The following is a 57671-nucleotide window of genomic DNA, read 5'->3' on the forward strand; positions in this document are numbered from 1 at the left end:
TGGATGAAGTTTTGGAAGAAACGCGGCCAGAAAATTTAACTGCCTTATTAATGGATGCCAAAACGGGTGAAATTTTAACGATGGCTCAAAGACCGACTTTTCATCCAGAGACCCAAGAGGGGATTGATGATGCGCATTTTATATGGCGCAACCTTTTCACAGAAGAGATGTATGAACCTGGTTCGACTTTGAAGCTGGTAACCGTTGCGACAGCAATTGATGAAGGAGTGTTTGATCCCACGGAACGTTATAATCCAGTGAGTATGCAGATTGAAGATCGACTCATCAGTGACCACGACTCAGGGTCAAATGGTGAGCTGACGATGCGGCAAGCGTTAGCTTGGTCTAGCAACACAGGGATGGTTCGTCTTCAGCAGCGGATCGGCGGTGAAATATGGGCGCAGTATTTAGCTGATTTTGGACTAGGGAAAGTTACTGGAAGTGAGCTTTTCGGTGAGGTACCAGGTATCTTACCTTCAAGAAATCGGGTTGATCAAGCTATGAGTTCATATGGTCATGCGATTGGTGTTAATCAGATGCAGATGATGCAGTTATTTAGTGCATTTGCCAATGGTGGCGAGATGATTCGTCCCCAATTGATTCGGCAAGTGGGGGAAGAGACCCAAGTTTTTCCAGAAGTCGTTTCCCAGCCTATTTCACAAACAGCGGCTGATGCTGTATTGGAATACATGACCGATGTAGTGACGGATGAACGTTATGGCACCGCTTATGATGTATACCAACTAACGAACCATGAGATTTCTGTCAAAACTGGGACAGCTCAGATTGCCAATGAGAATGGTCAAGGCTACCTGACAGGAGAGTTTGATTATATTTATTCGGCGGTCTCGATCTATCCAACGGATGATCCACAGTTTATTCTTTACCTCACCATCAAACGTCCAGAAAAGTACGATCGTCATACATTGGCTAAAATCGCCAATCCTTTGATGGAGCGTTCGATGGCACTGCAAAGTTTTCGTGATTAAAAAAAGTTTCTTAACAGGAGCTTAAAAAGACATAGACCATCTAAGAACTTTCATGCTGCAACTGGTCAACTTCCCACAGGAATGATAGTCTTTAGAAAAGACAAAAAGGCTTCTTCAGCGATCTAAACTAAGGATGAGTGAAGTGGATCACCAATCGCGTTACAGCTAGCAGATAAAAAAATCATTGACGGAGGAGTCGTATGAAAAAACTAAAATTCTTATTCAAAAGCATTTTTCTCATTGGGCTTCTTTATTTTGCAAGCCAGATGATCACATGGCATGACGGTCGTTTGGCCTTTCGGGATGCCCGCCTCAACGAGATCACTCAAACTATCTCTTCTCGATTTTCACTTTCACAAGATGCTTCAGACAGACAAGCGGAAGAAACGCCTGCTCAGACACATTTATACAATGAATCACGACAAGTGATTGAAGAAACCTTTGGAGAAGCAATCAATGAATCAGCGAATCGGTATGGATTAACGTGGACATCCTACCACGATGATTTTCGTAACTTCATGATGGTGATGTATGATGAGAATGATATCGCGCAAGGAATCTATACGAACCAAGATACCCTGCATATCGATGACACGCTAGGAATCGGGTCTTCAAAAGCCAGCGTTCGTAATCAGATGGGCACGCGTCAAGAAAGTTTTCAACGAGGATCACGACGGTATCGAATCCAGCCAGATGCGAACTATGATCTCTTCTTACATGATGATCAATTGATTACTTTTTTCTATGATGTTCATGCCGAAGACACAGTGACCGCGATCCAAATCATCAATCAAGAGCTAGAGGTCTTGCATGCAGATGATTTTAGGCAAAATCAGACAGCGGTATTAAGCGGTCTGCGTACGCAGCTGTTTGAACTTACGAATGCGACTCGAGTAAAATTTGGATTGGAGCCATTAGAATTTAGTGCTGCAACAAGTGAGACTGCCCGTAAGCATAGCCAAGATATGGCTGAAAATCGGTATTTTGATCATATTGCTTTGGATGGGTCAAGCCCCTTTGATCGGATGCAAGAAGACGGGATCAGCTTCACCGCCGCAGGAGAAAACTTAGCATTTGGCCAAGCCAGCAGCATTTACGCTCACCAAGGCTTAATGAATTCAGAAGGACATCGGGCAACGATCTTAACTGAAGGGTATGACTACCTGGGGATCGGTATTGCGATCGATACCAGCGAACAGCCTTATTATACAACGTTGTATCATCGAGGCTCGGCGTCGTGAATTCCTGAATTGCGTGAAACAGAAACTCTTAACTAGTGAAAAAGTCGACACGTGGAAAGTGTTGACTTTTTTTCTGTCCTTGATTACTTTTTGCGTATTTCATCTATGAGGTGGTGAAAATGGATCGATGGAAAATGCTTAAAGATTACTGGCGGATTGCACTTGTAGGTGCGGTGCTGGTGGTTTTGTTGATTATCTGGTTTGTGCCGTTTTCGCAGAACAAAGAAACAAACTGGCATTCAATGGCAGATGCAGCAGGTCAATCGTCTGAAATGGGGGAAGGTGGAACCCTTCAAGAAGATGGTCTTCACGATGAAGAGTATGAGATCGTTATAGATGTCAAAGGAGAAGTGCACCAACCGGGCATTTATCGTTTAAAATCAGGTGCACGGATGTATGAATTGATCGAACAAGCAGGTGGTCTGACAGAAGAGGCGTTAGAAACAGCCATAAACTTAGCACAGGTGTTGCAAGATCAACAGATGGTGATCGTCCCTCATAAAGAGGATCAAGCGTTTATGGAGATGAATGCTTCAGGAGTAGGTGGCAGCCAGACAGCAGTGACACAAATCAATCTGAATCAAGCCAATGCGCAGCAACTGCAAGAACTGCCAGGCGTGGGTGCCAAAAAAGCAGAGGCAATCATCGCTTACCGCGAAGAATATGGCTTTTTTAAACAGATTGATGACCTAAAAAAGATCACAGGCATCGGAGAGAAGACCTTTGAGTCCTTGAAAGAGATGATTACAGTGACGGACTGAACCAAATAAAAGTAAGAAATACTAAGAAATGACGGTTGAAAATTCAAGAAATTCGATTAGAATAGAACTAATCAATCGCAAAGGAGCAAATGAATGAGCAATACGAGAATCCCTTGGGACCAGTATTTTATGGCGCAAGCTGTTTTACTGTCTTTACGCAGTACGTGTTCCCGACTTGAAGTCGGCGCTACATTAGTCAAAGATCGCCGAATCATCGCTGGAGGCTACAATGGGTCAGTCAGTGGCGATGTACACTGCATCGACGATGGCTGTTATGTTGTCGATGATCATTGTATTCGGACGATTCATGCTGAAATGAATGCATTACTGCAATGTGCAAAATTAGGGGTATCGACAGAGAATGCTGAAATCTATGTAACACATTTTCCTTGTCTTCCTTGTACGAAAGCCATTTTGCAAGCAGGTGTTAAAAAGATCCATTATTTGAATGATTATCGTAACAACCAGTATGCACTAGAATTGATTCAACAAGTAGGTGCTTCCGTCCACCAAGTTGAACTCGATCCGGTGTACTTCGAAAAACTATCCTTTGGTGTGCTAAATGATGCACAACCAACAAAAGAGAACTGATTCATTTCTATTTCTTAGTATTATTTTCGCTTGTTCGGTGACTGCATACTATGTGCAGTCTATCCTACTTGGATTCATTGCACTTTATTATTTCGGGATGCTTGTCTTAAAACGACAGGCATTTTTGTGCATGGTTTGTTTTGTCGGACTGTTGCTGTTAAGTGTCCGCGTCTCTCTATTTCGGACTGGGGACATACAAGAAGGTGAGTATCGAGGGGTAGTCAATGTGCTGCCAGACACGATCAAAATCAATGGTGATCTGCTTACGTTTGAAGCAAAATCCTCCGCAGGTAAAGTGATTGGTCGTTACACGATTTCTTCAGAGACTGAAAAACAGCAATGGCAGGATCGATCCGATTGGGGAAGAAAGCTGCTGGTGAAAGGATTTTTTTCTCTTCCTGAAAAACCACGAAACCGCCACGGGTTTGACTATTCTGCCTATCTAGCCAGTCGATCAATTATTGGCACAGTCCATATCGAACAAATGGTAGGAATGGAAGCAGCAGACTCAGGCTTTTCGCTTGCAAAAGTTCGAGCGGATGTTATTTCTTCTGTTCAACGAATCTTTCCTGAACGATCCGCTACCTATATCAATGCATTGCTCTTTGGTTTTAAAGATCACGCGTTTCAAGAGGTGCGACAAATTTACAGTGCAAGTGGCTTGTTGCATTTTTTTACGATTTCAGGAATGCATGTCGTCTTATTTTTCAAATGGTTTCGCGAGATCTTATGCCGATTGGGTTTCACGCAAAAAGAAATGTTGTTGCCTTTGGTGGTCTTTTTCTTAGGGGCGATCGGTCTGTGTGGGGGTGGCATTAGTGTATGGCGCGCCGTCTTGGCATTGGCTGTTAATCAAGTGAACGCCCTTTTTCCTCAACGCCTATCGGGGAGTGATCGCTATGGGATTGTCTTAACGGCTCTTTTATTCGTTGATCCCAAAGTATTGCTTCAAACATCGGGGCAACTAAGCCTTTTGATGACGTTTTTGCTACTGATGCAACGACCAGTTGGATGGTCATGGTTTTGGTGTTGCCAATTCTTACCTGTACTTGCAGCACCCATCATTGTCGCAGTTTTTTATGAATTTCCGCTCTTTGGCGGCTTATTGACGTTTTTCTTTCTGCCGTTTTTTCAAGTAATTTTGCTACCAGCATGTCTTTTATTGTTTATGGTCAGTAAACTTTTCCCACCCATCAGGGGGCTGATTGTCCTTTTCGAAGGACTTTTGCTGCTTTTGGAAATAATTATAGGCGCTGTTGGGGGCATTTCCCTGACAATTGGTGCTATACCTGTGGGATTGGCTGGCATCTGTTGTCTGCTTGGCCTGTTTTTTTATCAAAAGACACGGTGGTTGTTGGTGATCTGTTTCTCACTCGTTATACCAACGGTCTACCAAAAAAACAGCGTTGTACCGACGATTAGCTATGTCGATGTTGGGCAAGGAGACAGCATTGTTTTACAGGCAGAAAAAAATCGCGAAGTTTATGTGATCGATACTGGAGGGTCTCTGTCTTTTCCGAAAGAAACCTGGCAAGAGCGTAAACGACAAGCTGCCGCGGAATCTACATTGATTCCTTTTTTGAAGGGGGAGGGAGTCAGGAAGATTACTGGTTTGTTTTTAACTCATGGGGACACGGATCATATGGGGGACGCACTAGCATTGATGAAGGCGATCCCCGTTGAAACGTTATATCTTGTACCAGGAAGTGAACAAGATCACCGGATTGCCAAGCTATTAAACGAACTGCCTAAGCAGACAAGCGTTGTTTGGACGACGGTTGGCCAGGTGGTAGGTGATTTCCTTCAGTTGCAAGTATTGGCACCAGAATCAGGTGCAGGACAAAACGAAGATTCGATGGTGATTAAAACCAAGGTAGGGGATAAAACATTTTTGTTTACTGGTGATCTCGAACAAGCAGGGGAAAAAAAGTTGATTCATGATTATCCGAATTTAAAAGTTGATGTATTGAAACTAGGGCATCATGGCAGTCGAACCTCGACGGCACCTGAGTTTGTTGCGGCAATCGACCCCCAATTCGGGATCGTTTCAAGTGGACGGAACAATCGGTACGGGCATCCTCATGAAGAGGTGCTGGAAACGTTGGCAAATCAGACCGTTTTGCGAACGGATCACCAGGGCATGATCCAATTTATTTGGTCTGAAAAACAACAATCATTTTTGATAAAAACGCTGCTAGACTATCCGATTGACTAATGGTAGGATAAGAATGAAAGCGGGGGGAACGATGGAATTACAAAAAGCGTTGCAAGCAATTCGGACCAAGGAGTTGCAATCGATTTATCTAGTCATCGGCAGTGAAATGTTTTTACAAGAGCAAGTTCGCACGGCCTTTTTGGAGCGTTTTTCCGTTGGGAAAGATGATCTGAATTTTGCTTCCTTTGACATGGAGAAAGATCCCCTTGATATGGTGATCCAAGAAGCCCAATCGTTGCCTTTTTTTGGCGATCAGCGCTTACTTTTCGTCGAGCGGCCATTTTTCTTAACGGCTGAAAAAAAGAGCAATGCACCTGAGCATGACCTAGATGATTTTTTGAATTATATCAAAGACCCATTGGAATCATCGGTAATGGTGATTTTTGCAGATGTCGATAAATTAGATGAACGGAAAAAAATTACTAAGCAGCTGAAGAAAGCCGCAGTTGTGATTGATGTCGCACCTATGAAAGAAGCCGACGTGCGTCAGTATCTTCAACAGTCGTTGGCCAATGACGGCATCGAGATGAGCCGAGAGGCGTTTGATTTGTTTTTACGGTTAACGGATCTGCAACTTTCAAAAGCGATGCAGGAGTTACAGAAACTGCGATTGTATGCAGGAAACGGCAATAAAATCACGAAAGAGATCGTCTTGCAGTTGATCCCTAAGACGTTGGAACACAATGTCTTTGAATTAACCAGCGATGTCTTAAAGGGGAACGTATCGGATGCGTTGCGCTTGTATGACGATCTATTATTGCAAGGGGAAGAGACGATCAAGATCAATGCTATCTTGATCAGCCAAGTCCGTCTGCTGTTACAGGCGGCGATTTTGATGAAAATTGGCTACCAGCAAGCCAATATCGCAGAAACGTTGGGGATTCATCCGTACCGAGTGAAGTTAGCGATGCAGCAAGCTCGTGGGTTTGGAGAAAAGCAATTAGCAGCACTATATAGTGAATTGATCGAAAATGATTACTTAGTAAAAAGTGGTCAGATGGACAAAGAGTATTTGTTCCAGCTATTTGTTTTAAAACATGGCAAACAGTAAGTCAAAAAGAAAGGCGCAGCAATCATCGATTGCTGCGCCTTTCTTAATTTGCTTATTTTGCAATTTTTTTACTTAAACGAGATTTGTCGCGACTAGCTTTGTTCTTGTGGATTAATCCTTTAGTCTCAGCCATATCGATTGCTTTAACAGCATCTTTATATAACGCATCTACGTTATCAGCACCAGCTTCAACAGCTTGATCAAATTTTTTGATTGCTGTACGCATTGTGCTTACTTGAGATGAATTCTTAGCATTAGCCGCTTCGCTTGTGCGAACACGTTTGATTGCAGATTCAATGTTTGGCATGTATTTCACCTCCGAAAAAAAAGTTCAATTACGTTTAGAAAACGTATAAATCAACACTAGTCATTATACCTAATGCCAAGAGTGATTGCAATAAAAGTTGTAAAGAAATTTTACTTAACACAAAAAAATGATTTTTCGGCCACGCTATTTTTTACTTTATGGAATTTAAAAATACTTCTTTACACATTTTTTACAGAATAGTTATAAAAAGTTTACACAGAAAGAGCTTTCTATGCTATGATTACTTCGGAATTTTTAAATGGGGGAATCTATGTGAATATCGCTTTGTTTCTAACGATTGTCTTGTCATTAGGGGTGATTTTCGTCAACGGCTGGACGGATGCTCCTAATGCTATTGCAACCGCGGTCTCAACAAGAGTCTTGCGTCCAAATATCGCCATTGGCATGGCCGTCGTCATGAATTTCTTAGGTGTACTGGTGATGACGTATTTTAATGCGCAAGTAGCAGAAACGATCAGCAACATTGTGACATTTGACTCAGGTGGAAGCTTTCGAGTCTCGCAGATTGCTTTAGCCGCTGCTTTATTCTCGATTGTCGTCTGGACGGTCGCTGCTTGGTACTTTGGGATCCCAACCAGTGAATCTCACGCATTGATCGCGGGATTGACAGGAGCTGCCATGGCCCTGGGTGGTTTACATGCAGTCAACGGTGAAGAATGGCTGAAAGTCTTGATCGGACTCGTAGTGTCTACGTTAATGGGGTTTATTGGTGGATTTTTGATCACAAAACTGATCGTTTGGCTCTTTCGTGATACGCAACGGCGAAAAGCCAACAAAATTTTTACGGTTGGGCAAGCCATTGCGGCTGGTGCCAATGCCTTCTTGCATGGTGCCCAAGATGGACAAAAATTCATGGGTGTGTTCATGTTAGGCCTTTTTTACAACAATCTTGCTGAAAAGACTGGTAATGGCTTTGCGATCCCACTGTGGGTGATGGTTCTTTGCTCATTGACCATGGGGATCGGTACATCGGTCGGTGGGATGAAGATCATCAAATCAGTGGGAATGGATATGGTAAAGCTGGAAAAATACCAAGGCTTTTCTGCAGATGTTACTGCAGCAATCTGTTTGTTCTTGTCTTCTGTATTTGGTATCCCAGTTTCAACAACGCACACGAAAACGACCGCTATCATGGGCGTTGGAGCGTCTCGGCGTTTTTCTAGCGTTGATTGGCGCATTGTAAAAGAAATGATCTATGCTTGGATTTTAACCTTTCCTGGCTGTGGATTGATTGCGTTTCTAATGGTCAAATTTTTATTGCTAATTTTGTAAGGAGAGAAAGAAATGGCACGAAAAAAAGGATTCGATTATTTTGCAGCAATGGAGCAGTTGGCCACAAATGGTCATCTAGCTGCGAAACGTTTTTCGCTGTTGATCAATGATTACTCTGAAACAGCGTTAAGTGAAGCAGCAGCCGAGATTCATGGATTAGAAAAAGAAGGGGATAAAGTGATCGCTGAGCTAACGAATGAGTTGTACGACTCATTTATCACACCGATCGATCGCGAAGACATCTTGGTCATCTCTGAGCGCTTAGATGATATTTTGGATGGCATTATGGGACTGACTTATTTATTTGAGAATTTGGTCATTACGAAGATCCGCCCCGAGACGAACTTATTTGCTGAAATGATCGTTCAAGCGACACAAGGCGTTGAAACGGCCTTAAAAGAATTTCCTAAGTTCAAAAATTCAAAAACGTTGCGTCAAATGATCAATGATGTGAATACGATTGAATCAGAAGCAGATCTTTTGTATTCAAAAATGAAGAAAGCGTTGTTTACAGACGAAACGGATGTGCTGGAAATCATTAAATGGAAAGATATTTATGATCGTTTTGAATCCATCATCAACGACACCGAAAGTGCGGTTGATATTATTGACGGTATGGTAATCAAAAACACGTGATGGAATAAGAATTCTACTTAACGAAAAAAGAGCAACTATTGCAGCATTGAAATGCCCAATAGTTGCTCTTTTTGCTTATAATTGGATCAGCCAATAGCCAATCAAAATAATTCCTAAAACGATACGGTACCATCCGAAAACGGTAAAGTCATTCCGTTTGATGTAATTCATCAAGAAGCGGATCGCAATGATCGAAACGATGAATGATACGATGGTTCCTGTCAGTAAGATGACGGTTCCTTGAAAGTCAAAGGCATTGCCATCTTTCAAAAATTTGAAAATTTTTAATGCGCTGGCACCAAACATGGTTGGAATACCTAAGAAAAATGAAAATTCAGCAGCCACATAGCGAGAAGCGCCAATCATGATAGCACCTAAAATGGTGGCACCAGAACGAGATGTTCCTGGGATCAATGCCAATACTTGGAACATGCCGACGATCAAAGCCGCTTTGTAGGTGAATTTGTTCAAATCGGTGCATTTTGGTGCTTTATTTTTGTTTCGTTTTTCAACTACAATAAAGCCGATCCCATAAACGATCAAAACGATCGAAACCGAAAAGAAATTGTAGAAATGCGCATCTAACCAATCATCTAACGGCAATCCGATAATAACTGATGGTAAGACCGCAACAATAACTTTAAACCATAACGTCCACGTATCTTTTTTCTCTATCTCATTTTTTTGCGGCGAAAAAGGGTTTAGTTTATGGAAATATAAGTAGACGACTGCTAAAATCGCGCCCAATTGAATGACAACATTGAACATCGTCATAAATTCGGGGGTAACATTCAAACCGATAAATTCGTCGGCAAGAATCAAGTGACCGGTGCTGCTAATTGGCAGCCATTCCGTGATCCCTTCGATGATCCCAAATAAAATCGCTTTTATAAAATTTGTAAAAAACATTGGTCCAGTCCTTTCTATGACAAAATACAACTCTTAGTATACCGTTTCCTGATTCGAATACCAATCTTTTTCCTAAAAAAAGAGGGCAGTTTTTAAATCAAAAACTGCTCCTTTATTAAAGAAATTGATTTGTTGTTCAACGTTCTTCTTTAGGATAAAAGCTCTTGAGAGAGCGCCAAGCCTTTTTTGATGTATTCTGTGTTACCAACTTCGGCGATCGTAAAGCTGCCATCTTCGTAGATCAGTCGAGTGACCGAACCATTTTCAATATCCATACGAACATTGTTCTCATCATTGATCAAATGCAAAAGAAAAGCGATCGTTAAGCCATGAGATACAACTAACGCATTCCCGCCGCCTTTTTTCTCAACGCGATAGGCGATATCTTCAAAACCGGTTTTCACACGTTCGGTCAAAACGTCGAAGGTTTCTGCCCAGTTGGCTGTATCGGCGTGGTAAATCGCATTGGCGATCGCCTCAAACGAGACATGATTGGCAATCATCTCATCGTAATCAGGAAAATCAAGGATTCTTGGTAGAACGCCCCACATCTCTGCATCGTAGGCCCCTTCAAGGGAGCCAAAGCACCATTCACGAATCCGTTTGTCGATATGGTAAGGGATTTCCGGTCCGCGGACATGTTCACCTAAGATCAAACGCATAGTCTCAATCGCTCGGCCGCTGTCACTGGATACTGCTTCCACAAAATCTACATCCCGTAATCCAAGTCCTAAATAGTGGATGCCTTGTTCACCGGTTCGAGTTAATGGTGTGTCACACCAGCCTTGCACCCGCTGCAATGTGTTGAACATTGTTTTCCCGTGACGCACGACATACAATTCCGTTTTTGCCATAACTAGTTATTCCTCCTTTGATTCGTCATATGTTTATGCGTTAAAAAACGGATTGGTCCGTTTCTCAATCTCGATCGTTGTTGGTTCCCCGTGGCCAGGATAGACCGCCATTTGATTCGGTAAAACAAAGAGTTGCGTTTGGATGCTGGTCAGCAATTGTTCCAAATTTCCGGTTGGCAGGTCTGTCCGCCCAATGCTGCCTTTGAATAAGGCGTCTCCGGAAACGACAAACTTGTCAAAAATAAAACTGACGCTGCCGATAGAATGACCCGGCGTTGCAACCACCTTAAAGGACATACCAGCTATCTCATACTCTTTCAGTTCAAGCTCAATTTCTGCTGGACGTGCGGTGATGGGACCTAATTCAGGATGGCGTCCAGAAAGATTTTTCATAGGATCACTCAGCCACTCTTGCTCGAGCGGACTCACGTAAACGGGGATCTGATAATAATCCCGCAAATGGTCAACTGCGCCAATATGGTCATAATGAGTGTGGGTCAATAAAATCGCTGCTGGTTTTGCGCCGGTTTTTTCGATCTCAGCGATCAATCTCGCTGCTTCTGCTCCAGGATCAACAATCAACAAAAAATCTTCTTTCCAAATAAGGTAACAATTTTCTTGAACGGGCCCTGTCACTAAACCAATGATTTTCATGCTAAAACCTCCTAGGATCACAAATGCTTGTGTCTGACTATAAGTATAGCTTAAAGTATTAGAGGAAACAAAGAAAGGTTTTTAGGAGTGAAAAATTAATGATAAAAACGATAAACGTAGAAGACAATCGTCAGGCAGTCTGTCAATGGCTCAATCATTCATCTAAAAAAACAGAGGCAGTGAGTGCCTTTTCCGATCAAGAACAGCTCTCTTTGGCTTTTTTTGACAATCAGGATCAACTCGGTGGATTGATTGGGAAACGTACAGGCAATACGATCCATATTCAATTATTGGCAGTCAATCCAGACCATCAAAATCAAGGAATAGGGAAACAATTGATTCAAGCCCTCTTTGATTATGGGAAAAAAGCAGGATGTCGTTCTGTGACAGTCACCACCCAAGACTATCAAGCGCCGCATTTCTATCAAGCAGCAGGCTTCGAAACATTTGGTGTACTTTCTGATACACCAGTGCTTGGTACAGATAAACTTTATTTTGTGAAGATGCTGTGACTGATCCTTCTGAGGCAAGTGGTCAGATAAAAAATAGTTTGATGAGAGAAAAGCTTAGAATTATTGTGGGAATTCGAATATTTTTCTAAGAAACCGCACTAGCAAAAAACTGCTGTTATACTAATTAAAATAAGAAAGCGTGTGATTCGTTTGAAACTGGTTTAGTTTTTGACGGAACTATGAACATTCTTCGTGACCAACTACGAGGAAAATGTGTCATCTCTATCTTGCGTTAGTTTTGATTGGTATACATCAACTTTTTTGTAAGAAGGTGTTTTTATGAAAAAATCGCTGCAATTTTTGTTGACTCTATGCTTCGCCGCATTCGTTTTAGCGAGCTGTGGCCAGGAGGAGTTAGCCATCGACGATTCAAAAGAAGTTTCTGAAACCGTTACTTCCGCCTCGAAAGCGGTTGAAAATGGCGGCCTTGATTTAATGCTGATCCAAGATGAGAGTGTCATCTTTCCGCAAAGCCAAGGGGTTTATGATTTTCATGAGAATGAATTGACGATCGTTAAGCAGTATTTGCCGATGGCGGATTTAGAGGATAGTTCTGCCAGCGCCAGCGATGTTACCCTGTATGAAGGCCAAATCGAAAGTGATTTTCAGCGACATTTTTCCCATTCAGAGGTTCAGCTGTCGAATGATCCCTATCAAATCTATGAGATCACCTACCAAGATGCATCCTACACGGTTGAAGGGAAGCATTTGACGATCAAAGCAGATGGACGGACCTTTGAGTTCACCTTAGATTTAGACAATCAACAAGCTTATGACCAAAATGGTGTCAGTTATGATATTCAGGTGGATCAATAATTTTCCTCAAAAAATATTCCTGCTTTACTTGCTTAGGTGAGTAGAGTAGGTTTTTTTATAAACTTTCGACAAACCCATTTTCTGGAAGTGGAAATGGTGTTGATTATTTGATGAGTAGGCATTTTGCCACAAGTGGTTTTTTTAGGGATAAAACCTGTTTGGAGAAAATACCATTCGCAGAGGACGAAAAGCTGTTTCTGTTCGCTTTTCCAAAAGCAAACTATCCGCTATAATGGCAAACAAGAAGGTGAACACGTGTATAAAGGAAAAGTTGCGGTTAGAAAAATCGTAGAATTTATTTTGCGCCGAGGCGATATTGATAGCCGCAAAGTCAGTAATCATACCGCGCAAGAAGGCGCCCGGATCCATCGCCAACTACAAAAAGAGGCAGGGGATGGGTATCAAAAAGAAGTCTTCTTCAAACGAGAAAGCCAAATTGAGAAAGATGCCATCACTGTCGAAGGACGTGCCGATGGTCTCTTTTTTGATGCTTCCGTTGATTCTTGGGTGATTGATGAGATCAAAACTTCAGAACCAGCTTTCGAAGATATTCCTGATGATCAAATCGATTTGTTTTTTGCCCAGGGAATGGTTTATGCTTATTTGTTTTTACTACAAGAAAATGAACAAGCAGCGCTTAGTGAGAGTGAAGATCAGGAGAAAAAAGAAGCCGTTTCTGCTGATCAAGAAGAAGCGAAGAAGCCAATCGATCGGATTGCCGTACAATTGACTTATTATCAAACGACTGAAAAGCAGATTACTCGTACGAGAAGAACGTTTCAGTTTTCAGAACTGGCAGTTTTTTATAAAGACCTACTTCAGGAGTATCATAAGTGGCTAGTCTTTAAAGAGAATTGGCGTCGTGTCCGAAATACATCTTTGCAGCTGCTGTCTTTTCCTTTTGAAACCTTTCGTAAAGGGCAGCGAGAACTAGCAGCGGCGGCGTATAAAACACTAAAAAATGGCAAGCGACTTTTTGCGGAAGCGCCCACTGGAACTGGAAAAACCATGTCAACATTGTTTCCCGCATTAAAAGTTCTCGGGGAAGAAGGGGCTGATCGGGTCTTCTATCTGACGGCGAAGACGATCACCAGACAAGTGGCTGAAGATGCATTGAGCAAGTTAGCAGACAATGGTAGTGAAACTAAGAGTGTCACGATCACTGCCAAAGACAAAATTTGCTTTTTGGATGAACGAAATTGTACGCCTGAGCATTGTCCTTATGCACAAGGCTATTACAATCGAATCAACGAAGCTTTGTGGGATCTGTTGCATCACGAAAACCAAATAACCCGAGAAGTGATCGAGACTTATGGAATGAAACATACGGTTTGTCCCTTCGAGCTTTCACTGGATGTCAGTGTCTTTTGCGATGTCATTATAGGTGATTATAATTATTTGTTTGATCCAACCGTTTATTTACGGAGATTTTTTGAAGAGCCAGAAGAAGAGTATCTCTTTTTAGTAGATGAAGCCCATAACTTAGTTAACCGTTCAAAAGAAATGTATTCCGCAACAATCTCGCGACAGCCATTTAAGGAATTAAAGAAGAAGCTGCCGAAAGATCAACAGAAATTAAAACGAGCACTAAACAAAGTTGATAAAGAATTTGTGACTATAGCCCAATTAGCAAAAGAGGAAGGATGGGAGTACCATCATCAAGCGGCTCCTCATGATACAATGGTCAACCAGCTTTACAAATTAGCTGAATTGATGAAGGAATGGTTGCCGGCAAATCCTGAGCATGAATTGCAAGAAGAAGTGTTGCAAGTGTATTTTGAAGCTAACCATTATTTGAAGATCAGTGAATTTTATGATGATCACTACGAAACGACGGTGGAGATCGACCGCTATGATATCAAACTAAGGCAATTTTGCATCGAACCAGCGCCGTTTCTCGAATCTGTGTTAGATAAGGGCAAGGCCAGTCTTTTGTTTTCTGCAAGTTTTACCCCCTTGTCTTATTATCAGGAGGTCCTAGGTGGTGGTGATGAAGCATTGCGCTATCGCTTGCCAAGTCCTTTTGATCCGAAAAATCAAGGAATTTTTATTGCGGACTATATCCAAACGACGTATCGCCAACGTGAAGCCAGCATTCCTGCAATCGTTGATGCGATCCAGCAAATGACCGCGGCGAAAGTGGGAAACTATATGGTCTTTTTCCCCTCTTATCGTTACTTGGATGATGTGGCGGCAGCATTTTCTCAACAGGCGCCAGAGGTGGAGGTCTTGATTCAGGGGACAGCTATGAATGAAGCTGAACGTGAAGCATTTCTTGCAAAGTTTCAATCCGTGAATCAGCAAGAATCATCCGTGCTAGAAACAATTCAAGATAAACAAGAGAGTCAACCAAAAACATTGGTGGCATTTTGTGTCCTTGGAGGAATTTTTTCTGAAGGGATCGACCTAAAAGGCGATCGCTTGATCGGTGCCGCAGTAGTAGGTGTCGGACTGCCGCAAATCAATCACGAACAAGAATTGATTCGGGAATATTACGATGAAAAAAAGGCAGCTGGCTTTGCGTATGCCTATCAGCTGCCCGGGATGAATAAAGTCCTGCAAGCAGCCGGTCGAGTGATCCGGGATGTCAGCGATCGCGGCGTGGTGTTATTGCTGGATCAGCGCTTTCGGACACCGCGTTACCAAGAACTTTTCCCACTGCATTGGCAGCATGCCTTGCAGATTCGTCGACCGCAAGAGTTATCAAAAGCATTGACTCATTTTTGGCAAGAAAAAAACTAGAAGCAGAGCTTTCAGGAGCGGTTGCGCAAAATCAGTAGATAAAGCTGATTTCGCCTAACCCTCACGTTAGACTCTGTTCTAGTTTTTTTGATTAGCGATAATTTGTAAACTGTAAGTCGATCGTCAAAGGCAGTTTACGCAACAATTGGATCACCTCTTGCAGATCGTCACGACTTTTGCCTGTTACCCGAATTTGATTGTCTTGAATTTGGGTTTTAACTTTTAGCTTGGCGTTTTTGATCGCTGTCGTTATTTTTTTGGCGTTTTCTTTATCGATCCCATTGATCAATTCTGCTGTTTGACGAGCTTTTGCCCCCAAGGCATGCTCCGTTTCGCCAAATTGTATATTTTTCGTTGGTACATTCCGTTTGATCAGCTTCGCAAAGAGCACATCTTTGATTTGCTCCAGCTTAAATTCGTCATCCCCAACAATCGTCAATTTGCCCTCAGTCATCTTGATTTCTACCGTGGAGCCTTTAAAATCAAATCGGTTTTTCAATTCTTTTTCCGCCTGTTGAATGGCGTTTTTCACTTCTTCTGTGTTGATCTCAGATACGACATCAAAACTTGCTTCTTTTGCCAAAATCAATCACTCCTCTCATCTCTTACTTATGATTTTAACATGGAGGCGAACGATGCGGGAATGAAAAGTAAATTTTTGCAAATAATTGTTTCATTTTTTCACACAAACTGCTATTCTTTGGAAGGAGATTTTTAGTGAAGGAGCTAGATCATTGTGAGTAAGTTATTAACGAAGCACGAACAATCAGAACGATTGAAAAAAATAGGGGTTATTTTGCTGTCAGGTATCACCGCAGCCATTGCTTTAAATTTCTTTTTGATTCCCGCAAACGTTCTTTCTGCTGGGATGAACGGGGTCGCCCAATTGATCGTGGCACTTGCCTTGGAACATTTTGGCGTTCACCTTAGTACAGGGCTGTTTATTTTCCTCTTAAACTTGCCTATTTTTGTTCTCGGGTTCATCAAACTCGGGAAATCATCGACACTATTGAGCTTTATCAATGTCGTTGTCGTTTCTGTCTTAACGATGATCCTTCCGCAAGGAGCGATCACTGACAATATTTTGGTTAACGCTTTGCTCGGTGGCGTACTGTTAGGCGTCGGCGTTGCGTTTTCACTGAAAATGGGTTTTACCACCGGCGGAATGGATATCCTTTCGTTGATATTATCAAAAACGACTGGAAAAACGGTCGGTAAATATATGTTTATTTTAAACGGCATCATTGTAATGGTCTCAGGTTTCGTCTTTTCTTGGGAAAGTGCCTTGTACACGATCATTTCGATTTTCGCGATGAGCTACGTGGTGGACATGCTGCACACAAGTCATCAAAAGGTAACGGCGATGATTATTACGACCAATGCGGAAGCTGTTGGGAAAAATATTTCTAAGCATGTGTTTCGCGGCATGACTTTGTTCCCCTCAGTCGGAGGGTATTCAGGCGTACCTGGCAATATGATCATGATGGTCGTGACGCGCTACGAGATCTACGATTTAGAACAAGCCGTTTTAGAAGCTGACGGCAATGCGTTTATTAATTTTGTGCCGACCCAATCGATTACAGGCCGTTTTGCGACAGATGATGAACAACGGACCTTTAAAACGACAGGAGTCTTCCCAGAACTGAAAATACACAAGAAAAGCCGTCCATAATCAAGGATCGTCCATTTACAAATCTTGCAAAAGAAGGTATTATTTGAAACAAGAATTAAAGGAGGTCTTCAACCGTGGCATATACTGAAGTAGAAGCAGAAGCAATCAAAGAGCGTGTCTTGGCTGCCTTGGAAACCGTGATTGACCCTGAGTTGGGGATTGATATAGTGAATCTAGGCTTAGTTTATGAAGTCGAATTTGATGCAGAAACAGGCAATACCGTAATCAAAATGACCTTAACAACAATGGGCTGTCCCTTAGCCGACGTATTGACTGAATCGATACACGAAGCATTAAGCGATATTCCAGAAGTCAAAAATCCAGAGGTAAAATTAGTTTGGTATCCCGCTTGGACGACTGATAAAATGAGTCGTTATGCACGGATTGCTTTGGGGATTCGTTAAGGATTCGTGTTGATTTAACAGCGTTTCTCACTCATTTAGTATGTAGTCTAAGCCGATTTTTCGGACTTCGGATACCAGATAAAATGAGGGTATTTTCGATACGGATACCATATCCAATGAGGAAATAAATTCTGAACTCTTTTATTAACTTTTAGAAAAAGTTGGTAAAGGAGTTTTTTGTTTTGCAAAATTTCAGGTTAGAGGAACTACTAGAAGAAATGTTATTCAATGAAAAAGCCAGAGGAATTTCACAAAAAACGATTAAGAAGCATCAAAAATTTTTGAATCTGTTTTTTGAATTTTTGAAAAAAGAGCAGATATACTTTATTGAAGACGTGACACCAAAAAGCATTCGGCAATTCATGTTGATGAAATTAGAAGAGGGATGTGCTGAAACATATGTGAATAGCCATCTAAGAAGCATCAGAGCGTATTTTAAGTATTGTGTAGATGAAGATTATATCCGATACGATAGAAACCCCTGTATGCGTGTTAAGTGGGTAAAAGAGCGTAAGGTAATTATTCAGACATTTAATGATATAGAAATCAAAGAAATGTTGAAAGTAGCGAAGAAGTTAACTTTCTTTAAACCTCAGAAAATGGATAAGCAACACACTGGCTATCAAACAAAATTCACGAATCAAAGAGATTATTTGCTCTTACTAATTCTTGTAGACACAGGACTTAGGATTAATGAGGTAATGAACTTAAAAGATGTTCACATCACTAATAAAGAGTTATTCGTTGAAAATGGGAAAGGGAAAAAAGATAGGATTGTTCATTGCTCACCGTTGATTTACAAAGAATATATAAAATTTAAGCGAGTAGCAAATTCCTTTTTTGAATATAATGAAATAGAGAATATAGACAATTATGTATTTTTAACAAGAGAAGGTAAACAATACAACTATATTTTAGCTGAACGAGCAATCATAAAAATTGGGAATCAATGCAAGATTAGAAAATCTATTAGGGTAAGTCCACACAGTTTTCGACATTATTTTGCTCAAAAATTGGTTCGGAATGGTACTGATATCTATAGAATTCAGAAACTTCTAGGACATGCTTCAATAAAAACAACGGAAGTTTATTTAAGAAGTTTAAATATTGAGGATGAAATCAGTAAAGCTGTGGACTATTCACCATTGCAGACGATTTAAATAAATCGAACGTTCAATTGTTATTGTATTTTTAAAAAGGTATAATTAAGTATTAATTTAAATGAGGAAGGTGACTATAATGGCAAAAAGTCAATTAATCAAAGATATTGCTACGAATAGTATTAGTATTGAAGAATCATTACAAAGATTACTTTTGATAACTAGTGAGCTTGACAATCAACTTATTTCTAAATGGATATTGTCAGAAATAAATGGTTATCACCGACAAGCTACTTTGCCAGATTATAGAAGAAATATTGCTTATAAATTGATTTATTCAGGAATTAATGGTAATTTTCAAATGAAGAATCAGCCACTACCATTACTCCATTTTTCTGAAAGATTTAGAGATGGTATTAATGAAACTAATATATATATTAGTATAAAATCTATTGAAAGAATTATTCTGAAAAATGAAACTGTTTGCGAAGACTTAACATATCTAGCACCTGATATACTTAAAAATACAAATATTATGTGTTATGAAATTTTTAAAGAATATAGTAATTTATCTTTGGAACAATTATTAAGTAATATAAAAAGCAAACTTATTTTATTTTTGATTAACCTTGAACATCAATTTGGAAACTTAGATACATTGGATATTGAAAAAGAAATCATAACTACTGAAAAAGTTAAGACTCTTTCGAATACTTTTGAACAACTTATGTATGATGGAAAGGTAGACCAAAATGAATAATGATATAAAATTACTTCTTATTGGAGCTTTAGTCTCTCTAATATCAACAATGATTGGTTTCCTTGGGCAAACGCTTATTCAATATTTAATTTCTAATAAAGGAACAGTAAAAATCTATATAAAAAAAGTCTATAGCAAGGTAAACAATCAACCATATGGATTTATCAAAGATGGTAGGGATGTGATTTTTTCAGTTCCAATTTGGATTGAATTTCATAATACTAAAGAAAAAAGAGAAATTATTAGAAACGTTAATCTTCAAATCTATAATAAAGGTAAATACATTAGTAATATGGTTCAAGCTTCGCATATAAAAGAAACCGCCTATGCTAATAACGGAGCCTACTCCTTTATTTTAGAGCCGTTATCTATTTCAAAATTCGATTTGCAATTTCTAATTAAAAAATCAGAAATTGAAGACGATTTTAGTGAAGTTAGAATATCATATCATGATTCTAAAGATATGTATCATGAAAGAAAAATTTTAGCTATAGATAATCCGTGGGAAAGTAAAATGTACTCTATTGACAAAGATTGGGTTTTAATAAATTGATAATAATCGTATGCCACTTAGAAAAATATAAGTGTTTTTTTTTTTGTTCTACAAATTTGCTACAGGCTAATTCTGTAGATATAATAAAATCATGGATACTTTTTCAATTTCTATCCATCGTAAACCTTAATCTATCAATAGTTGAGACTGTGATTTAGTAAAGATGGATAGATTTATATTATGAGAGATAGAAAGTATCCATAAATCATTCATTATGGAGGGAGGAATATGCCACAAGGAAATATTAATGTCAAACCAATTAAATCTAGGGAAGTATTAATAAATTTCTCAAACGAACTGTTGAGAAACAAACATGGACAAAGAGATTATACAATATTTATGTTTGGGGTTTTTACTGGACTAAGAATTTCAGATATATTGAATCTAAAAGTGGAAGATGTAAAAGGGAAATTAAAAGCGAATATTATTGAGAAAAAGACAGGAAAGAAAAGAACACTTAATCTGATGCAATTAACGAATCAAATAATTAAATACCTAGACGAAGAACATGATGGGGAAAGTGATTGGTTATTTCCATCACCTAGGGATAATGCGAAACATTTAGCTACACACCAGTTCTATAAGATTATGCAGAAAACGGCTAATTTCCTTGATTTAGACTATATAGGAACTCATACATTGAGAAAAACCTTTGGTTATACCTATTATCAGAAAACAAAGGATTTAACGGCATTGATGAAAATTTTAAACCATAGTAGCCAGAGTGTAACTCTAAGATACATAGGAATTGAAGAAGAAGAGCTTCAATCGAGCTTGGATGAGTTTAATCCGTTTCAATAAAAAATATAAAAGCACAATCAACTAAGATTGTGCTTTTTGCTTGGTGCTTTTTTTAGTAATTGTATTAAATTTTCGTTTGTTTAGAATACTGATTCGATATAGCTTTATTGCATCTGCTAACTCCTCAGACGCATTTGAAGAATAAATCGCATGTTTTGAGTGGGAATAATTGCTTAGATAATAGAAAAAATCAATTGGAGTAGTAATTTTTTTAGATTCATACTTATATTGATTATTTTTGAAGAAATAAAGTAGTCTTTGCTCTGACGAAATATATATTAGAATATCATCTCTAATAAATTCAGTATTTTTGTCTACTCTGTTGGAATAAGACAAATCTTTCAGTTTTGATTCAATAAGAGATAATGGTTCTTTGTTTGGTATTACTAGAATTTCAGGAACATCTAAACTTGTTGTAAAGTAGTTATCTGTATACAACTGCTCAATATTTGAAATTTTAACAGGAAAAGAAGTAAAGCTATTGTTTCTAAATTGAGCAAAAAAATCTTTCTGACTGCTAGATGCTAACTTGTTATGATAGTCTCTAGTTTGTTTTCTTAACTTATCAGAAGATTCGTATAGATGGTTACCTAAAGTGAAAAGCGAGAGATACAGTTGTTTTTGTTTTTTTTCATTTGTTAATACTTGAATGCGACTCGTATAAAAACCTAACTCAATAAGCAATGAAGCTAGCTCTGCTTGTTTATTTAATGCTTGGATATTTTTAAAATCATACTTATTCGTATAACAAAAGTACTTATTTGATTTCTTTTTGTAAATGAGTTCGTTCTGTTCTAAAGTTTTTAAACGTGACTCAAGGCTTGTTCTATTGCACTGTAGTAGTCTTGTTAAAGTAGACTGATAAATACCATTACTTGCGTGGATAATCTGAAATAACTCCTCTGTATCAATTGCTCTTATATTGACTGTTTGTTTACTCATAATCACTCCCTCCGATATTTTTTTCGTTTACTAGTTAATTTTTTTCTACTCTCAAAACTATCCATTTTTAGTTAGGTGAAGAGTAAAATTTTTCATCAATTTTATGTTGGATTTTAGCTTTCAAAATGAATTGTAAAAGTAAATTTTTTTTAAGGACAGTATGAGTTTTGAAATTTTCGTGGAGGTTTCCATTCATTTTTTTTAAAAGCAACCTCTATTTTAAAAGTTTTCAAAAAGTTCTCATATGCTAAAAAAGTTGATTTACCAATGTTTAAAACCATATTTTGATGATTTTATAGAAAAAATGGATACTTGTGAGAAAATTAGATGTGTAGGGAAAATGTAGGGTTCTTGCAGGCTTTATGAAGCCTATGTATTCTACGAAATGTATGGTTAAGGTAGGGTCACAAAATCAATAAAAAAACAAACTAAATTCTCATAAGTATCCATCTCGTAACTATCCATTTTGATACCCGATAATTCTATTATAGCATCGTTATTTTAGTGATGGAAATTTGAACGTTGTGTATAAAATTTGTTGACAAAAGTTATAAGCGTTATCCGGTATTATGCAAGAATTACTTCAACTCATCTATTTCAGTTTAAGATAGTTGAAGCAATAGGTTTCAATCATTCTTGAAATCAAAAAATTTAACTAAATAGGTATGATAATCTAATCTATACTAGCAAAAAACTAACTAGAAAATATAGACTTCAGAATATGCTGTTTTTATAATAAAATTTGGGAAAGCATATAGAATGAACTAGAAAATAAAATAAAAGAAACAGAAAAAAAGACAAACCTCACTTTTACATAAGGTTTGTCTACAGTCTGACGACACTATTTTAATAGTATCGTTCTTTTCTTTAAGACTAACTCATTTAAAATTCATAAATAAACAAAGCACATTAAAAATTTAGAAGACTAAAAGTGTTTATTTTTCTGTTTCAAAGGCTAGTTGATTCATATATCTCTTATTTCCTTTATATAACTCTATTATAGTCCAAATTAAGGTAATAAGAACCACCGCTATTAGTACATAAGCTATATTATCTGCTAAAACAAGTTGTTCATGAGTTGGACTAGAACCAAAGAAGTCTTCTATTTGGTTAGGTAATCCTTTCATATTTAAGAATACTAAACCGAATACAGAAATCCACCCTAATATTTTAACAATCCACGAGTTTTTAAAATCTCCCCCCATTTCAACTTTACTATTTGTAAACATCAAAAGTGGTATCATCGAAAATGGAAGAGCAAATGCAAGGAATACTTGCGAATTATTCATTAGATTATTGATTGCAATATGTTCTTCAACAGTGCTTTTCCCGCTTGTCATAAGCACACATATCAAAACAGGAATAACTGACAAGAGTCTAGTAACCATTCTTCTTAGCCATATAGGAACTTTCATATGAATAAAGCCTTCCATAATGATTTGACCAGTAAGAGTTCCTGTTATTGTAGAATTTTGACCAGAAGCTAATAATGCTACTGCAAATAGTATAGATAAAATACCTGAACTCGCTACCTGAGCCAAGATTGAATTACTCATAACTTGAGGATTTGATAAGGCTTCAAAAAGACCGAAAAATGATGGGTCATCAACACTTCCTGATTTAAATACTGCTACTCCCATAATTAGTAATAGAGAATTTACGAAAAATGCTACTGTTAGTTGAATATTGGAGTCCCAAGTTGAAAAGCGTAAAGCTCTAGATATATCCTTTTTGTCGTTATGGTCAATTTTTCGACTTTGAACAACTGAAGAGTGTAGATATAAATTATGAGGCATAACGGTTGCACCAATTATACCTAACGCACCTGTTAGTGGTGTTTGACCATTAACAGGATTTGACGTTGAAAATGCTTTAGCACTTGGAACAAGCCCTTTTATAACGTCTCCCCATACAGGATTAGACAACGCTACTTGATAACCGAAAATCACAAAAATTACAACAATTAATGCGACAACAATCGCTTCTATTTTTCTAAAGCCTATTTTAGTTAACAAGAGTAATAACAAAACATCGAAAACTGTGATAAAAACCGCGATACCCAAAGGAATTTTAAATAATAAATACAAAGCAATAGCTCCACCGATAACCTCAGCTATATCAGTTGCCATAATAGCTAATTCCGTTAGTATCCATAAAACAATACCAAGAGTTTTACTTGTTCTTGCTCGAATTGCTTGTGCTAAATCCATCTGAGATACAATTCCCAATTTGGCAGACATATATTGAAGTAACATTGCTATCAAACTTGACATTAAAATAATTGACATCAACATATATTGAAAGTTTTGACCACCAGTGATAGAAGTTGACCAATTTCCAGGGTCCATGTAACCAACAGCAACTAAAGCTCCTGGTCCTGAATAAGCAAATAATGTTCTCCAAAACCCCATTCCATTAGGTACCTCAATGGTACCATTTATTTCTTGTAAAGAGGGGCCATTGGCATATTCTACAAGATGTTTTCTGTGATTTTTTTTGTTTGGTAATGCGTTTTTCAAATTATTTCCTTCTTTCGTTACAAATCATAAAAATGGTTAACCTTTAAAAAAAGTTAGGCGTGGCTAAAATATACTCCTGTTAGCTTATTGATGCAATAGTTTTTTTGATTTTCTTTTTTTCGTCTTATCCAAATTAAGTAAATATAGGAAGAATGAGAAGAAAATTGCAAAATACACAAAGATATGATGAATTTTGAAAAAGCTATTTTTAAAGTTGCTTAGATTTTTCACAAAATAAAACACCTGTATTAAGAAATACAGGTGTTAATTATCTTAATTATCATTAGACCCATCATACCAATTGCCATTAGCCAATTTAATAGCTATTGGATGTATTCCAGAAGTATTAAACGAATTAGAACCATCACTCATTTCAACATTTCCACGAATGACTTTATCAATTTTTGATGAGCTAAAAGCATCTTTCTGAATATATTTAACATTTGATACATCTAATGTTCCAGTAAATGTGGAACTGTAAAAAGCAAGATAACCAATACTAGTCAAACTATCAGGCAATTTAAGTTCACCAGTAAATTTAGACTTTTGAAAAGCCCAGCCACCAATACTAGTCAATCCATTAGGTAATTTTAATTCGCCAGTGAATGTGGACGTAAAAAAAGCACTGCCACCAATACTAGTCAATCCATTAGGTAATTTAAGTTCCCCAGAGAATGTGGAATTATAAAAAGCACTGTCACCAATACTAGTCAAACTTTCAGGAAGTTTTAGTTCACCAGTGAATGTGGAATTTGTAAAAGCATAAGTACCAATAATTTTAACACTTTTGGGTATAGCGATAGCTCCACTAAATTTTGAATCTTCAAAAGTTGTATGGCGTATATATTCCAAATGCGTAGGTAATCTTAAAGTTCCATCAAATAATGCATTGGCGAACACACTAGAACCTGACCAAATATTACTTACCGATATATTATTACCGTCACCAAGACCAATAATTTTCATACCATTAATTGTATCAGGTATTACTAGACTTCCTGTCATATCAGAAGAACCCGTTGTGTAGTTTCCATCAGTTACACTTGAACTTCGTAGTTCAAGTGTACCATCATCTAATTTGTATGCTTTAACCCATATTTCGGTTTCTCCTTTAGATTCATCTGCATCTCTAATTTTCGCATAAAGATATGTTTCATCTTCTCTGGAAGATTGGACATTAATAGGTTTCTCTTTTACGATTCCAGTTAAATTTTCCTCAGATTGTTCTAAACCATCAGTAAAGATATTTGCTAGTGTTGGTTTTAAATTGTCTTTGAAAAGTAAGTAACTTATTAATACAAAAATTCCAAATATTACGATTACAACGACTACGAAGAGTCCTTGACTTGTTCCGTTTGTCATAAAACGACCTCCTTGATATGTTATTTTATAGTCATTTATAATTATATCAAGTGACACTTTTTTTACAAATTTATAGCATGTCTACCATTTAAATAAATATCGTCAAATCAGTAATTATTACAATGTTTAAAGCTTAATAATAGAAAAGTAAAGGGACGATTGATTTACTCGACAATCGTTTGTTCAGATGTAATAATATAATTATACCTTGACGAAACTATTTGGAATTTCACCTCGATATAAATGAATATTTCAAAATGTTTCATTTCCCCTAACATATTCCAATTGTTGGGGGATTTTTATATATTACAGCAAATAAATGCACTACTATTTATGATAGAAAGGAGGAGATACTATGCAAAATAGAACTATTGGTTATATTCGTACTAGTAAAAATACACAGGATTTGGGATTGGAAGTGCAACGAAAAGCACTAGAAAAATTTGAACCAGATGAATTGTTTTCTGAACAGATTAGTGGAAGAAAGGAACATCGGACAGAGCTTGATAAAGCTTTGAAATGTTTAAAAAAAGGCGATACGTTACTTATTTATAATTTAGCTAGATTAAGTAGGTCATCTCGACAATTAGTAAATCTCATGTCAGAGTTAAATGAGAAAGAGATATATCTGAAAAGTATTCAAGAATCGATTGATACCAGAACAGCAAGTGGACGACTATTCTTCACTGTTTTGGCTGGAATAGCAGAATTTGAAGCAGAGAACATCAGCATTCGAACGAAGGAAGCATTGGCAAATTCAGGGAAACAATTAGGAAGACCACCAATTAAAAATAACGTGAAGAAAAGAATCATCAAATTATATGATAAAAAAGAACTATCACTAAATGAGATTGCTGTGAAATGTAATGTTAGTGTTAAAACAGTTTATAATGTAGCGAAAAATGAAGGTTTGTCGAGAAAATAATCCTTGATTAATCATTAGACTGAAGGTAACATATAAGAGGGAAGCAAGAATTTGACCGGTAATAAATCAACGTTTTTTACCGATGAATAGATAAAAGAATAACGAACAGGCTAAGGCTGTCTTATCAATGATTTGAAGTTGATAAAGCAGGCTTTCTTTGTCGTGGCAAAAACGTTGATTTATTACCTCTGATTATGTGAAGAAAAGGATGAATTTCATGGCTTTAAAAAATGGGATAAAAATAATCATTCAAGATGTAACTGAACCAGAAACTGAGAAAGAGGGTTGCTTAACTAAAATCGGAAGTTTTATTGTTGCAATGGTTGTAATCATTGGATTATTGACCCTTTTATTTAAATTTCTAATGAATCATCCACTCGTTTTGATTATAACTATAGTGGCTATCGTATTTTTCATCGTTCAAGCAAGTAAAAAATAAGGAAGTGTTAGAAATGAATTATTGCAGTCAGTGTGGAGAGAAGTTAGCGAAAGATTCGAATTTTTGTGAAAAATGTGGCAAGAGCGTGAAAGGCGAACAAATTGTTAGGCAGTTTGAAACTCAATTAAATATTTATCGATTGAATCAAAGGAAAGTTAGCCGCTTTATTAGTTTTATCAAAAATAATTTGATTGTTCTATTTACTTTTATAGTGATTACTATGCTTATCCTAACAATTAAACCCATTTTGGGGTGGATGTTTTTTGTTGTGTCTATTATTTTTAGTTATTGGTATGCAAATAGTAAGAACAGTTCAGAACATCTATTGAATAAAAAGATGAAAGAAAAGGTTATGATGCTTGATAAGCAGGAAATAAAAGAGTTCACAAATGGTTTGCTTCAAACAGCTACCCAAAATCTTACGGTTAGAAATGAACATATAGAACAATCATCAAATAATAGAAATGAAGTTTTGGAAGATGAAAATGAATACCGTAACGAATCAGCTAGAATGAATTATAGCTGGCTTGTTTCATTAATCGGCATAACATGCTATTATACAGGCGTTTTTTTGGCACCAATACTTCAGGGTGAGATTAATGGTTTTGGGTATGGGATAGATACTACTGTTACTTTGTATGATTATCTAACGTTTCTTTCTAAGATGGATGGTAACTATCAGTTTTTACTAATTGTTATTCTGATAATTCCGATGATTTCATATGTTATGTTGTTCATCAACCACGTAGTTAGTAAATTTCTTCAAATTTTATTACTTATAGCGAATGGATTATTTTTGTTTAAAATACTTTCTGAAATAAACACTTATTCGGTTTCTTCAGAGTATTTTGATATAAGCAGTTCAAATTCTGTCGGATTTGGAATTTTATTAGTAGGGATGGGCATTATTCTGATGACAGTAACGCCTATATGGAAAGTAATTAAGGAGTAGGATAAATGAAGTTTTGTAGTAAATGTGGCGAGAAATTAGTAGATAATCAATGCCCGAAATGTAAAGAAAAACCATCAAAAAGATTGTTTTATAGAAAATCTGTGTTAATTAGTTTAGTTGGCATTATTATTTGTTGCAGTTTCTTGTTTTATAAAAAACATGTAGAAAGTGAATTTATTGATAATTACAATAATCTATATTCTGATAGCACAAAGTCGGTTCCAAATATGGATTTAGATGAACAAAAAGTAAAGAAAATGGGGAAAAGTCTTTGGGCAGTATCAGGAGATAAGTTAGAGTATAAAAGGCAATTGGCTGATGTAAGAGAAAAAGTAAATATTCGGGATAAAGTCAATCAATTATTTGATGAACCTATTCCAGATAATTTCGATTCTACCTATTTGACCATTAATTCAGATACTCGTATAGAAACACCTGAAATTGAAGGAGATGACACCTTTTCTAAAGGATTGCGTTCAGTCGTTAATTATTATAACCGACAATTTGATATGCTTGAAAGTGTGGAAAAAACAATCAATAGTTGGAATATCGCTATGATTGATTTAACGGACATTGACACATTAGAAAACTCTATTCAAAGCATTAATGATACAAAATTAAATGATAAAGCCAACGAATTGGCTAAAGATATTGTTACGATTAAAACGGATTTTGAAGATTATTTTAATGGACATGTTGGCTGGCATTTTAATCTTTCAGATAACCAATTAGGCGATATCTATCATTTTAATTTCCCTGAGAATGAATTAAGCTGGGGGGCTTTTCAAGGAAGTGGTATGACTGGATATATGAATGCAGTAAAGTATGATATGAAAAATAAAGTTTATTATATTGTCACACCCCTTATTAGCATGGACAAGACAGTTTACGATACCACAATCACTCCTATCACCCTAATAGACAAAGATACGATTTCTATTAATAATCAAACAGCCATGTATGACCCTGAACAGGTTGAAGCATATAACGTATTCCAAAATAAGCCAAGTGCGAAAGTAGATGCGATGAAAAAAATAGCATTTGATACATCAGCGATTGAAATAGCTTCTAAAGATGATGCGACAATCTATTTCAGCAAGTTTAAAGATTCGATAGGACTTCCAGAGAAAGTTTCTTATGAATTTCTTTCTGAAGAAAAGGAAATGTATGAATTTAATATACGTATTAATTCTGAAGGCAGTGAAGAAGTTACAAATCGAGCAGGAACAGCAATTGTCTATCAAAATGGTTACATGACTTATAAGAAAGCAGATTAATTAAAAAGAAGGATAGAGATAATTTGAATCAGTTGTCAATAAAAAAATATGTGAAAAATAAGCTGAAACGAACGTTTGTGAAAGCCCACGTAACCATACCTCAGATTGTATTAAATAAGTTAGCAAATGAATTATATAGTGAATTTGAAAAATTGTCTGATGAAGAGCAGGAAAAATTACTATTTTCCAAGGATTTAGTGATTAAATTGTGGGAAAAACACATGGATAAAATGAAAACAGAGTTGTTAGAGGAGATGTGAGTAAAATCATGTCTCTTTTTTATTACAAATTATCTCCAAAATATTGTCAAAAACCACTTAAAAAATGACCTTTAAAAAACCTTATTTATCAAGGGTTTTATGATTGTTGACAGAAATACAAGATTACTGTTATATCAACGATTTTTACGTCTATTTTCGAAAAAACACCTCTCAGATTAAGCGAAACTTTTTTTATGGGGAATTACCCACTAGAATGAATCTGAGAGGTGTTTTTTAGGTTGGATTTAAGATGGAAAATATAATAAACATTGATATATCAATGTTTTTAATAGTTTTGATGAATCTAAGAAAGAAGTAATAAAATAAGAGTATTCTTTTAATAAAAATACACTAATTATTTTTTGTTGTCCGAAAATGATATCCATTCTTGACTTCAGTTGATAATTGATGATATAGTCCGGACCTAAATTGATTAATATAATAATTTACGGAGGATAATTAAATGAATTCAAAAAAATTAACAGAAGAGGAATTGACTGAGAAACAAGAAAAGGTAAAGGCTTGGCTACATATATTGGATAAAATCTATGGGGTAAAAATGACCGTTTTTTCTAAATCCATAGGTGTTCACAATCAAAACCTACATAATTTTCGAAAAGGAAAACGTGGATTTACAGAAGAAAAAACAGTATTATTAGAGAAAGTAATCGTTTTAAAATACGGTAGATTGCTAATGTTGGAGGACAGTGACTATGAAAGTATATCTAAGTAATATTCCGAATAAAGTAAAACCTAATCCAATTACCATTCGTAAAATATCTAATACTATAATGAATACGTTAGTAGATATTTCTATTCAGGATTTTGCGGAAGAACTAACTTTGAATGGAAAAACTGTTGTTCTAGCTGAATTAAAAGAACCTAAGTTGTCTAAGTATACAGAGATTATTGGTCAAGAATTAATAATGCTCGATTTTGATAATAAAGATGAAAATAATTTGTATACATTGGAAGACTTGGAATCTGATTCGTTGATGCAGGAATATGCTTGTTTTATATATAAAACGTTTAGTGATAAAAATTCTAACGTAGATAAATTTCGTGTGGTTTTTCGATTAGATGGAGTGGTTACTTCTAATAAAAAAATTGAACAAATTTATCAAGAATTATTTAAATTATATCCTCAAGCAGACAGTTCAGTTGGACAAACAAGTAGAATGTTCTTTGGGAGCAATAGTGGATATGAAGTGATTGATTGGGATAATCGTTTAGATGTTTCTGAGCTGTTGGAAAACATAAATGTTGAAAATTCTCTGGTAATAGGAGATTCAAACAATGAAATAGTGGATGATTCAATACCAAATTATGAACTATTAAAATTAGGAAAATTCGATATTATTGCAGAAAGACTAGGAAATAATTTTTCTGGTGAATTTTCTGACCCTATTGTTGCAGGGAACTTTTTTAAAACTATAGATATGGTAGAATTATTGGAACTTCCAGATACGAATCCATTTTTAGATATTTTCCATGAGGAAACAAACCCAAGTGCGAGTGTCTATCTAAATGAAGAATACGATATTTATTTATATAAATGTTTCAGTGAACAATCTCGTTTCCAAGGAGATATTATAAGAGTTATTAGGAAATTACTCAATATTAAATCCTATACAAAAGTTATTGAAGTTCTGATAACGATTACAAATAGTGAAATAAATTGGAAGAGTGAAATTGGAGAAGCAAGATATAATGCAATGGAACTACAAAAATCATTAAAACGTAATACTTTAAGGTTGAACTATCCTGATTTAAATAAATATTTGTATAATTACAGACAAGAAATAGATTTACTTTTAGACTTAATTTTTGATTATACGTATATGGATAAAGAGACTGGGGAAGTGAAATATATGAATTTCATTTCTTTAAAAACGTATGCTAAGTTAGTAAAAGAAAATTTGGGGTATAAAATATCCGAAGGGAAAATGTGGAATATTTTAAATGTAGTGACCGTCACAGAACTGATTCGTAAGGCAGAGTTAAAATCCATACCTTTAGACCTGAAGGAAAAGTTGATTTTAAATCAACAAGAGAATTCTGGGCAAATAAGAACAAGTAATGTATATTATCCAGTGGTAAATATTGAAAACTCTCAAATATTAGCTAAGGAAATGGTGAAAAACAATGTTACGATTTCAGGATTAGGTTATAACTTGGTTTATAGATTATTTGGAGAGGAAAAAGCAAACCAAGACTTTCCACAAGCATATAAACCACTGGAAGACAGAGGTTTAGTGAGCATGAGTAAAAGAGATAGAAATTTAACTAAGGCTAGTGTGGCATTAGAAAAATCAGCTGTAAAAATTCTTATGACTCAGATTGAAGAACAAGGATATATGTATGAATCAGATTTAATATCTAAACTTGCTAGAGTGAGGAAAACAAAGAAGAGCATCACTCAAAATAACTTTCAGAAAATTAGAGCTGATATTTATAATATTTATGGAATTAAAAGAGAACGATTGACGAAGGAATTATATTATGAATTGGGTATAAAAGAGAAATATTCATCTAAAGTTGTTCTTTATAAATAGTAAGCTATTAAACAGGTAGAATTATATACCTGTTTTTTCTATGTTTTGTATAGCTATTATCAGACATATCTTTATTGTAAATAGGTTATAGTGTAAATAATAGTGTGAATATGTATAGAAAGTTCCCATAAATACTGTCTTTTTTTAACTAATTCATTTTACAATAATATAATTAATATATACTAACTCTATTAGTGTAAAACGAATTGGTTTAAAAAAGTCAATAAAATCAAGGGTTTTTCATAGGTATTTTCAAAGGATTTGTTCCATTTTTACATACTACTTCTATTAGTGTAAAACAAATTAGTTAAAAAAACCCAATAAATTCTAGGGAAATCTACTTGTTTTCACACTATTATTTACGCAACAAACTATTTACATTTGATAATTGTGTGATTAAAATAGCTGTAAATCGTTGATATATCAGTATTTGCTTTTTAGTACAAGCAAGATGTAATCTTGCTTACTTAATAACACTGTCTAGGTTCAGTCAAATAGCTAAAGTTTGCTGATGAGAATTTAACATATAACAATTTGGTGATAATTAAGCAGCGTAGAATTGATTCGATATATTAGGTGTTAGATTTTGTAAAGAGATGTAAAATAAACAAAATTTTTATGAGGAGTGGGTAAATGAACGAGCGTGACTTAAATTGTCTCAAAGATTTGAAGAAAAAACTATTGGGTAGCAATTATATTGATGAAGAGAATGGTTCTATCAAAAATATACTCATGGCAAAGGAAAAACAATATTATCAAGATATTAAAGGAGTAGGAATAAGTAGTGATTACTGCAGAGGTGATAGAGGTCATGTAGAAAATTATCGAGTAGTTGATGAAGTTTTTAAGCATTTAACTGACAATAAACCCATTGAACATACTGATGTATTGCATTCTTTTTGGCATACGTATAAAACGATAATGCAATTAGAAAGACCAGATTTATTTAGACCATTAGGCAGTTTGAAAAAAGAAGATGAAATACCTTTAGAAAAATTAGATAAAAAGAATTTACCTAAAATTGGTAAAGGCTTTCCACCGTATGATACTGATAAGTATTTAGTTATTCATGAAAAATATATTGAATATTATCAGCATTATTTTCCAGAGTATTTACCCAATGAAGTTCCTAAAAAATACACATGGATAGATTTTCTACTATACAACAATGATAAATTTATTGAAGTGTATAACAAGTATCCTGAACTATTAGAATTTGCAAGATTAACCCACAGTGTAGGGAATATTATTGTTGTTCCTAAAGGATTTAATAGAGGACGAGGAGCGAATGACTATGGAGATTTTGCATTAAAAAGTTTAAAAATCTTTTTGGAATCATTTAACGCTTGGGAAGGTTATATAACGAAGTTTCGTTTAAAGCCTTTCTTAGAAAAATACTCTCCGATTTCACTATGGACTGGTCACTTAGACGGCAAAAAGGGTTCATTACCTGAAGAGAATATAGAAATCGAGAAATTCCTAAAGAGTGTAACGAGTTCGATTAAAAAAAGAGAAGAAATTCTATTAGAAATAGTAAGAGATAATTTATTAGAAATAGAAGAATAAGGAATGATAGATTTTTAAACAATAATAATTAAAAAAAGGTTGATTTAACAGCCTTTTTTTAATCATTTTAGCTTTTATCTAATCTAAAAAACATCTCTCAGATGAAAGTTAGTGGTTAATTCCCCACAATTATTTCTTCGTTTCATTTGAGAGGGTTTTTTTTAAAAATAGACGTAAAAATCTTTGATGTTACAGTAAGTTTGTATTTCTGTCAACAAGTAGAAAACCCTTGATTTTATTGACTTTTTTATAGGTCATTTTTTTAGTGTGAATTTTCATTTTTTTTGAGTTAGAAAATTTATTATTATGTATTGATGTCTAATGAATTGATTTATTGTATAATCAATTTATTATCATGATATTATATAATTTTTGTGTTTTCTTAATTTCGAATAAATGAAAGAGGAGCGTGGCTTTATGGATTTTCTATTTCCTTTGTTTGCTTTTGTTTTTATAGCAATAATCTTATATCAAATTATTGAGTTTTTAAGGAATGAATCGGCACCGGAAGTTTCTGTTCCTGCTACGTTAGTGGATAAGAATATGAGAAGTAGCAGTAATGTTGATGCAAATGGGATTTCTAATCAATCAATTTCTTACTATCTTTTGTTTGAACTAGAAAATGGAGATAGATTAGAATTTATGGTAGGACATGGGAAATACAAGTTATATGTTATCGGAGACTCTGGAATTCTAAGATATCAAAGAAAAAGATTCAACTCCTTAGATAGATAAAAATTAGATTTTACATCTTGCTTATTAATATTAGAAGTGAAGGTAAAATTCTATATTTATGGACGAAAGCATTGATATATCAATAACTATCAAGAAATATTTGAATCTTTAAAATCTAAAAATCTTAAAAAAGTTATAGCAATCAAAGATAGGGTATGATTCCCTACAAATTGATGAAATCATGGGAAGTTATAACGAGTTTGATAGTAAAAATAGTTAAATTCAAATAACTGAGCAATTGTATACACAAATAAAATAAGGCTTAAACAAGCCTTATTTTTATAGTCATTTTCTAACTCTGGTTTGATTAATTTTAAGAGAGGAATTTTGCAGTATTTGTAGTTTTAAAATAGTAATTATCGATAATTTATTTTTGCAAAAGAAGCACATTAAAGTTAAATTAGTTAGGAGATTAAATTCAGCTTGGGATGATAGTTAGTAGGGATGAATAGTAGTAAATTTATTGAAAATTGTTAGGGATTTCACATACGCTTCATCAGATTAGTATATTTAATCCACTACATATTTTATATCGTTGGTTTTGTTATCGAATTTACGTATAGCGTGATTTTGACCAGCTGTGTTTATCTTTGTGAGCTTTAAAAATCAATTATGATAATTATACATAAAAATCTATAATCGCTTAAAACGCATTATAAGCAGCATAGAATTCATTCTAGTTTTTATGAGAATGATATACATTGTTTGAAAGCTTTAGAGACGTTAACCGATGGTTTTACTATCAGACTTCATTTCTTCGAACTCAATCATTTGTTGTTCATAGAATGGTGCGGTCGTTATTTTAATTTTTTTATCTGTTGATATTTTTAAAGAGGAAATATAATGTGGAGTTGTTGCAACTTCAGCGGATGTTTCTGATAAAGTTATTAATAGGGATTGGGTATCTCCGAAAGTAGCATATTCCGAAACTACTGCAACCAAGCCTTCTTTATTCGTTAGCACTGACAAGTATTTAGGAACTTCAATAACCCATCCAAACTGCAACTTTTGAGTATTCAATATATCTTCCAACTTTCTATTTTTATTCTTAGTACAATAGTAACATAAAAAATGAAAAGGATAAAAAACAGGAATTGCAAAGTGGGGAATGGTTGATAAATTTAATTGTCTAAATGAATAAAGCTTTTATTTGTTTTCAATTTTCAAAAAATGAAAATAAACATGAATCTAAGGATTTTGTTTTTTTATTTTTCAGCATTTATCTTATATTAAATTATTGATTCGTTAAAGAATAGAAGTGAACCAGAAAATTTCTAATTATACTTATTAGTAGATAAATGCAAAAAAATAATAACAGCGTTGATTCCAATTTGTTTTTCTAGTCATTTATGCAACATAATGATTTGTTCGAACTGGATATAGCAAAAGATTAGCATTTATTTTATGGTTTTAAAAATATGAGTTATAAGTCATTGCAGATAATGAATTTATAAATCATCAAAGAATTAGATTATTGCTTTAGATATTAGTATTATTAACAAAACTATATACTATAAAATAACTCTATCCCCATTAGAATCTACAAAAAAAGCTGTTATAATAGAAGGTGTTTTAATAATCAGAGATTCTTTTATAAAATAGTATTTATAAATAAAAACTGAAAACTACGGAATATACAACGTAAGGGGTAGAATTATGAAAAAAAATCCATTTACAATACAAACTTTTTTTCCAACTGGAGATACCAGAAATTTTCATATCAATCATGTACCTACTAGAACCATCCAATCAATAGTGATTCCTCGTGCTGAGGTAAGTCAAGCTATAAAATCTCGAAGTGAGTTGAACTACAATGGTATATATTTCTTGTTCGAAGAAGAAGGGTATCTTCAATCTAATGGAGAAACAATGGTATATATTGGGGAAAGTGAAGATGTTGCGGAACGTTTAAAAAGTCATGTGACAAAAAAACAAAACTGGGCTGTTGCGATTATTTTCACAACTATTAGTAGTACAAATCAATTAACTAAAGCAGATATAAAGTATTTAGAAAATTACTGTTATCAAAAAGCGTTAGAAGCTAATAGATATAAATTGCAGCAGAATATCCCTAAAAAGTCTTTTGTTAGTGAATCCAGAGAAGCAGATTTGAATGATATATTTCAATCTATTTCTACATTATTATCTTTTTCAGGGTACCCAATATTTATTCCTGTCAACAATGAAAAGAATCAAGAGATATTTTATCTAAAAGCTCGTAATTCAGATGCAAAAGCTATATATACTGTAGATGGTTTGACTGTTTTAAAAAATTCTCGAATTACTCCGTTATCAGAAGGAAAAGGATTCGTAAGGCAGAAGCTTTTGAACCAGCTAACTAATAGTGGGGTAATTAGTAAAGAAGGTATTTTTCTAAAAGATTATACTTTCTCTGCTCCGTCTACTGCATCAGATATTTTAGCTAAAGGCTCATATAACGGTTGGACGAGTTGGAAAAATAAGAATAATCAAACCTTGGATGAAGTAACAAATAGGAGTACTGAGTTATAAGAAAAGTAAGACGAAAATATGAATGGTTAAATGACAAAGATTTGATAAAAAGGACTGGTGATTGGTATTGTCAGAGGTATTGGATAAAACTTTACTTGATTTTATTTATCAAGCAAATTCCTGTTTAACATTAGACGAATTGAACATCTGGTCTATCAAATTATCTGAGTTTCCAGATGAATCGTTAACCTATTTATTTAGTAACAAACGCATTGATATCGTTCAATTGAATGATGAGTTTCTTTCATATAGTTATCATGGAGAAGACATATTAACGTTTATTCAGTATATTGAAAAATACTACTCGGAAGCTATTAAACTCATCTTGAGGATTCCAGACATAGAAAAACATTGTTTTGATAAATCGTATAACATGAAACAAACATTTTTTTTTATAAAAGAAAAAGAAAAGCCTACTGTATATCATGCTCAAAATTTTCTGTATTATATTCAAAATAATGTAAGAAAATAGAAGTTGCTTAGTAAGGAAAAACTTTTGGTAATTGAATTCTAACTTGTTTTTTAGATTAGACAGATTGGAATATAAAATGTTTATGAAAGCAAAAATCAAATAGAGATATCTCTTCTGGAATGAAAAAAAACGGTATTTTTATGATAGAGAATTCGAGTTTATCCGTTGTATTTATATTTATTTTTTTTATTCACGTGATATAATATTCTATTATGTGAATAAAAAATGACTTGAGGAATATAGATGAATAACATTCTTTACACTGTTACTAGTAGCAAAGCTTGTGCTGAAGTAATGGATTGGCTTAATGAAAATAATATACCTTTTAAGGAAAGAAGAATATCTAAAGCTAGACCGTTGAAGTCTGATGAAATAATTGGCATGTTAGGTGTTACTGATAATGGGTTTGAGGATATAGTTAAAAGAAATAAAAAGATTATCAAGATAGAAGGAAAAGAAGTCCGACTGGAAGACTTATCTACTAGTGAACTTATTGTGGCAATTATAAATCAACCTACGATTTTAAGAACACCTATCTTGATGAATGATAAAAAAATGGTCGTTGGTTTTCAAATAACAGAAATGGGTATTTTTATCCCAAAAAGTGTTAGAAGGAAAGAATTAGAAAAAATCATTTTTGATAGATAAAAGAAGGCTAATTTTAGCCTTCTTTATTTTATATGTTATTATTTCTTGACTATAGAATTGTTGTGTTGTAGAATCTGGACCTATTAAAAAAATTATCGGGAGGATTTTATGTTATTTTACAGTCCGCCAGATTATTCGCTTAAAGAAATAGTGCTGATGTGGGTATCTGGAATAATTCTTTTTTCAAGTTTAATGTATGTTGCGTATACGTATATTATTAACTTAGATTCAGTTATTAGTTTAAGTTTTAATGATAAGACCTATGAGTTAGCTATAAATCATCTTCTATTGCTTGGTATTGTTGGGATTTTATTACTAGTATACATGAAGTTTCTAACTTCTCCATATGCCTATTGGATTTATGTTCCTAGCTCAATAATATTAATGATAAGTAATTTCTACGCACCACAAGGTTTAATTTTTATAATTTCATTTATATCAATTATTCTTTTATTTATATTAGATATCATTTTTCTTGAACCTTACTTGTTTTAGATAAGTAAAGTTCAAGAATTTTTTTATATTTATATATTGGATACTGAAGATACATCTTTACAGGTTTTTTATCATTGTAAAGATAATCATGAATCGCTTTCCATTTTAGATTGCTTTTTTGAGTATATGTGTTCTTCGTGATGTAGTAAAAATCTGAATGCTTGTTAGCTTTAAGTGTTTTGGGATTTAAACCAAATGACTTCATTATCTCTTTAGTGTTCTTTTTCTTATTTACAAAATCTTGCATGAATCCACCCAAAGCTATTACTTTGACATCATCAGGACGAGTATCGTGATAAATTGCAATCCCATTAGATTTTAACCAAAAAGTCTTGAATTTTGAAACAGGTATTTTTTCGTATAATATCTCTGAATATTTCTGAGGGTTAGAGAAAAACAAATGATTCATACAATTGCTTTTATCATTTAAGATTATTATTGTAAATTTATATCCAATAGTTAGAGCATTGTAAACATGCCCTAATTCATGCCAGAAGGTTTTCTGAGAATTAAAGCTTATTTTACTACTATTATTTGAAAACTGAATTATTAAATTAGAGATTAGTTCAGAGTTTTCAAAAATCAATGTTTCAGTATACCCATTTTTATTATCAATTATCGAATCAAGTAATGACAGAATATTTTGTAAGTTTTTTATCTTAGCTTTAGGTGAAGTTGATGAATAAAAAAAAGTTTTCATTTCTTCTAATTGCTGAATAGAGTAATTGTACATGTTTAAACTCCTTACAAATTTTTGAGTATAATACTTATCTAAATATGGTTTTGTATCTTTCTTAAAATAGCAATATAACTCCTTATTTTTCTTTATTGAATAGGATAAAATTTTTATTCCTGATATGAAACATATTGCTAAATGAAGATAAATTTAACTATAAAATTCGTGTATTTTTAAAATAGGAATAATTTTTTAAAAGGAGCGAACTCTTTTGATTAATAAGAATAAAATTACTTCGTATGGAGAATTGTACTCAATTTATTTTAGTAAGAATGATTGCTGTTATTGGAGAAACTGTATTTTTAAAAAAAATAAAGATGTCATAGAAATCAGAAAATATATCTGTGATTCTTTGAATCTTTGTGACAATGAATTATTAGTACAAGAAAAATGTGATTGCTTCATTTTAGAATATTCATTTAAAAATCGAAATGAATCAGGATATATAGAGAATAATTGGTTAGATGGTCTCGAATATGCTTTAGAAATTACTTTAGATGATAAAAAAGAATATAAAATATTTATTGCTGATTTTGATTATCCTAAAGATTCAATTTATAAGGAAATATCTAAAATGTATCCTGATGTTCCAATAAAAATAGATTTAGTTGATGAGGTTTGGATAAAAAAAATGATATTATTGAAATTCCGTTATCTTCTATTAAAAAATAGATACTTGGTTTTACCTATTTGAGGTTCATCAACTATGTAGGAAGCATCTGATTTATCAATTATCTTGGAATCTTCCTCTATCCCAAAGGCTGTTAAAATTCTTTTAGCTGATTTTGATTGTCTAATAAAATCCTGTTTAAAACCACCTAATGCTATCATTTTTAAGTCATCAACAGTTGCGAATCTTTTCGAAAATAAAGAATAGCTAGAGTATTCTTCATTCTTCTTGGATTTTCTTTTACAGATGTATCCTATGTTATATGAAGAATAAAATTTACGGAAAAAGACATGTTCCGTATCATGGTCAATAATATGGATTGATTCGAATTTAAAATATCTTAGAAGAGCTTCATAAAGATGTCCGTATTCATGAAAGAAGTTCTCTTGAGCTTCTTCGCTAAATTTGTCTATATTTCTATGAAAAATTTCTTCAACATCATGAATTAGACCAAGATTTTCTAAAGATAATGAACGGTATTCTAAGCTAATTGAATAATTTAATATCTTTATTAACGATTTATTATCTGTATTTTGGGATAAATGTAATTTAAAGAATTTTATCATTTGGTTATATTCTCTATCGGTAAATCTTTTCATAATTGCCTCCAGTCCTTTTTGAATAGAATATCAAAAAAGATACCAATAAATTTATCTTAATAAGGCAATAATTTGATTCGTTAGGAGAAAAAATAGATACTTATAAAATCATTCTGAATCGGAAATAACGTTATTTTCCTTGACCATGTTTTTTGTAATCATTTATACTTGTTATAGTTTAAAAATAATTTAGTGAAGGAGATTTATATGAATTTTTACGGAATAAATTTTTTAGAAAATCAATCTAGTTTGAATGACTATATAAAATATTTTCTAATATTTAGCTCGTTAATTCTTTTGATTTTAGTTTTTTCATTGTACCTTAGACATCGAATAAATACGAAATATAGGGATTTAAGTATTATTTTTTTCCTGATATTAATGTTTGCATTAGGTGTTCAATATTCAGATTATGAGATGAATCAAACCAAGCACTCGCAGTCCTCTCAAATGGTAAACTTTGTAAAGGGTCTTGCAAAGCAGGAGAGTATAGATGCGAATGAAATATATGCTAGTGCAACTCAATTTTCTGATGGGATTATAGTGAAATTTAATGAGAAATTTTATAAGGTAAGCTTGAGTAGTGACCAAAATTCTTATACTCTAACTGAAACCTATCTAATAAATGACAATATTACTTATACGGAGTAAGGAGGATAAAGATATGCAGTTATATACGCCAATTATAATAAAATTTGCTTTAGGTATACTTTGTTTGATTCTTCAGATTAATTTAATGGGAAAAGGTAATTTAGCTCCGTCATCAGCAATGGACCAAGTCCAAAACTATGTTTTAGGTGGGATAATTGGTGGGGTTATTTATAATGATTCGATAACTGTATTGCAATTTGTATTAGTGTTGATTATTTGGACATTACTTGTTTTAGTAGTGAAATTTGCTAAAGAACATAACCGCTATATTAAAGTGATTGTAGATGGTCGCCCGATTACATTAATTCAAAATGGAAAAGTGAATGTTAATGTTTGTTTGAGGAATGGAATTTCTGCTAACGAGTTAATGTTTAAACTAAGAGCAAATGGCATTTATGAAGTAGAAAATATTAAAAGAGCCGTTTTGGAACAAAATGGTCAATTGACTCTAATAGAATTTGGGGATGAGAACATCAGATATCCAATCATTGTTGATGGTCAAGCTAATTTAGATGTCTTAGAATTAATAAAAAAAGATGATGAATGGCTTCAAGAAGAAGTTGCAAAACAAGGTTTTAATCGTATTAATGACATATACTTAGGGGAGTATTTATCAGGAAAATTAAATTTGTTTGGCTATGAGAATAAGTGACAAGGACAGTTTATAAACTGTCTTTTTATTTTTTCTCCATGTATGGTAAATATTTGAATTTATACGAGAAAAAACTTTTACTTTTCATGATAATATTTTTTTATATTTAATGATTAGTATGAGGTGATAAAATGATTGATATTTTAAAGAATCAACCCAAAAATGAAATGAAATTGAAAGATTTGGCATTGCATAATTTAGGATTAGAAGAAAGAGATATTTTATCCTCCGATGTTTCTAAGAAAGAATTGTGGAATGAAATGCTAAAGATAATGATTGAAGTTAAGAGAAATAGCTTAGTTGATTCTAAATATCTAAAAGGCTATGACGGAGTGCAAACTATCATATTTCTGAAGAATAAGTAAAAAAAAATTGATTTTTGGGGAGATAATTTAAATGAAAATAACAACAAAAGAATTTAATGAAGTAATGGATTTTAGTGAATATTTAGATTATTATTTGCAAAAATTTGATAGAGGGAAAACTTTGAATGGGTTTTCGGATGAAGATTTAGAGAGTTTAAGAGATGCTGTAAAATATAATTTAAGAGGGAAAATTTTAGTTTCTTACAAAGAATCATTTTTTAATACCCATGTGTTAATACCAAAAAAATCTACTAATGATTACATGACACTTAAGAAATTATGTGATTTCTTTAAGGCAGTTCCAGAGAGTAGTTTTATTGACAAGGTCTAATTATTTAATTAGTACTAGTTTATTTAGGGAGGAGTGTAATGAAAAAGTTACAAATACCAATAACAATTATAGCACTAATATTATCTTTTATATTTTTTTACAATGGTATTTATGCTTCAGCAGAAGGAACAAACAATTCGTTATCAATTGAGGTAAGTACTATCAATTTTGATTTCAATAATTTAAACTTTGATAATCAATGTTTAACAGAATATGGAAATGTTACGATTATAAATGGAACTTCTAATGATTATCAATATAGCTTAGAGATTAATGCTGAAGGAGATGGTTTGTCAGTCAATTTTAATGACAATGAACAATCTAAAATTGGGGTATCGGATAAAGAATCAAAAGAATTCACAGCTACATTAGACCCTAAACTGTATGATTCTACTAAAGCTGATGGATATAGAATAGTAGTTACAATCAGTGAAATGGCTATTGTTGAACCAGTTAAAGATGATTCGGTAGAAGCTAATTCTGATGATATAAAAACGAATAACTCTAAAAAGAAGGAAAGTAGTTCAGATTCAACTTCTTCTTATGATGATACAAGTATATTAAAAGATAGCTCAACTCAAGTTAGTAGTAGTTCTGATTCAGTTCAGGCTTCTTCTGAAAACTCTACGAATAGTAGTGAGCAAGAAGAAAATACCACAGAACAAAGTTTACAAGATGATGTTTCAACTGATGATTATATAGAAAATGAACAAACAATTACAAGTGAATAGTAAATAAAAAACATCTGCAGAAGTATGGTAAACAAAGGAATCTGATAAGTTCAGGTTCTTTTTTTTTCAGTTCTGTTTTGTACTGATTGTGAAAAAAATGACCAAATGATGATACGCGTTTCTGAAATATTAATGTATAGTTATTTTGTAAGTGATTAACTTGCAAAATTATTTTTAGGAGGAATTTTTAAATGAAAAAGATAACATTAGCAACAACATTATTAATCGCTCTAACATCACTAGGATTGGCTACAACTGCCAATGCTGCGGAGGCGACAGATACAACGAAAGGTGCAACTCTTAATGTTAAAGAGGGTGCTTCTACAATTGAGATGGCAGACCTAAATGACCCAGATATTGATTTTAAGGAAATCGCAAAAAACGGAGAAGAACTGAATACCAACTTGACTACTTCTATTGGATATTCAGCTGAATTCATTAACAGAGAATTTGGTGAAAAAGAAATTAAATTATCTGTCTCTACAGGTGAAAAAGCTAAAGGATTAACTGCTGAGTTCGCAGAAAATGCTAAAACATCAGATAAAGTTGCTCAAGCAAATAATTCAATTTTATCAGGAGATATTGCTGTTACATTAGATGCTACTGAGTTCGATAGTGTATCATATTTGGGAGAGGAAAATCCTTATGTTATTACTCTAACTGCAAAAGAAACTACAACTAATGTCGACCCAGAATAATAGACTCAATGAAATCTATATCTAATATTCAGACACACTCTTTAAATAGAGTGTGTTTGCTATTGATAATTTCATTGTTGGCAATCACTTTCAGTACTATTCAATCATTTGCAGATGAACAAAGTATATCTACTTTAAAGACAGAACTTAAAGCCAATGATATCTCTAATACAACTGAAGATATTCAGTTCTCACCTAAAGTCGGGGAAGACTATACTTTTACTGTTACTGCAACAAACTTTGGAAGTGAACCAATCGATGTTTCTGTGTTTCCTAGTATCGCTGTATCTACTAGTGTTTCAATAGATTATGTGAAAAAAACAGATAACTTGCTAAATGAAGACTATGATTTAACAAATTATGTGAGTTTGACGGCATCTAATGAAGAGTTCGAAGATGGTATAATAAAGCTTGAAGCAAACGAAAGCAAGGATGTTCAAATTACTATCAATGTAAATAAAGAATTAAATGGGGAAGTCATAGGTGGAATCAATTTCTCTCAGGTAATTGGGTACCAAGAGAATGAAGACTCTGTAAATGTTCAACAAGTCTATCAAAAAGTTTTTGTGGTTCGCTTAAAGATGCATGAGGCAACAAGCGATAGTAAAGCTCAATCATATGGGGATTTTGAGTTTAACAACACACAAAATAAAACAAGTCTTACTTATTATAATTACAATAACAACTCGCTAGTATCCTATGCAGAGGGTGAGGCATATAAGGTCATTAATCCAGACAATAAAGTAATAGCTGAAGGTGAATTAGAAAAGGATACAGTGGTTTTAACTCCTTATACTAAAACGCAATTAAGTGTTCCTTTATTAGATGGAGCTGAATTGGTATCGGGGGATTATCAGTTTATCATTATTAATGATAAGAAAGAGAAAGTCACCACTTTTAATTACTCTGAGGATAAAGTTGAAGAGTTAGCTAAAAAATTAGATTCTTCTAGCAATAGTATCGTTTTGAAATCACAGAATAATGTTTGGTTGATTATTGCTTTAATTGGCGTGTCAGCAATGTTTATTTTTACAATAGCTAAATCATACCTAAAAAATAAAGCTTAGAAGAGTCCATCTCTTCAAAGCTTTATTTTTTTAATAAATTGTTCAGCCAATTTTTCAGCGTAATATTCTAATGGCAATGATTGTTCTTCGATAATGAAAATATCGTAATATAAACTAGTTAATTGTTTTGAACACAATGTATCATTATAAAATTTAAAATAGATATATACTTCATTTTCTTTTATTAAAGATTCTGTATCTATAAGCTCATCACCAAAGAATATTTCATATTTTATAAGCAATAATTCTGTAAAAGAAAAATCTAAGTTCTTAATTTCTCTATTAAAAAGATTTTTTTGAAAACAAAAGAATAATTTGCTGAAAAACATATAACGCTCATTAACTTCTTTATGCAATGAAACATCCTCCTTGTGCAAATAATCATAGTAATATTCAGTAATTTGAATAAACATAATTAACATTATCCTTAAAAAGTAAATAAATACAGAAAAGGGATAGGAATTAAAATCTTTGAATACCCTAATTTTGTTTAATATAGCGTATAATATTTAATTGCCGTTACAATTAATAAATTATTTATACATTTATTTTAAGGAGTTTAAACATGGACTTATGGAAGCTATTTTTAACCCCAAGACAAGAACAAAAGCTAAATCTTTTAGAAGAAATAATATCCAAAAAAGAAGTTTCTTTAGATGAATTAGCTTATAAAAATTCTCTAACTAATCGTAAATTAAAAATTATTATTGAACAAATAAACTCAGAGTACGACTCATGTACTAAGCCTTTAATTAAGTTTGAGAATAGAATGTTTAAGTTGACAGCTGACGAATCAGAAGAGGTTTATTCAACTTTTTATTTACATTTAAAACAGCAGTATATAAATCAATCATCTGTATTTAAATTATTGCTCTTTTTTTTAGAACATCGAAAAATAGGAATGATTAGGCTATCAAGACATTTTAATTACAGTCAATCTTATTGTTATAAGTTAATAAATAAGGCGAATGAGATAATCAAAGTAATAGGATTTAATTGTGAAATCAGAAAAAAAACTAATTACATAGTTTTGGAAGGTAATGAAAACCAAATTAGAGTAATTACCTACTTATTGGAAACAACTTCTATCACTTTTAATAGTAGTAAAAACTATAATTACCTAACAAATGCTAACAACTTTCTCTCGTCAATACATCAGGATAAACTTAAAAGGATATCTAAAGTTTTTGATAACTCTCTGAAACTAGGTCAGTTCGTAAAACAAGGAAGCGAAGAAGAACTGGAAGTTATGGCAAGTATTTATAAAGAAGTTCACCTTGGATTCTTTAATATGTTTTCCTACGTTGAAAAAGATGGTAATAATTTTTACTTTTTAAATGAGAAGATGTTTTTTTACTTATTTACAATATATTATCTTCCTGAATACCTAACACCGTTAATTAGAAATAATATAGGTGAAAATCTAGCAAATGTTAAAGGGAATAGAATTATTGATAAAGCCACAAAAGTTTTGAAGTGGTTAGAAGAAAAATACGAGATACCAAAAGAGTTTCATAATACATTTTTATTTCAATTGGTTTATCGGTTTTTAATTACTGACAAGCTGAGTTTAAATATATTGTTTTACGCTACCAACTCAATTACTTATACAAATGAGAATATTAAAGAAATTAGTTCAGACTTTCAAAATTTATATAAAGATGAATTATCTAAAGAATCCCTTGAAGTCTTTAGTTTTCAAGTAACGGAATTGCTTTACTCATATTTGGGCAGTTTAATGGCTAATCCATTGAAAGTTAGTATAAATTCAACTTATAGAGCGAATTATGTTATTGTCATTAGAAATTCTTTGTCTAGTATATACAAAGAGGACACTCTAAAAATATGTGAAAAAATAGAAGAGTCAGATGTAGTTATATCTGACAGCGTAATAGATATTGATGACTCACAAGATTTTTTCTTTCTAGATGATATTCACGACCTAGATGCATGGAGAAGATTTGGAGAGTTTATCCATGAAAAAATTTTACAAAGGCGTATCCATCTGAAAAGTGATTTAATCAAAATAGAGGACAGGTAGCTGTTCTCTATTTTTTTATAAGTATGCCAGCAATCGTGGCATACTGAAAAGCAATTTCATTTTCAGGCAGAGTTTTAAATATTTTTTTTAATGTGGGGATGTAATACTCATTCATCACGATTTTGCCACAGTATTCATCAAAAAATAGAATATCACGGTACTCGTGCTTACCGAAATATTTCACCGTCTCAGTTACTAATTTAGGGAAACTGGTGTTATCGAAATTTACATAGTCGTTTATGAGATTTTGGTGGACGAAGCATTCAGCTGATTTTCGTTTTAAATCATCAAAGTTTTCAAAATACTTATAAATATAAAATGGGGAAAAATCTTCTTTTTCGAGAAAGGTTCGGACACTGGCTTCATTAAAAGAATTTGATTTAATAGCGTAATTTGTATACTTTAGTATTAATTTCTTTTTGGTTAGTTTCATAAAGATATGTTCCTCCTTAATATAGTAATTATACAATTTTTTAATTAATTGTTTTATCAAGATTAATCCGTTTGTTTCCAAATAAAAATAAATTATATAGTGGCTTTCGTTATTTAATATCTTGTAATAACAATTTGCTCTGTATCATAATCTATATTTTTAGAATTACTTACTAAATTTAAAATATGTAAAGAGCAACATTATCGATTACGATATAGCTAAAACAAAATAGCAATTAAAATACTTTAAAGTGAAGATATATAGTCTCCCATATGAGCAAAATTTGGTTTTTTTACGATAAAAAATGTGTTTTTAATTGTGTATAATATCAATGCTTGAAAAAAATATATTAGGGGGATACAAATGATTAAAGAGTTTAAAACGTTTATTTTAAGAGGGGATGTATTAGACCTTGCAGTCGGTGTTGTTATTGGTGGGGCATTTACTGCTATTGTAAATGGGGTTGTCAACGGTTTAATTACACCACTAATTGCACTTGTTGTTTCAATGTTTACTAATACTACTAATTTAGACGGAGCATTATCAGTGCTGTCGTGGACACCTAAAAAAGGTGTAACCTTTGAATTCGGAGATGTTATTAGTGCAATAATTACTTTTCTAATTACTGGAGTTGTTTTATTTATTGTAGTTAAATCTGTAAACAAAATGAAAGAACTTAATAAGAAAGAAACAGAAGTTGAACCAGAAGAAGCACAGCCAACAGCTGAAGATTATTTGAAAGATATTCGAGATTTACTTCAGAATAAATAATTGTATAAGTCGAGGGAATAATGAAAAATAGAAATTTTATTGAAAGAGTTTATCTACTTGTCTTGTTTCTCTTTGTGAATTTATGGTTTGAATTCCTAATAAAAATAGGGTTTGTTTTAGGCGGTATGACTGGTAACCAATCTTATTATAGCTTTGCAGGATTCTTTGCTATAATTCAGCCATTTTTTATATTCGCTTGGATTACCTTTTTACTATATATAATGTATTTGGATAAAGAGAAAATTTTAAAATTTATTCTCAATAAATAGTATGTACCAAATAAACGAAAGTCTTTTAGTTTCGTTTATTTGGTATTTTTAATTTGAAATTTTTTATAAGAAATCTAAGTATATTGAAGAGGAAGTTCCTAAAGTAAATCATTCAGTTTCTCTGAGCTATGTGCTGTTGAGTAGATGAAAAGCATTAATTATTTTCAGTTTTATTCATAGATTTAATTCAAAAAAAATGTTCATTAATCGAAATCTAGCAAATCAATTTCAAATTGGTATCTTTGTTATAAAAAACGGACAATTAGTGATTTTTTTGAGTAGTATTCAAGGATATATTGCGTAAAGTTTTTGTGGACATGAATTGTTTGGTTTTTTGAGAAAATTTAATTGGACTACAGATACGATGCGTAAAAAAATCCTCATTGAGTATGTAGTCCAAACCATTTTAAGGGACAATTCAACCTTTTTTTAAGGTATAATGAGTCTACAAAAGTTAATAAAAAGAACAGAATATTGGCTTCCAACATGCACTGGAATCGAGGAGATACTATCGCTTTAACGCAGGGAAAAGCGATAGAAATGCTGATATAACAGCACTTGACCTTAACAACAATGGGCTGTCCCTTAGCCGACGTATTGACTGAATCGATACACGAAGCATTAAGCGATATTCCAGAAGTCAAAAATCCAGAGGTAAAATTAGTTTGGTATCCCGCATGGACGACTGATAAAATGAGTCGTTATGCACGGATTGCTTTGGGGATTCGTTAAGGATTTTCAATCATACAATGGTGTTTCATATTTGTTAACTAGTTGGAATAAGCTGTTTTCTTAGGTGGTGGACAGTTGGCAAAATGAGGATATAAACACAGAACTCTTTTATTAACTTTGAAAAAGTTGGTAGAAGAGTTTTTTTATAGAATACTTTCTTAAATAAACAGTTACTTGGTGAAAAAGTTATGCTTTTTTACTAAAAGCATTAAAGAAAATCATATATTTTTAACCTGAAAGTTCAAAGTATTTTCCATTCATATGACAACTCAAAGTGAGTTAGTATTTAACTTTGCCGAAATAGTAATACTTTCTATAAACCTTCGATCATTTTGACAAAAAGAGAGCACAGATTAAATTCTTATTCATCCACATTGATAACCTTAAGGTGCATCCCAGAAAACATGTCTAAATAAACGTTACTGAATTTAGTCAGAGGCTTTGGGATACGATGAATTTTCCTTAAGGAGTCAATGTAGAATGAAGAAGGATGATTCTAGGAATGCTTTTTCAAAGGTCATGTGATTTTATCCTATCAACTGACTCTTGGTTAACAAATATACAAATGTGTTCTATGCAACCATACATATAGGAAAACGATAGCCAAACTACAGTTTCGGTCAATCATTTAGCAAGTAACATATTTTTATTAGAGGTTCGAGATTAATTAATTGAATTAATGTATAATTATATTTAAGTTGTAAAAATGATTTGCTTGATTTCCTTGATCATAAAAAACAAAAAGGAGTGTGTTTTGTGGATTTTCTGTTTACTTTATTTGCTTTTATTTTCGTCGCAGTTATCTTATATCATATTGTCGAATTCTTAAAGGATCAATCTACGCCAGAAGTGGCAGTACTTGCCACGCTAGTAGACAAACGAATGACTAGTAGCACGAATATTGCTGCAAACGGCTTTACGAATCAATCCATTACCTATTATCTTTTATTTGAAATCGCAAGTGGCGAAAGATTAGAATTTAAAGTAGGGTATGGAAAATACAAATTATACGTCATCGGAGATACTGGAGTGTTGAGGTATCAAAGAAAAAGGTTTAATTCACTTGATAGGTAAAAAATTTGTATGTATATAGTATGTGTTTATTCGTTTTCAATTTAAAAAAAAGTTGAAAAGTCAATTAAAAAACTCCTATTCAAGTGTCTTATCATTTGAAATGATTTGAATTGTACGCTTTCGATGGAAAACGCAAGTATCATCGAGTAACACTTGAGAATTTCTCCTTACTGAGGTCGCATATTGAAACCAAGACCGAGGAAAGTTTCCTACGAGGATCGGCTCAATTTAGTTCATTCATCCGTTCGAATGGAAGAAGTGATGAGCTACCTATAGTTTTAAATACTCATAAATAGAATAGTTTGCTTCACCAAAACCTCTTGGCTCATTGTTAAGAGGCTTTTTTGTTTTTACCTGGCTTCAAAATAGTTCCAAGAAGGAAAAATCGTTCTTGGTTTTTCACAAACATTTTCTCATTCAAGTAACAAATATAGAACTTGAAATGCAAAAAGTGTTACTTGTGAGGTACATCCGACGCACCTTACAATGAACATGTAAAATAAGAAAGAATGAATGGAGTTGAACATTTGTGAAAAAAATGAAGGCTGCGTTGATGTATGGACCAGGAGATATTCGCTATGAACAAGTAGAGCGACCCTGCTGTCCAGAGGGAGGTTTTCTATTGAAGGTTAAGGCAGTTGGTCTGTGCGGCTCTGATATTCGCAATTTGCTGACCGATTCAAAAGCGGGGCGCTACCCTCATATTTATGGACACGAAATCGTTGGTGAGATCGTCGAAATTGATGAAAATGTGACGAAGTATCAAAGAGGGCAGATGGTTTATGTATACCCTATGGCTCATTGCCTACGTTGCGAAAATTGTCGTAATGGGAAGCACGAATGTTGTACGGAAGCTGAAAGTTATACCGATCTTCAAGGCGGTTTTGCAGAGTATATAGCATATAGTGCAACAAGAGTAGAACGAGGAGCGATTTTTGAAGTGCCAGAAGGACGAGAGCCTATCGCGGCAACATTAGCTGAACCCTTATCCTCCACTTATGCATGCATGGAGAATATTCAGGTTTCGTTAGGCGATTCGGTCGTCATTATTGGTGCAGGTCCAATTGGGGTCTTTTTAGCGATTCTAGCAAGGATTCGCGGAGCAAGCAAGGTAATCGTGATTGATAAAAATGCTGACAGACTAGCTCTTATGGAAGCGTTTAATGTAGATCATAGGATCGATTCTTCCAAAGAAGATCCTGTAGAAAAGGTGAAAGAGTATACGAATGGACATGGCGCACATAAAGTGATTTCAGCTAATCCATCAATAGAAGCACAGCAACAAAGTATTTTTATGGCTAGAAAATGTGGAATTGTCGTCTTTTTTGGTGGTGTAGCAAAGAATCAATTAACGCCTATAGATACGAATGCAGTTCATTATAACAATCTCTGGATTTATGGTCATTATGGTGCAAATAGTATTCAAGTCGAAAAATCTTTCCATTTATCCTTATCTGATCAGTTTCCAGCTGAAAAAATTATTTCTCATGTTTTGCCTTTAGCTGACATCAATCAGGCCATCGAATTGACGAGAGAAGGGAAGGCGTTAAAAGTCGTTTTACTACCAGAAGAAGAGTATAAAATTCATTCTTTATTGAAATCTCAAAAATAGAGTAAGGAAAGGAGGAGAGAGAAAATGAATAAAAAAATTGAGATCTATATTGCTTGTGGTAGTGGGATCGCCACGTCCACGGTTGTTCAAGAGAAAGTCAAACAAATCTTAGCTCAGAGCAACATTCAGGCTTCCATCACCAAAGGGAATATTAATCAAATTCCCTCAAAAGCAGAAACAGTGGATTTAATCTTGGTGACTACTCGATATGTCAAGCCAGTAAAAGTACCGATTCTTCCTGTTTTCAGTTTGATATCGGGAATCAACGAAGAGCAGACCGCGCAGAAAATCGTTGAAGAGTGCCATCGAATTATAAAAGGGGGATAAAAATGGAAGCTGTATTATCAGTTATTCAAAACATCATGGATATGGGGGCATCGGTTATGCTACCCGTTGTCATTTTTATTTTAAGCTGTGTCTTTAGGATGAAAATTGGCAAAGCACTTAAAACTGGGCTTTTAGTCGGCATCGGCTTTCAAGGGTTGGGGCTTGTTGTAGGACTCCTGGGTACTTCCTTGCAACCAGCCATCGATTATTATCAGGAAATGGGATCAGGATATACCACGATGGATGTTGGCTGGGCTGCTGTGGGAGCGGCTTCGTGGTCAGTACCTTTTGCAGCGATTGCTATTTTGATGATCGTGGGATTAAATGTATTGTTTATTCTTTTGAAATGGACAACGGTCATGAATGTCGACATTTGGAACTATATTCATTTTTTGATTCCTGGAGCATTAGCGTATGCCTTGTTTGATAGTTTTTGGCTAGGTTTGACTGTTACGGTTGGCTTATCAATTGTCACTTTATTCGTGGCTCAGTGGTTTGCTCCAAGATGGGAGGCGTATTACGGACTGGAAGGCACGACTTGTACGACATTTTCATTTATTACTTTCGCTTATCCTTTTGGACTATTAGTAAATAAATTGATTGATCTGATTCCTGGTCTTAACAAAATCGATATCAGTTTGGAAAAAGTCGAAAGTAAAATTGGTTTTTTTGGAGATCCAGCAGTTATCGGTTTGTTGGTCGGAACTTTTCTAGGCGTATTGACACGCCAAGAATTTACGGTAGCGATTTCTATGGGGGTTGGAGTTTCAGCAGTACTAGTACTGATACCCAAAATGGTTTCTGTTATGATGGAAGGCTTGACTGCGATCGGGGAAGCTGCCAAAGAATTTATGAAGAAACATATTGGCGAAGGGAAAAAATTATATATCGGCATGGACATTGCTCTTGGTCTTGGAGATCCGACAGCGATCACAACGACAGTGATTCTGATTCCGATAGCAATATTCTTAGCATTTATTATCCCTGGTATGCATTATTTTCCAGTTGGTGTTTTAACAGTAATCGTATATATGATTCCACTACTAGCAGTAGCATCAAATGGCAATCTTTTTCGAACGCTTGTCACTGGCTTTTTCTTCTTAGTTATCGTTCTAATTGGAACAAACACCTTTGCACCTGAAGCAACCGAAATGATGAATGCGACCGGTGTACCTGTGGAAGGGGTTGTGACAGATAGTTTCTGGGGCTACAATTTAGCAAATATTATAATCAGCTTATTTCATCGAATCGTTGGGTAATTGACCAAATGAATAAACGAATTGTTGATAAAATAAATGGCTTAGTGGGAGAGAAATAGTGTATGAAATTTAAAGCAATCGAATTGAATGAGCGCTCCAATATAGAAGTGATTAAACAATGCGGACTTGAACTGCTTAACGAAGGGCTCGTCGGGAATAGTTTTATCGAGTCTTGTATCGAACGCGAACATCATTTTCCTACTGGTCTGCCAGTTGACCCGCCAGTTGCGATTCCGCATACCTTTGATCTCTCTGTGAAAGAATCTTCTGTCTGTTACGCAAGACTAAAAAAGCCTGTGACTTTTAAACAGATGGATACGCAAGTAGATGACTTAGCAGTCGAACATGTATTTTGCATGGCACTAAAAGATGAGCATACCTATATTGAATTTCTTCAAAAATTGATTTTAAGCATCCAATCTCGAAATTTTATTGTTCAATTAAGCAAGTGTGAACCTGAAAAACTTGTTGATTTTCTAAGAGAGAATTTGTCTATTCATTAAGGAGGAGTGCTGTGAGGAAAATTACTGCTGAAATCATCTATCTCCTACTATATAACAAAATAACGAAAATTAGATTGGAGCAACTTTATAAAAACTTGAATCTCTCGCCAAAGAAATTCACGAGTGAAATCAAAGTCTTGAACTCGTTTCTAAATACTCGCGATATGCCGCAAGTGAAAATTGAAAGCGGATACTTACAGGTTCCTGATGAACTTGATTTGTCAGAAGCTTATCAGCTTGTTTTAGAATTGTCCCCTTACGACTATTCCTTGAATCCTGATGAAAGACGCACATTACTTCTGATCAATTTATTGATAACAGAAGATGTTCTTACGATGGATCATTTTGCTGATTTGTTTTACGTCAGTCGATTAACAATCATCCGCGATATCAATACGTTGAAAAAGCAAGAAGTGATCATGAGTAAATATATCGAAACGCTTAGGGGCGAAGGGGTTATCCTTAAGATGAATCAATCGGAGAAAAGAGAGTATTTGTTTACATTGTTTTTAGAAAATATAGACGCAAAAGGATACATCAATTATGTCGGGATGCAAATCCTTCGGTCATTTGACGGGTCAATGGAGTATTTAGACTTTCTGGGATTCATTTTTAACGAGTTAAAGTATGCAGAAAAGTATCAGCAGTTTGATCTTTTCGTCTATATTTTTATCGTTATCAATATGCCCCGCAAAGAACAAGGTGAATCTCCCAAATTTGTCGTTATGTCGGAAAACCTGAGCATACTCATCGATCAAATTGAAAAAAGATTTGATCGAACGATCTCTTTCGAAGACAAACAGGCAATAGCAGAATTTTGTCATTTGAAAAAGCGAAAAAATGTGAAGGATGCTGAATTGTATAATTTGGTCATCTATTTTCTGAATAAAATTGATGAAGATTTAGGGACGACTCTAAAGTACGAATTTGACTTAATTTCTGATCTATACAATCACTTACAAATTATTGAAGAAGAGAACATTATTTTGGATATTGAAAATATCGGTCTTTTGCGGCATCAGTTTATGGATATTATCGTAGCTGTAAGGGCTAATAGTGGTGTCATTGAAAACTACCTGTCCCGATCCTTCAATGAATCATTTATTACTACGATCGCTATTCATATCGCAACTGCCTTAACCCGACAAGAATATAAGATGAGCAAAATCGATATCTGGATCGTGTGTGAAAATTTATCGATAGCGAAAATGATTGCTATGAAAATAAGTCGATACAAGCAGTTCAAAATTATGAATGTGCTAACACTTGCTACTTATCGTAAGATGTGCTTCCGTCAAAAAGCCAATCGTTTAATCTTAACTGCTGATCCTTTGCCTTTTTTGGAAGAGGATGTTTTAAGGATAACACCTTTTGTGACTCAAGAAGATATCCAAAAAATAGTAAAGACGGTTGACCGTTTGTTTACGATTAATGAAGAAGAGACTGAAGAAAAATTTGATCAATTTGTCCAACAACCACAAAGAAAATTGCATGATTACTTGTTAAATTCGCATGTTATCAGAATCGACCAAAAATGTTCTTGGGAGCATTCTTTACGCTTAGCAGGGAAAGTGTTGACACAAAACGAGTGTATTGAGCAGAGCTATGTAGAAGAAGTCGTTGAAAATGTGAAACAAAATGGACCTTATATCGTAATAAGTGAAGGTGTTGCTTTAGCTCATGCGAACAATCGGGGAAATGTCCACCGTAGCACGATTAGCCTCTTGACGAATAAACAAAAAATCTCTTACGGATCTGAGGATTATTTTCAAGTGACTTTTGTTTTCTTCGTTGCTCTTGTAAGAAGTGAAGAATATTTAGAAATTGTTGAAGATATTATGTTTCTTGGGAAATATGGATTGATTGAAAAATATTTACGTTTTAGACAGGAGGAACCCGATGGATTATTTAGAAGAAAGGAAATTCATATGTAAGATTGCCAAATCTTTATTTGACAGGAAGCTAACGGATGCTGCTGGTGGCAATATTTCTATAAAAGTTTCAGAAGATCATTTCTTGATGACACCTACTTTGGCATCTGTTCAGTATCTGTGGGAATTAGAGGCAGCGCAAATTCTTTTGGTAGATAAGAAACTATCCCTCATCGAAGGTACTGGTCACTTGACCAGGGAAATCAATATGCATATGAGTTTTTATCACTCAGATCCACGGATCAAAGCAGTGATTCATGCTCATCCATTAAATTTGATGGTTTACAGTTGTATAGGGACTGACATGCCCATCGTCTGTGAAAACCTTCGTTTCGGACCGGCTACGATCCGTTGTTTGGATTATGCACCTGCAACAACTGAAAAGTTAGCACACTTGGTTGGTGACTGCTCTCAAAACATGGTGACAAATGAAGCAAAACTACCTTATGGAATGTTATTGCGAGAACATGGGGTAATTGTTGGAGCCACTAATTTGGCTTTTGCAAATGATTATCTGGAAAGACTAGAAACAAATGCTTATGTGCATTTACATTCGCAAGCACTTCTCCAGCAGGGCTATGAATATTATACTGACAAAACAAACGTTACCTATGAATCCCATGAATGAAGATTGGAGGAGAGTAGATGAGGGCTGGTTTCTTAATTGGACTGAATGAATTTGAGATTCGAGAAATGGATGTTCCACAATGCCATCAGAATGAAGTGATTGTAAAAGTAGAAGCTTCAGGAATCTGTGGGTCAGATATCCACAAAATGAGTAAAGGCTGGAAATACCAGTTACCCATGATCATGGGGCACGAGATGGCTGGGACTATTGTAAAAGTTGGTCGTTCTGTTCATCATTTAAAAAAAGACGATCGGGTCGCTGTTGTCCCGTTTATTCCTTGTCGTAACTGTGCATACTGTGCTGTCGGGAAGTATCAATTATGTACGGACTATATCATGATGGGATCGCAACGGTTTGGGGGATTTGCAGAGTACGTATCCGTGCCAGCGAGCAATATCGTGAAAATAGGGACTAAGTTGTCTTTTGAAGAAGCGGCCATGATTGAGCCTCTTGCTGTCTCAGCGCATGGTGTTTATGGAATCGAACCTAAAGTGGGCGATGTCGTTGCAGTTTTTGGGTTAGGAACGATTGGATTGCTGACGATCCAATGGTTAAAAATTGCGGGTGTGAAAACGATCATTGGCATTGATATTCAATCAGAGAAACTGGAACAAGCAATAGATTTAGGTGTCACCGATACGATTAATCCTAGTCTTCAAGATCTTGAAACTGAGATCTCCCGAATAACGGATGGTTTAGGCGTGGATATTGCAATGGAATGTGCAGGTACTAAAATAACCGAAGAACAATGTCTCTTAGTGACAAAAAAAGGCGGGAAAATTGGATTTCAAGGGATCGCTTATTCTGATGTTTTGATTAGACAACGAGCATTTGAAAAAATCTTTCGCAGTGAATTAACCATTAAGGGTTTTTGGAATAGTTATTCTGCACCTTTCCCAGGTAAAGAATGGTTTGATTCAATCACCTTTTTAGAAAGCGGACGCTTGAGTGTCAGTCATATGATTTCCCATCGCTTTCCATTAGAGGATCTTCAAAGAGCATTTGATTTAGCGGTAAATAGAAGTGAAAGCTTTAATAAAATCATGATCATGCTCTAAAAAAACATTTGAGT

60 protein-coding genes and 2 pseudogenes (1 of these 62 running past the window's edge) are annotated in these 57671 nt (G+C 34.1%); 48 read left to right on the plus strand and 14 right to left on the minus strand.

The window, feature by feature from the left end:
* The 6 genes from ENLAB_RS16110 to holA form a co-directional block, all read left to right on the plus strand.
* Window positions 1–989 carry the 3' portion of a penicillin-binding transpeptidase domain-containing protein gene (locus tag ENLAB_RS16110; protein WP_244352010.1) on the plus strand. Its footprint begins 811 nt before the window's first position, so 989 of the gene's 1800 nt are visible here — the last part of the coding sequence; its start codon lies off the left edge, out of view; its stop codon occupies window positions 987–989.
* Window positions 990–1189: 200 nt separating this feature from the next.
* Complete coding sequence (locus ENLAB_RS16115; protein WP_244352012.1) at window positions 1190–2230, plus strand: CAP domain-containing protein; 1041 nt, start codon at window positions 1190–1192, stop codon at window positions 2228–2230.
* Window positions 2231–2349: 119 nt separating this feature from the next.
* Entirely contained in the window at window positions 2350–2991 is a 642-nt protein-coding gene (locus tag ENLAB_RS16120; protein ID WP_244352014.1) for a helix-hairpin-helix domain-containing protein, read from the plus strand.
* 93 nt (window positions 2992–3084) lie between these two features.
* The gene (locus ENLAB_RS16125) at window positions 3085–3582 is read left to right on the plus strand and encodes a ComE operon protein 2 (RefSeq protein ID WP_140966294.1); all 498 of its coding nucleotides are present in this window, start codon (window positions 3085–3087) and stop codon (window positions 3580–3582) included.
* On the plus strand, window positions 3554–5797 hold the full coding sequence (locus ENLAB_RS16130; RefSeq protein WP_369522121.1) for a DNA internalization-related competence protein ComEC/Rec2: 2244 nt from the start codon (window positions 3554–3556) through the stop codon (window positions 5795–5797). The genes ENLAB_RS16125 and ENLAB_RS16130 overlap by 29 nt, the downstream gene beginning before the upstream one ends.
* 31 nt (window positions 5798–5828) lie before the next feature.
* A complete protein-coding gene (gene holA, locus ENLAB_RS16135; RefSeq protein WP_286088808.1) occupies window positions 5829–6848 on the plus strand; it encodes a DNA polymerase III subunit delta in 1020 nt (339 codons plus the stop codon).
* Window positions 6849–6900: 52 nt separating this feature from the next.
* Here holA and rpsT read toward each other — a convergent pair whose 3' ends face one another.
* The gene (gene rpsT, locus ENLAB_RS16140; protein ID WP_005230162.1) at window positions 6901–7155 is read right to left on the minus strand and encodes a 30S ribosomal protein S20; all 255 of its coding nucleotides are present in this window, start codon (window positions 7153–7155) and stop codon (window positions 6901–6903) included.
* 237 nt (window positions 7156–7392) lie between these two features.
* Here rpsT and ENLAB_RS16145 point away from each other — a divergent pair, with 237 nt between their 5' ends.
* Window positions 7393–8448 carry an inorganic phosphate transporter gene (locus ENLAB_RS16145; RefSeq protein WP_081118972.1) on the plus strand — a complete coding sequence of 352 codons (1056 nt, stop codon included), beginning with the start codon at window positions 7393–7395 and terminating at the stop codon, window positions 8446–8448.
* 12 nt (window positions 8449–8460) lie between these two features.
* Window positions 8461–9084 (plus strand): DUF47 domain-containing protein, encoded by a 624-nt coding sequence (locus ENLAB_RS16150; protein ID WP_077453729.1) that lies wholly within the window; start codon window positions 8461–8463, stop codon window positions 9082–9084.
* A 75-nt stretch (window positions 9085–9159) separates the two neighbouring features.
* Here ENLAB_RS16150 and ENLAB_RS16155 read toward each other — a convergent pair whose 3' ends face one another.
* From ENLAB_RS16155 to ENLAB_RS16165, 3 genes are all read right to left on the minus strand, one after another.
* Window positions 9160–9993, minus strand: coding sequence for an undecaprenyl-diphosphate phosphatase (locus tag ENLAB_RS16155; protein ID WP_005236259.1), 834 nt, complete (start codon window positions 9991–9993; stop codon window positions 9160–9162).
* A 149-nt stretch (window positions 9994–10142) separates the two neighbouring features.
* Window positions 10143–10847 (minus strand): histidine phosphatase family protein, encoded by a 705-nt coding sequence (locus tag ENLAB_RS16160; RefSeq protein WP_077453728.1) that lies wholly within the window; start codon window positions 10845–10847, stop codon window positions 10143–10145.
* Between the two features lie 33 nt (window positions 10848–10880).
* Window positions 10881–11501 (minus strand): MBL fold metallo-hydrolase, encoded by a 621-nt coding sequence (locus ENLAB_RS16165; protein ID WP_077453727.1) that lies wholly within the window; start codon window positions 11499–11501, stop codon window positions 10881–10883.
* A 98-nt stretch (window positions 11502–11599) separates the two neighbouring features.
* On the opposite strand from ENLAB_RS16165, the gene ENLAB_RS16170 reads away from it, so the two are divergent.
* From ENLAB_RS16170 to ENLAB_RS16180, 3 genes are all read left to right on the plus strand, one after another.
* Window positions 11600–12013 (plus strand): GNAT family N-acetyltransferase, encoded by a 414-nt coding sequence (locus ENLAB_RS16170; protein ID WP_086292459.1) that lies wholly within the window; start codon window positions 11600–11602, stop codon window positions 12011–12013.
* A 279-nt stretch (window positions 12014–12292) separates the two neighbouring features.
* Window positions 12293–12829 (plus strand): hypothetical protein, encoded by a 537-nt coding sequence (locus ENLAB_RS16175; protein WP_077453725.1) that lies wholly within the window; start codon window positions 12293–12295, stop codon window positions 12827–12829.
* A 255-nt stretch (window positions 12830–13084) separates the two neighbouring features.
* Window positions 13085–15571 carry an ATP-dependent DNA helicase gene (locus ENLAB_RS16180; RefSeq protein WP_244352016.1) on the plus strand — a complete coding sequence of 829 codons (2487 nt, stop codon included), beginning with the start codon at window positions 13085–13087 and terminating at the stop codon, window positions 15569–15571.
* A 91-nt stretch (window positions 15572–15662) separates the two neighbouring features.
* Here the strand turns inward: ENLAB_RS16180 and ENLAB_RS16185 are convergent, their stop codons facing one another.
* Complete coding sequence (locus tag ENLAB_RS16185) at window positions 15663–16154, minus strand: YajQ family cyclic di-GMP-binding protein (protein WP_005230187.1); 492 nt, start codon at window positions 16152–16154, stop codon at window positions 15663–15665.
* A gap of 153 nt (window positions 16155–16307) precedes the next feature.
* On the opposite strand from ENLAB_RS16185, the gene ENLAB_RS16190 reads away from it, so the two are divergent.
* The 6 genes from ENLAB_RS16190 to ENLAB_RS16215 all read left to right on the plus strand — a co-directional run bounded on the left by ENLAB_RS16190 (window position 16308) and on the right by ENLAB_RS16215 (window position 20861).
* Window positions 16308–17243 carry a YitT family protein gene (locus ENLAB_RS16190; RefSeq protein WP_005230189.1) on the plus strand — a complete coding sequence of 312 codons (936 nt, stop codon included), beginning with the start codon at window positions 16308–16310 and terminating at the stop codon, window positions 17241–17243.
* A 74-nt stretch (window positions 17244–17317) separates the two neighbouring features.
* Window positions 17318–17647, plus strand: coding sequence for a metal-sulfur cluster assembly factor (locus ENLAB_RS16195; RefSeq protein WP_005231940.1), 330 nt, complete (start codon window positions 17318–17320; stop codon window positions 17645–17647).
* A 182-nt stretch (window positions 17648–17829) separates the two neighbouring features.
* Window positions 17830–18807, plus strand: a complete 978-nt coding sequence (locus ENLAB_RS16200) for a tyrosine-type recombinase/integrase (RefSeq protein ID WP_244352018.1) — start codon at window positions 17830–17832, stop codon at window positions 18805–18807.
* A gap of 79 nt (window positions 18808–18886) precedes the next feature.
* Window positions 18887–19507 (plus strand): AbiTii domain-containing protein, encoded by a 621-nt coding sequence (locus tag ENLAB_RS16205; RefSeq protein ID WP_244352020.1) that lies wholly within the window; start codon window positions 18887–18889, stop codon window positions 19505–19507.
* Window positions 19500–20060, plus strand: a complete 561-nt coding sequence (locus ENLAB_RS16210) for a hypothetical protein (RefSeq protein ID WP_244352022.1) — start codon at window positions 19500–19502, stop codon at window positions 20058–20060. The genes ENLAB_RS16205 and ENLAB_RS16210 overlap by 8 nt, the downstream gene beginning before the upstream one ends.
* A 228-nt stretch (window positions 20061–20288) precedes the next feature.
* Window positions 20289–20861, plus strand: coding sequence for a site-specific integrase (locus ENLAB_RS16215; protein WP_220426142.1), 573 nt, complete (start codon window positions 20289–20291; stop codon window positions 20859–20861).
* Between the two features lie 21 nt (window positions 20862–20882).
* On the opposite strand, the gene ENLAB_RS16220 is transcribed toward ENLAB_RS16215, so the two are convergent.
* The 4 genes and pseudogenes from ENLAB_RS16220 to ENLAB_RS16965 form a co-directional block, all read right to left on the minus strand.
* Entirely contained in the window at window positions 20883–21803 is a 921-nt protein-coding gene (locus ENLAB_RS16220; protein WP_220426141.1) for a hypothetical protein, read from the minus strand.
* Between the two features lie 935 nt (window positions 21804–22738).
* Window positions 22739–24322: an Nramp family divalent metal transporter gene (locus ENLAB_RS16225; RefSeq protein WP_244352024.1), complete on the minus strand. Its 1584-nt coding sequence runs from the start codon at window positions 24320–24322 to the stop codon at window positions 22739–22741.
* Window positions 24323–24595: 273 nt separating this feature from the next.
* Window positions 24596–25327: a leucine-rich repeat domain-containing protein gene (locus tag ENLAB_RS16230; protein WP_369522136.1), complete on the minus strand. Its 732-nt coding sequence runs from the start codon at window positions 25325–25327 to the stop codon at window positions 24596–24598.
* Window positions 25328–25501: 174 nt separating this feature from the next.
* Window positions 25502–25684, minus strand: a pseudogene (locus ENLAB_RS16965) (hypothetical protein); the annotation flags it as partial.
* Window positions 25685–26039: 355 nt separating this feature from the next.
* Here ENLAB_RS16965 and ENLAB_RS16235 point away from each other — a divergent pair.
* The 9 genes from ENLAB_RS16235 (at window position 26040) to ENLAB_RS16275 (ending at window position 34393) form a co-directional block, all read left to right on the plus strand.
* Window positions 26040–26609 carry a recombinase family protein gene (locus ENLAB_RS16235; RefSeq protein WP_220426138.1) on the plus strand — a complete coding sequence of 190 codons (570 nt, stop codon included), beginning with the start codon at window positions 26040–26042 and terminating at the stop codon, window positions 26607–26609.
* A 217-nt stretch (window positions 26610–26826) separates the two neighbouring features.
* Complete coding sequence (locus ENLAB_RS16240; RefSeq protein WP_244352026.1) at window positions 26827–27048, plus strand: histidine kinase; 222 nt, start codon at window positions 26827–26829, stop codon at window positions 27046–27048.
* Between the two features lie 13 nt (window positions 27049–27061).
* On the plus strand, window positions 27062–28000 hold the full coding sequence (locus ENLAB_RS16245; protein WP_244352027.1) for a zinc-ribbon domain-containing protein: 939 nt from the start codon (window positions 27062–27064) through the stop codon (window positions 27998–28000).
* A 5-nt stretch (window positions 28001–28005) separates the two neighbouring features.
* Window positions 28006–29277: a zinc ribbon domain-containing protein gene (locus tag ENLAB_RS16250; protein WP_220426135.1), complete on the plus strand. Its 1272-nt coding sequence runs from the start codon at window positions 28006–28008 to the stop codon at window positions 29275–29277.
* 23 nt (window positions 29278–29300) lie between these two features.
* The gene (locus ENLAB_RS16255) at window positions 29301–29537 is read left to right on the plus strand and encodes a hypothetical protein (RefSeq protein WP_220426134.1); all 237 of its coding nucleotides are present in this window, start codon (window positions 29301–29303) and stop codon (window positions 29535–29537) included.
* A gap of 463 nt (window positions 29538–30000) precedes the next feature.
* Window positions 30001–30270 (plus strand): hypothetical protein, encoded by a 270-nt coding sequence (locus tag ENLAB_RS16260; RefSeq protein WP_244352028.1) that lies wholly within the window; start codon window positions 30001–30003, stop codon window positions 30268–30270.
* Window positions 30251–32092 carry a hypothetical protein gene (locus tag ENLAB_RS16265; RefSeq protein ID WP_220426132.1) on the plus strand — a complete coding sequence of 614 codons (1842 nt, stop codon included), beginning with the start codon at window positions 30251–30253 and terminating at the stop codon, window positions 32090–32092. Before ENLAB_RS16260 ends, ENLAB_RS16265 begins: the two co-directional genes overlap by 20 nt.
* A gap of 633 nt (window positions 32093–32725) precedes the next feature.
* Window positions 32726–33658, plus strand: coding sequence for a hypothetical protein (locus tag ENLAB_RS16270; protein WP_244352029.1), 933 nt, complete (start codon window positions 32726–32728; stop codon window positions 33656–33658).
* A gap of 417 nt (window positions 33659–34075) precedes the next feature.
* Window positions 34076–34393: a DUF2500 domain-containing protein gene (locus ENLAB_RS16275; protein WP_220426131.1), complete on the plus strand. Its 318-nt coding sequence runs from the start codon at window positions 34076–34078 to the stop codon at window positions 34391–34393.
* A gap of 723 nt (window positions 34394–35116) precedes the next feature.
* Here ENLAB_RS16275 and ENLAB_RS16280 read toward each other — a convergent pair.
* Window positions 35117–35413 carry a hypothetical protein gene (locus ENLAB_RS16280; RefSeq protein ID WP_244352030.1) on the minus strand — a complete coding sequence of 99 codons (297 nt, stop codon included), beginning with the start codon at window positions 35411–35413 and terminating at the stop codon, window positions 35117–35119.
* Between the two features lie 636 nt (window positions 35414–36049).
* On the opposite strand from ENLAB_RS16280, the gene ENLAB_RS16285 reads away from it, so the two are divergent.
* The 3 genes from ENLAB_RS16285 (at window position 36050) to ENLAB_RS16295 (ending at window position 38024) form a co-directional block, all read left to right on the plus strand.
* A complete protein-coding gene (locus tag ENLAB_RS16285; RefSeq protein WP_244352032.1) occupies window positions 36050–36904 on the plus strand; it encodes a GIY-YIG nuclease family protein in 855 nt (284 codons plus the stop codon).
* A 67-nt stretch (window positions 36905–36971) separates the two neighbouring features.
* On the plus strand, window positions 36972–37376 hold the full coding sequence (locus tag ENLAB_RS16290; protein WP_244352034.1) for a hypothetical protein: 405 nt from the start codon (window positions 36972–36974) through the stop codon (window positions 37374–37376).
* Window positions 37377–37619: 243 nt separating this feature from the next.
* Complete coding sequence (locus ENLAB_RS16295; protein ID WP_244352035.1) at window positions 37620–38024, plus strand: ArsC/Spx/MgsR family protein; 405 nt, start codon at window positions 37620–37622, stop codon at window positions 38022–38024.
* 466 nt (window positions 38025–38490) lie between these two features.
* Here ENLAB_RS16295 and ENLAB_RS16300 read toward each other — a convergent pair whose 3' ends face one another.
* Complete coding sequence (locus ENLAB_RS16300; protein ID WP_244352036.1) at window positions 38491–39252, minus strand: hypothetical protein; 762 nt, start codon at window positions 39250–39252, stop codon at window positions 38491–38493.
* Window positions 39253–39466: 214 nt separating this feature from the next.
* Between ENLAB_RS16300 and ENLAB_RS16305 the strand changes: the two genes are divergently transcribed.
* Window positions 39467–39949 carry a hypothetical protein gene (locus tag ENLAB_RS16305; protein WP_244352037.1) on the plus strand — a complete coding sequence of 161 codons (483 nt, stop codon included), beginning with the start codon at window positions 39467–39469 and terminating at the stop codon, window positions 39947–39949.
* Here ENLAB_RS16305 and ENLAB_RS16310 read toward each other — a convergent pair.
* On the minus strand, window positions 39907–40524 hold the full coding sequence (locus tag ENLAB_RS16310; protein ID WP_244352038.1) for a hypothetical protein: 618 nt from the start codon (window positions 40522–40524) through the stop codon (window positions 39907–39909). The two genes, ENLAB_RS16305 and ENLAB_RS16310, sit on opposite strands and share 43 nt — an antisense overlap.
* A 207-nt stretch (window positions 40525–40731) precedes the next feature.
* Between ENLAB_RS16310 and ENLAB_RS16315 the strand changes: the two genes are divergently transcribed.
* The 7 genes from ENLAB_RS16315 (at window position 40732) to ENLAB_RS16345 (ending at window position 45019) form a co-directional block, all read left to right on the plus strand.
* On the plus strand, window positions 40732–41175 hold the full coding sequence (locus ENLAB_RS16315) for a DUF3290 domain-containing protein (protein WP_244352039.1): 444 nt from the start codon (window positions 40732–40734) through the stop codon (window positions 41173–41175).
* 13 nt (window positions 41176–41188) lie between these two features.
* Window positions 41189–41827 (plus strand): DUF421 domain-containing protein, encoded by a 639-nt coding sequence (locus ENLAB_RS16320; protein ID WP_220426117.1) that lies wholly within the window; start codon window positions 41189–41191, stop codon window positions 41825–41827.
* Between the two features lie 131 nt (window positions 41828–41958).
* A complete protein-coding gene (locus ENLAB_RS16325; RefSeq protein ID WP_220426116.1) occupies window positions 41959–42192 on the plus strand; it encodes a hypothetical protein in 234 nt (77 codons plus the stop codon).
* A gap of 31 nt (window positions 42193–42223) precedes the next feature.
* Entirely contained in the window at window positions 42224–42523 is a 300-nt protein-coding gene (locus ENLAB_RS16330) for a hypothetical protein (protein ID WP_244352040.1), read from the plus strand.
* A 38-nt stretch (window positions 42524–42561) separates the two neighbouring features.
* The gene (locus ENLAB_RS16335) at window positions 42562–43254 is read left to right on the plus strand and encodes a hypothetical protein (protein WP_244352041.1); all 693 of its coding nucleotides are present in this window, start codon (window positions 42562–42564) and stop codon (window positions 43252–43254) included.
* 191 nt (window positions 43255–43445) lie between these two features.
* Entirely contained in the window at window positions 43446–43952 is a 507-nt protein-coding gene (locus tag ENLAB_RS16340) for a hypothetical protein (protein WP_244352043.1), read from the plus strand.
* 62 nt (window positions 43953–44014) lie between these two features.
* Window positions 44015–45019 carry a WxL protein peptidoglycan domain-containing protein gene (locus ENLAB_RS16345; RefSeq protein ID WP_244352045.1) on the plus strand — a complete coding sequence of 335 codons (1005 nt, stop codon included), beginning with the start codon at window positions 44015–44017 and terminating at the stop codon, window positions 45017–45019.
* 14 nt (window positions 45020–45033) lie between these two features.
* Here ENLAB_RS16345 and ENLAB_RS16350 read toward each other — a convergent pair whose 3' ends face one another.
* Window positions 45034–45375 carry a hypothetical protein gene (locus ENLAB_RS16350; RefSeq protein ID WP_244352063.1) on the minus strand — a complete coding sequence of 114 codons (342 nt, stop codon included), beginning with the start codon at window positions 45373–45375 and terminating at the stop codon, window positions 45034–45036.
* 209 nt (window positions 45376–45584) lie between these two features.
* On the opposite strand from ENLAB_RS16350, the gene ENLAB_RS16355 reads away from it, so the two are divergent.
* Window positions 45585–47060, plus strand: coding sequence for a helix-turn-helix domain-containing protein (locus ENLAB_RS16355; protein WP_244352071.1), 1476 nt, complete (start codon window positions 45585–45587; stop codon window positions 47058–47060).
* Between the two features lie 7 nt (window positions 47061–47067).
* On the opposite strand, the gene ENLAB_RS16360 is transcribed toward ENLAB_RS16355, so the two are convergent.
* A complete protein-coding gene (locus ENLAB_RS16360; protein WP_244352073.1) occupies window positions 47068–47493 on the minus strand; it encodes a hypothetical protein in 426 nt (141 codons plus the stop codon).
* A gap of 363 nt (window positions 47494–47856) precedes the next feature.
* Between ENLAB_RS16360 and mscL the strand changes: the two genes are divergently transcribed.
* The 10 genes and pseudogenes from mscL to ENLAB_RS16410 all read left to right on the plus strand — a co-directional run bounded on the left by mscL (window position 47857) and on the right by ENLAB_RS16410 (window position 57657).
* Complete coding sequence (gene mscL, locus ENLAB_RS16365; protein WP_244352080.1) at window positions 47857–48264, plus strand: large conductance mechanosensitive channel protein MscL; 408 nt, start codon at window positions 47857–47859, stop codon at window positions 48262–48264.
* Window positions 48265–49091: 827 nt separating this feature from the next.
* Window positions 49092–49265 (plus strand): annotated as a pseudogene (locus tag ENLAB_RS16370) (iron-sulfur cluster assembly protein); the annotation flags it as partial.
* Between the two features lie 756 nt (window positions 49266–50021).
* Window positions 50022–50339 carry a DUF2500 domain-containing protein gene (locus ENLAB_RS16375; protein WP_015509816.1) on the plus strand — a complete coding sequence of 106 codons (318 nt, stop codon included), beginning with the start codon at window positions 50022–50024 and terminating at the stop codon, window positions 50337–50339.
* Window positions 50340–50877: 538 nt separating this feature from the next.
* Entirely contained in the window at window positions 50878–51951 is a 1074-nt protein-coding gene (locus ENLAB_RS16380) for an alcohol dehydrogenase catalytic domain-containing protein (RefSeq protein ID WP_223273137.1), read from the plus strand.
* Window positions 51952–51975: 24 nt separating this feature from the next.
* Entirely contained in the window at window positions 51976–52278 is a 303-nt protein-coding gene (locus tag ENLAB_RS16385; RefSeq protein ID WP_005236235.1) for a PTS sugar transporter subunit IIB, read from the plus strand.
* Window positions 52279–52280: 2 nt separating this feature from the next.
* Window positions 52281–53537 (plus strand): PTS transporter subunit IIC, encoded by a 1257-nt coding sequence (locus ENLAB_RS16390; RefSeq protein WP_195265900.1) that lies wholly within the window; start codon window positions 52281–52283, stop codon window positions 53535–53537.
* Between the two features lie 62 nt (window positions 53538–53599).
* The gene (locus ENLAB_RS16395; protein ID WP_008381342.1) at window positions 53600–54040 is read left to right on the plus strand and encodes a PTS sugar transporter subunit IIA; all 441 of its coding nucleotides are present in this window, start codon (window positions 53600–53602) and stop codon (window positions 54038–54040) included.
* 335 nt (window positions 54041–54375) lie between these two features.
* Window positions 54376–55974 carry a PTS sugar transporter subunit IIA gene (locus tag ENLAB_RS16400; protein ID WP_244352081.1) on the plus strand — a complete coding sequence of 533 codons (1599 nt, stop codon included), beginning with the start codon at window positions 54376–54378 and terminating at the stop codon, window positions 55972–55974.
* On the plus strand, window positions 55940–56599 hold the full coding sequence (locus ENLAB_RS16405; protein WP_244352082.1) for a class II aldolase/adducin family protein: 660 nt from the start codon (window positions 55940–55942) through the stop codon (window positions 56597–56599). The genes ENLAB_RS16400 and ENLAB_RS16405 overlap by 35 nt, the downstream gene beginning before the upstream one ends.
* A gap of 17 nt (window positions 56600–56616) precedes the next feature.
* Complete coding sequence (locus ENLAB_RS16410) at window positions 56617–57657, plus strand: galactitol-1-phosphate 5-dehydrogenase (protein WP_244352083.1); 1041 nt, start codon at window positions 56617–56619, stop codon at window positions 57655–57657.
* Window positions 57658–57671: the final 14 nt, after the last annotated feature.

Origin of the sequence: Enterococcus innesii (genome assembly GCF_022846515.1) — a bacterium.
GTDB classification, from domain to species: domain Bacteria; phylum Bacillota; class Bacilli; order Lactobacillales; family Enterococcaceae; genus Enterococcus_D; species Enterococcus_D innesii.

Bases quoted from the DNA above. Each gene is read 5' to 3' on its own strand.
- ENLAB_RS16115 (WP_244352012.1), top strand. From the start codon at position 1,190: ATGAAAAAACTAAAATTCTTATTCAAAAGCATTTTTCTCATTGGGCTT.
- ENLAB_RS16120 (WP_244352014.1), top strand. From the start codon at position 2,350: ATGGATCGATGGAAAATGCTTAAAGATTACTGGCGGATTGCACTTGTA.
- ENLAB_RS16125 (WP_140966294.1), top strand. From the start codon at position 3,085: ATGAGCAATACGAGAATCCCTTGGGACCAGTATTTTATGGCGCAAGCT.
- ENLAB_RS16130 (WP_369522121.1), top strand. From the start codon at position 3,554: ATGATGCACAACCAACAAAAGAGAACTGATTCATTTCTATTTCTTAGT.
- holA (WP_286088808.1), top strand. From the start codon at position 5,829: ATGGAATTACAAAAAGCGTTGCAAGCAATTCGGACCAAGGAGTTGCAA.
- rpsT (WP_005230162.1), bottom strand. From the start codon at position 7,155: ATGCCAAACATTGAATCTGCAATCAAACGTGTTCGCACAAGCGAAGCG.
- ENLAB_RS16145 (WP_081118972.1), top strand. From the start codon at position 7,393: ATGATTACTTCGGAATTTTTAAATGGGGGAATCTATGTGAATATCGCT.
- ENLAB_RS16150 (WP_077453729.1), top strand. From the start codon at position 8,461: ATGGCACGAAAAAAAGGATTCGATTATTTTGCAGCAATGGAGCAGTTG.
- ENLAB_RS16155 (WP_005236259.1), bottom strand. From the start codon at position 9,993: ATGTTTTTTACAAATTTTATAAAAGCGATTTTATTTGGGATCATCGAA.
- ENLAB_RS16160 (WP_077453728.1), bottom strand. From the start codon at position 10,847: ATGGCAAAAACGGAATTGTATGTCGTGCGTCACGGGAAAACAATGTTC.
- ENLAB_RS16165 (WP_077453727.1), bottom strand. From the start codon at position 11,501: ATGAAAATCATTGGTTTAGTGACAGGGCCCGTTCAAGAAAATTGTTAC.
- ENLAB_RS16170 (WP_086292459.1), top strand. From the start codon at position 11,600: ATGATAAAAACGATAAACGTAGAAGACAATCGTCAGGCAGTCTGTCAA.
- ENLAB_RS16175 (WP_077453725.1), top strand. From the start codon at position 12,293: ATGAAAAAATCGCTGCAATTTTTGTTGACTCTATGCTTCGCCGCATTC.
- ENLAB_RS16205 (WP_244352020.1), top strand. From the start codon at position 18,887: ATGGCAAAAAGTCAATTAATCAAAGATATTGCTACGAATAGTATTAGT.
- ENLAB_RS16210 (WP_244352022.1), top strand. From the start codon at position 19,500: ATGAATAATGATATAAAATTACTTCTTATTGGAGCTTTAGTCTCTCTA.
- ENLAB_RS16215 (WP_220426142.1), top strand. From the start codon at position 20,289: ATGCCACAAGGAAATATTAATGTCAAACCAATTAAATCTAGGGAAGTA.
- ENLAB_RS16220 (WP_220426141.1), bottom strand. From the start codon at position 21,803: ATGAGTAAACAAACAGTCAATATAAGAGCAATTGATACAGAGGAGTTA.
- ENLAB_RS16230 (WP_369522136.1), bottom strand. From the start codon at position 25,327: ATGACAGGAAGTCTAGTAATACCTGATACAATTAATGGTATGAAAATT.
- ENLAB_RS16235 (WP_220426138.1), top strand. From the start codon at position 26,040: ATGCAAAATAGAACTATTGGTTATATTCGTACTAGTAAAAATACACAG.
- ENLAB_RS16240 (WP_244352026.1), top strand. From the start codon at position 26,827: ATGGCTTTAAAAAATGGGATAAAAATAATCATTCAAGATGTAACTGAA.
- ENLAB_RS16245 (WP_244352027.1), top strand. From the start codon at position 27,062: ATGAATTATTGCAGTCAGTGTGGAGAGAAGTTAGCGAAAGATTCGAAT.
- ENLAB_RS16250 (WP_220426135.1), top strand. From the start codon at position 28,006: ATGAAGTTTTGTAGTAAATGTGGCGAGAAATTAGTAGATAATCAATGC.
- ENLAB_RS16260 (WP_244352028.1), top strand. From the start codon at position 30,001: ATGAATTCAAAAAAATTAACAGAAGAGGAATTGACTGAGAAACAAGAA.
- ENLAB_RS16265 (WP_220426132.1), top strand. From the start codon at position 30,251: ATGAAAGTATATCTAAGTAATATTCCGAATAAAGTAAAACCTAATCCA.
- ENLAB_RS16270 (WP_244352029.1), top strand. From the start codon at position 32,726: ATGAACGAGCGTGACTTAAATTGTCTCAAAGATTTGAAGAAAAAACTA.
- ENLAB_RS16275 (WP_220426131.1), top strand. From the start codon at position 34,076: ATGGATTTTCTATTTCCTTTGTTTGCTTTTGTTTTTATAGCAATAATC.
- ENLAB_RS16285 (WP_244352032.1), top strand. From the start codon at position 36,050: ATGAAAAAAAATCCATTTACAATACAAACTTTTTTTCCAACTGGAGAT.
- ENLAB_RS16295 (WP_244352035.1), top strand. From the start codon at position 37,620: ATGAATAACATTCTTTACACTGTTACTAGTAGCAAAGCTTGTGCTGAA.
- ENLAB_RS16300 (WP_244352036.1), bottom strand. From the start codon at position 39,252: ATGTACAATTACTCTATTCAGCAATTAGAAGAAATGAAAACTTTTTTT.
- ENLAB_RS16310 (WP_244352038.1), bottom strand. From the start codon at position 40,524: ATGAAAAGATTTACCGATAGAGAATATAACCAAATGATAAAATTCTTT.
- ENLAB_RS16315 (WP_244352039.1), top strand. From the start codon at position 40,732: ATGAATTTTTACGGAATAAATTTTTTAGAAAATCAATCTAGTTTGAAT.
- ENLAB_RS16320 (WP_220426117.1), top strand. From the start codon at position 41,189: ATGCAGTTATATACGCCAATTATAATAAAATTTGCTTTAGGTATACTT.
- ENLAB_RS16325 (WP_220426116.1), top strand. From the start codon at position 41,959: ATGATTGATATTTTAAAGAATCAACCCAAAAATGAAATGAAATTGAAA.
- ENLAB_RS16330 (WP_244352040.1), top strand. From the start codon at position 42,224: ATGAAAATAACAACAAAAGAATTTAATGAAGTAATGGATTTTAGTGAA.
- ENLAB_RS16335 (WP_244352041.1), top strand. From the start codon at position 42,562: ATGAAAAAGTTACAAATACCAATAACAATTATAGCACTAATATTATCT.
- ENLAB_RS16340 (WP_244352043.1), top strand. From the start codon at position 43,446: ATGAAAAAGATAACATTAGCAACAACATTATTAATCGCTCTAACATCA.
- ENLAB_RS16355 (WP_244352071.1), top strand. From the start codon at position 45,585: ATGGACTTATGGAAGCTATTTTTAACCCCAAGACAAGAACAAAAGCTA.
- ENLAB_RS16360 (WP_244352073.1), bottom strand. From the start codon at position 47,493: ATGAAACTAACCAAAAAGAAATTAATACTAAAGTATACAAATTACGCT.
- mscL (WP_244352080.1), top strand. From the start codon at position 47,857: ATGATTAAAGAGTTTAAAACGTTTATTTTAAGAGGGGATGTATTAGAC.
- ENLAB_RS16380 (WP_223273137.1), top strand. From the start codon at position 50,878: ATGAAGGCTGCGTTGATGTATGGACCAGGAGATATTCGCTATGAACAA.
- ENLAB_RS16385 (WP_005236235.1), top strand. From the start codon at position 51,976: ATGAATAAAAAAATTGAGATCTATATTGCTTGTGGTAGTGGGATCGCC.
- ENLAB_RS16390 (WP_195265900.1), top strand. From the start codon at position 52,281: ATGGAAGCTGTATTATCAGTTATTCAAAACATCATGGATATGGGGGCA.
- ENLAB_RS16395 (WP_008381342.1), top strand. From the start codon at position 53,600: ATGAAATTTAAAGCAATCGAATTGAATGAGCGCTCCAATATAGAAGTG.
- ENLAB_RS16400 (WP_244352081.1), top strand. From the start codon at position 54,376: ATGGATCATTTTGCTGATTTGTTTTACGTCAGTCGATTAACAATCATC.
- ENLAB_RS16405 (WP_244352082.1), top strand. From the start codon at position 55,940: ATGGATTATTTAGAAGAAAGGAAATTCATATGTAAGATTGCCAAATCT.
- ENLAB_RS16410 (WP_244352083.1), top strand. From the start codon at position 56,617: ATGAGGGCTGGTTTCTTAATTGGACTGAATGAATTTGAGATTCGAGAA.